The following is a 57671-nucleotide window of genomic DNA, read 5'->3' on the forward strand; positions in this document are numbered from 1 at the left end:
CCGGTCTGTCTCAAGCCCGAAAGAGGGTCCAGGACGGACGCTGACCCGGCTCTGAGCCACCGGAACGTCCGGGGCGTGGTTCATCACAGACAAATCAGCGATATTGGACACGTCACAAATACGAATCGCTCAGCTTAGGTACCGGAAACCCGTTCACAAATCCTTGCTGCTCCGAAAACTCATCGGGTTTGCTTAATGGTACAAACGGCATGTCCGTTGTAAACGGTTCATCAAACTGCGCATCAATAGTCGCTGAAACTGAACTGAAAGGCCGTTTCTCGCCCTCGACATCTGGAAACTCAACGGGATCGCTCGCTTGAGACATAAATCCAGGAACGACTCGAACGAAAGGAAAGCCGTCATAATACTTTTCCCTGGCTAGCGACTTTATTCTCCTGACATGTCGCTGAGCGAGGTCCTTCGAGAGAGCGATAGTGATCCTGCCTTCGGGCACGTACACGTAAAGAGTGTATTGGGGGTCAACCTCAACCCACAAATCATGGTCTTCTTCCGGAAACTGTGCCATCGCCAGACCTGGCAGAAAAATGCCCAGCATGAGGGATAGAAGACAAAATGCCTCAATGCGGATGGACATCGGTCGAAACAAGGATTGGAAGGATAACGGCTGGGGGATTTACGGCGAGCGAACGCCCTCCTGACACAAAGTAACTGGTCTCAGACGGGCACGCCAGAACTGCGAGTCCGCAAAAAGCGCTTGTTATGTGGAACCCAATCAGACAGTAGAAACCGGGCGAATGCGCTTAATTACTTTTGCAGAGGGCGCTCTCATCGCATGCCAAAGATCCCAGTTACGCTGACCATTGAGCCAAAACTCAGGGGAAGTACTAAATAGAGCAGCGAGGCGAAGAGCGGTGTCCGGAGTAACTCCCCTTTTCCCTTTTACAATCTGATTGACGCGCGGATAGGAGACTTCAATCTTTTCAGCCAGCTCTACCTGGGTCATGCCAAGTGGATTGAGGAATTCCTCCAGAAGCATTTCTCCCGGATGTGTCGGAGGGCGATTGGATGGCAGACGTGTCATATCAGTGATAGTCGGTGACCTCAACTTCAGCGGGACCATGATCAGTCCAGATGAAGCAAACGCGGTATTGGTCGTTGATTCTGATGCTGTGTTGACCGGATCGATCACCTTTGAGCTTTTCGAGACGATTGCCTGGCGGGACTTTAAGGTCCTCGAGATACTCGGCCTGGTTCAGTTGGTCCAGTTTGCGAGTGGCAATCCTCCACAACTCAGCCGGACAGACCTTGCTGGCCTGTTTGGAGCGCTTGCCGTCGAAAATGTCTTCGGAAGCCTTATTGGCGAAGGATACAATCATGTATAACGCATATCGTTATACATGGCACGTTCGCCTAAGAGAAGGGTTCCACATAACGGTTGGCGGATTTGCGGCGAGCACTCGCTCCCCGTCCAGAAAGTAACTGTTTCAGACCGGCACGCCAGAAATGCGAGCCCGCAAAATGCGCTTGTTAAGTGGAAATCAATCTGGCAGTAAAAAGGATTGGTCCCAACTGTGGTCGTCATTGTGCTTTCTCAGGACGAACTCGCCCTTATCTCGAGATACGGGTTCAAGGACGCTCATGAGGAAGCTCAACAGCTCTGGCCTTTTTTCGGATGCTTGATCTGAGATTCTTACTAAGAATTCTGCCCCATTGAACTGGTAGGCGGTCAGGATTACCAGTTCGAAATACTGTTTGTTTTCTTCTCGAAGCGACAGTACAAAAGCATTTTCCCAAGCATCGACATCATTTGGACGAATCATGGAAGCGGCCAGATAGCAGAGGAACGCTTCGGCGTAATTGCCATCTTCATTAAATGTGCCGCCAAGATTGAACCATGCCAATGAATCCAGAGCATCTTGCTGCAATATCAAGAGGGACAACTCGCGGATTTCTGAGCTTTTCAATTCGCTAGGATCAAAATTCTCGTCGTATTGATGTCGATTCCTTTTTTGCTTCCGCATGCCAACTGTATTGATAATGTGCTGAGCGAAAACATGCTTCAGAGACCATTCGGCCTCAGTAGTATCACAACCCTCCTGTAATAAGTTGTTAAACTGTCGTGCGGAATCATCGAAATGACCGGCAAAAAGAAGCGCGTCAGCATGAAGGAATTCGACGAAACGGCTGGATTCTAGACCTAGAGAGCATTTGTAGCACTTTTCAGCAAGTTGGAACTTCTCCAAGCCAAATAGCACTCCACCTAGTTCCTTCCAAAAGTATGGACGTTCGGCATATTCAGGACCGAATCTTCTTGCATCCAAGTAGAATTTCAAGGAGGCCTTCAGGCTTCCAGAGCTTCGTAAATAATTGCCCAGGTTATATGACAATATTGCTGCGTTGGAACCATCATTCCGCGAATAGAATGTTTGAATAATGCTCTCAACCAGTTGGATTCCGAGGCTCTGTTCTAAAGCCGAAACACTTTTCCGAACGGCGAAAAACGGAAGCAAATATAACTGGACCGCCTCCACACCGTCTTCACTACTCATCAGGCTGTCCGCAACCTCCAACGCCGACGTCAACATGTTTGCCCTTGCAAACAGAAACGCAATTTGTAAAGCAAAAACAGGCTTGGCACCCAGCTCTGATGTCAATACGTAGGGTTTGACGATTGATGCTGCCTCTCTGAAATGTCCATGGGCATCAAATGCCAGACCAATCGCCACAAAAACGTCGTGCTCGATGGTGCTGCTTGTCAGGGCTCCCGTTCCCCTTGATTCGTAGTGAAACGTCGCACCGGGAAAGTCTCCAAGCCGAACAGAAACGTGGTTAGACTCAAAGATGACCTTGAACGGCTTTTTGTCAGAAAACGAGATTTTCAACCCTGACGAAGAAAGAGTGGAAGCAGCCAATAGTCGCTTTTGAATTTCATATTCGTCATCAAACAGCTCAGAGTCGCCAGATAGAACAACCTCGAATTCTAGAGGTGTCTCAATGACGGGGGATTTCAGATCCCGATAGATTTGGACAGATGTCTTTAGTTCTTCTGAAGTCTCCGTGTTGAATAGGTTTTTTTGAGGGATCTTAAAGCTAAATGATCTTTTGGCAATCTTATCAAAGCCGGAATCGAAGCTGTGAAACCACCGCCAATACATGCTTTTACTGGCAGAGTGATATCGAACAATTAGAACCGGCAGATCTAACGCATGGTAGTAGTCTCCATAGGCGTGATCGAATCTGAGTTTAAGTGCTTTGTTAAGGCTGCTTTCGTCTGTTGCCTTTAGCTGCACATAGAATTTTAGACCGGTGGTTTCTTCGTTGTCAAATATTTCTACCTCACGGTCAATCCCATAGTCTAGTTCGACTGGCCTCACTACCCATTCGAGAGGGATACGATTGTCGAAGTGCCGCTGAGATTCTGTCTCTATCTGGTGCGACCTAGGTCGTTTCGGCATGGCAATTAGTATGTATCAATTCAATTTCCACTTAACGGCTGGCGGATTTGCGGCGAGCTAACGCTCCCCTTCCAGAAAGTAACTGGCCCCAGACCGGCACGCCAGCACTGCGAGTCCGCAATATGCGCTTGTTATGTGGACCTCAAAGGTGAAAAGTCTTTCTCAGTCGTCCCCGATGCGAGCATATCCAGTCACAAGGATCCATGAGACGACGCTGAGAACATTCAACTTCTGGATGGCGGGCATGAACTCGAAGGTCGATCCGGTGAAGTAGAGTGACGCACTCAGTACCGAAAGGCCCAGACTCAGCAACCCCCACGTGAAGAGTTTCCAGGCCCTTGCCGTGTACAGAAATAGCACAGTGGTCACAAGCGCCGTCAGGCTGAAGACCAACCCGATTATGACCATCAAGTCATGCATGGGTGTAGCGACGAAAAAGGCATAGACGGCGGCGCCTATGCCGGCAATCTCGATAATCTTGCGCAAGGCCGTGTGCGAGGCCTGGTTGGAGATCCATTTGAACGAGAATGCCAAGGAGACGCACCAAAACGCCAGAGCCGCGACTGCAAATGGGCGTCCCGGGTTCGGCAGTCCGTTGAGCGCCTGAGGAGCGAACAACGCTGAAATGAAGTTGCGCGACCAGCTGTAGCCAACTGATTCGGGTGAGAGGCCCGTCCCACCTGGATACAAGGATGATGCTACGGCAAAGAGTGCCAAGCCAACGGCAACTCCATAACACGGAAGAAGGCGGGCTTTCAAATATAGATCTCCGTTGTCAAGGATTGGTGTTGACGCGAACAATCAAGAACGAGGTCCGCATAACGGCTGGCGGATTTGCGGCGAGCATTCGCTCAGCTGCCAGAAAGTAATCGTTTCAGATCGGCTTAGCCAGTCGTGCGAGTCCGCAACATGCGCTTGTTATGCTGCCAAATCAGAAATTTCCACACGAGATACCTCAAACCATCTAGTGGACTGCTATGTCCGTATTAATCAAATACTATTTTCGATACAGAAAGAGAACTGCCTTGGCGACACGAGCAGGCTGCGATAGTGATTGATTCTGTGCTTTAACAATCACCCTAAGTGTAATTTCCTTTTCTGGAAGACGATATAGTGGAATGGACGATTCATGTATAGAACTCTCCGTCGAGTTAGTCTGAACGCTGATAATTGATTCACCATCTGTTGAGTTTACCAGTTCGACGATCGCGGTATTTTCTGGATCCGTTGTATACATCTTAGCTGCAAAGACCACAGAATCCACACCTGGATAATGCGCGATGCTGAATTTGTAGACCTCATCCACTAGGTTGCCGCTCGTACTACCGCTGATTTTTATCGAGCCATTGCCTCCGTCATAAAGCACAACCCGAATCTGCCTATCATAGTCTCCTCGTGGTCCCTCTGGTCCCCGCTCACCTCGTTCTCCGCGTAATCCCCGCTCACCTTGCGGTCCCGCTTCCCCCGTAGATCCCACCGGACCTTCAGGACCAACCGGTCCGACGGGTCCCGCGCACGCTCCTGCGAAGAAACAAATGACACACAAAGACAAACGGAAGAGAATCAAAGCGATAGTGTTTAGATTTGGCTGCATAACGGCTGGCGGATTTGCGGCGAGCTGACGCCCACCTACCAGAAATTAACTGGTTTGAGATCAGCACGCACCCAGAGCGAGCCCGCAAAATGCGCTTGTTATGCCTCCTGATCTTTCTCTGGGATCCGGTTGATGATATATCCGAGCATATGCACAGTTGAATACAAGGTTATTAAAGCGATTCCGCTGTCAGGCTCATCATGCACGAACTTCAACCGATATCGAAAAACGTCTCGTCCAACAACCGTTTCTGGGACATCATTGAGGAAAGCGATCGTTCGCTGTAACTCGAGCAAGATCTGACCATCTCGGTCGTCCACTGAGTCCAGCACAATTACAGATACTTCACAGGAAGCCGGAACTCGTTTGCCTTTCTGTTTGAAATAGAGTCCCTTGAGTACTCGGGAGAAGACCCGGTTAAGCCTTGACAAATCAGCGTCGAACTTGCCCGTCTTCCCAAGGATCAGTCCAGCAGCAGTCCTCAGCTCAACTTCTCGAACGGTCTTGACGAAGGCATTGCGAAAACCGGCTGCCTCGGGACGAGCCAGTGATCGAATTGCTCGGCCAAGCACTTGTTCGACGTCCGGATGCTCATACACGTCGTAGCGCATAGCCAAGATCAGGCGAACATACTCATCGTCAAGCGATGCATCAGAATTGCAGTCTTCGCAGCAAGGAACCGTGATCAGATTATCCGGCAAAGGCTTTGCAAAGAAGCCCTTGGGGGGAACGTGGTCCTTCGTAGTCGCCGGGTTTGGACAGTATGCACATTCTTGAGGCATGGACATCAGGAGGCATAACGGCTGGGCAATCTGCGGCGAGCACGCCGACTTTCCGAGAATGTAACTGATCCGGCTGGCAGATGCCCGTTGGTGCTTCATAATGGCACTTGGGACCGGATTCCAAGACAAAAATACCTCCCTGCCCTCCCAGCCGGGTCAGCCTTCCTCGCCCACGAAACCAGACCGGTGGCCGCGAGCCCGCAGAATTGCCTTGTTATGTGCCGTATGGAGTCGGTTTCAGACTGTTCTTCAAATAGAGAGGATGAGCGGGCTCACCAGTCACATTAATCTTCAAGCAGGACAATTGACCAAGCATGCTTCTTACTTCGACATTTCTCTCCATTTGGGAACCATCGTTTCCCCATGCAGCGACAACAAGATCTGAGTGGTTCTTCGCTTCCTTGATCCAGTAGTCATTGTCAGGCCCGACTGGATCATGAACCTCGCGCAGTAGGGAGCGATCTGTTGACCTGAATGCGAATAGATTTACAACGACTAGTTTTCCGAAACCCCAGGAATCAGCATAGCGAACACACTTGCACAGTGTGCGATCATCGTCGTTTGCGTCCGCCGTCGACGGATTCAGACAAATGAATGCTACTGATTTCGAGTTTGGCTTCCAGGCTCGAAACAGCGAATACCGATAAGTCCCGCATTCGGATAAAACCGCCGATTTCTCTAGGTATGGCTCCATATCTGAAATAGGCACATAACGGCTGGCGGATTTGCGGCGAGCTAATGCCCACCTGCCAGAAAGTAATCGTTTCAGATCAGCAAAACAGAAAGGCGAGTCCGCAACATGCGCTTGTTATGCAACCGGAATCAGAAGGTAAAACCAACGAGGCGACCTTCGGGAATATCATCCTCGGCAATTAGCAATCTTGAACAGCCAGCCTCATAATCGAATGCCCACAATGAATTCTTGTGCTCTCCCCACCTCAAATACAACACATACCCTGGCGGGCCAAATGTAGCGTGACTCCTGAGAGTATCTGAGGACTCGAATTGACCCAATATGTCACCATTTGTGTCAATGACGTAGATCCCCGCTGATTCCGCCGGGCCTGACGATCCCGTTGACAAAGCTGTGGCGCCAGAATCCAAATCGAAGTCTACATCGATAATGCGTCCATAAGGCGCGCCAGTTGCTTGCCGCGACCAAAACTGTCCTCGATCTGGGGCGAACAGAGAATCCGTTTCAATGTCATACCAGTAGGTCATTCCCCTTGACGTGATCACGACTTTGGATCCTTCAATGATACCGCGAGCCCACCCATCGAACGCATTGACCACCTCACCGGCATCGACATTCCAGACTGATACCCGACCACCAGACACGTTTACGCTTGAACTGACATAAACAAGATGTTCACTTTGCTCTACCACAAACGTGGCAACAGGATTAACAGGCAGTTCTGGCAGGTTGATAGGCTCAGAAAATGAGTTGTTGAGATGGCTGAATAGCTTTAGGATGGTCGACTCCGTATTCCCGATGATCAACTTAGATCTATCGGAATTGAATCGAGCACTCAAGGTGATCGAAGGATCAACCGGCAATTGATCCAACGCTGTGGGGTTATTGAATGGAGCCGAATATGCACGGTGAAGTCCATCTGTACCCCAAACAACCAGCACCACTTTGGACGAATCGTCCTCAAATGGTGAATAATCGCCTTGAGGATTTTCTATCTCTGTCTCATCCGGCTCATTTGGTCCGCCCATTGAATTGGTGTCGCAACCAACGAAAACGAATACAGCCACAAGAAAGACGAGCCACTTCGCTGAATGAATCCTGTTCATGGTAACTCTAGGACAGACTTGAAAATTCCGGTTGCATAACTAATCTTTTATGGATCTCCCGAATCAATGTGGGTGCGCATAGCAGCAGGAGCCATTTCGTGATAAGTATAAGCGCATCATGCAGTTGGAGCAAGGGGTTTCTGTAAAGGACGCGGGGGTTGGCGGCGTAGGACGATTCCTGATAGGACCATTCCACATAGGCCGCGAACCTGGGGAAAGGGTATGTTCGGGTCCAGCTGGTGTCATTTCAGCTCATCAGGGAGCGGATAATGGGATCCAATAGTGTATTGGTTCGGGGTCGGAGAATCGCCCGCACACGCGGAACGTTGCAGGCCATGTTCCATACAGCCTGCAGGCGTCGGGGTCTGGCAGCGACAACGGAGCGCCTGTATTTCCAATGGGTGCGGCGGTACGTCCGTTTCAATGGCCTGACGCATCCGCAGGATCTGGAGGCAGACAATGTCCGGGAGTTCCTGTCATGGCTGGCAACCGACCGGGAAGTGGCCGCATCTACCCAGAATCAGGCGCTTAATGCGCTGGTTTTCCTCTACAGGGAAGTCCTGCGGGTCGACCTGGAAGAGTTCGACTCGTTCGTGCGAGCCAAACGGCACCGCCATCTGCCGGTTGTGCTCACGCAACTGGAGGCGCGCCTGCTCATGGGTTTCCTCACGGGCACAGCGGGGCTGGTGGCGCGGTTGCTTTATGGGTCGGGGCTCCGCGTATCCGAAGGGGTGCAATTGCGGGTAAAGGACATCGATTTCGATGGACGGATGTTGCATCTGGTCCACACGAAAAGTGGAAAAGGGCGCAAAACGCTGCTTCCGGAGCGGCTGGTCGCGCCGCTTCACACCCATTTGAGACGGGTTCGTCAAATCCACTCGCAGGACTTGGTTCAGGGGCATGGACGTGCTCCATTACCGCGTGCGTTCGCCCGGAAGTCGTCTTCGGCTGCCACGTCCTGGTCCTGGCAGTATGTGTTTCCGAGCGTACGGAGGTCCGAGGAGGACGGGTGCCGGTATCATGTATCGCAGAGTTCCGTCCAGAAAATGGTCCGGAAGGCGGCTCGCGCTGCAGGGCTGACGAAGCGGGTGAGCTGCCATACGCTTCGGCACAGTTTTGCGACGCATTTGCTCGAGTCGGGCTACGATATCCGGACCGTCCAGGAGTTATTGGGTCACGCAGATGTACGCACAACAATGATCTATACGCACGTTCTCGGCCGTGGGCACCACATTCGCAGTCCGCTGGACTGGGAGGGGCGCTGATCCAACGCCTCCACGGATCACAATGCCTGGCCACACTTGATGCAGTGGCCTTCCGGCGTCTCTACGAGGAACTCGCGTAGCCCCACGGCTTGTCGGCAATCGGCTCTTTGATGGCGACCTGACGGGCCTGGTACTGCTGATACAAGTCATCGATACCCATGCAATTGACATAGGCGAACCACGAATGATTGCCTGTGTCTCGCGCCAGCACTTCGCCGTGGCAATCGCCGACCATGAGCCAGAAGTCCCCGAGTTGAAGAAAGGACCAGCCGTGACGATTTCAGGAGTCTGGTTTCATCGGATGCACTCCGGTTGTCCGATCCCACTTTAATATTCGGTAGTGATGACTATTTAATTATATAGTGACGATCATGACGCGGACGACGTTGGGGAAGCTTCCATCATCCGCAGCGCCTTGAGCTCGTCCACGTGTTCGCCGAGGACGTATCGCAGGACCCAAATGAACAGATAGAATGTCAGCAGGGGCCCGACGGTGAATACGTACCACCAGAGCATGGCCCGGGGGTCCACGAGGGGGCGGACGACAAGGAGAGGGACGAGAACGACCACCACGAACACCCCCAGCCAGCCGTACCATCCAATCTGGTACAGACGCCAGAGCAGGTAGGGCGTGAAGAGCAGGGCGAGGACCACAACCAGCATGATGACGGGGCCAATGGGCAGCCAGAAGGCTCCGAATCCCAGGATGGCGGACTTGGAGCCGTAGTTCAGCCAGTGGTGCAGCCGGGTGGCGGCATGCTCCCGACGGTCCGTGTCGGTCTCGTTCGGCATCAAAGAGTTCATGGAAGCATCACCCGGAATGAGCGTGGAGCAAGATCCTGGGGCGGGTTTTTTCGTATTGGCCCGCGTACGCCCTAACTTCGCCATTCCACACGACTTCTGCCGCGGCCAAACTGACCCCATGCCCGACGACTCCACCCGCACGAACGCGTCCCATCTGTTCAACGAGCTCCGGAATCTGGCCACGGAACAGCGGAATCCGCGGTCCATGGGGATAGATGCGGCATCCATCCCGGAAATCCTGGCCATCATGAACGATGATGACCATCTGGTACCGGCAGCCGTGAAGACGGAGCTGCCCTGGATTGCGGAGGCCGTTGAACTGGTCGTACAGGCGTTTCGATCGGGCGGACGGCTGTTCTATGCCGGAGCGGGCACGAGTGGGCGGCTGGGCATCCTGGATGCATCGGAGTGCCCCCCGACCTTCGGAAGCCCCCCGGAAATGGTCCAGGGGCTGATTGCGGGCGGCCTGCCTGCGGTGTTCAAGTCCCAGGAGGGCGCCGAGGACCTGGAGGAAAGTGGTCGCAAGGCGCTGGACGAGGCCGGCGTCCGTGCCGGCGACGTGGTCTGCGGCATTGCAGCCAGTCGGCGCACGCCCTACGTCATCGGGGCCGTGAAGCATGCCCGCACGCTCGGCGCCAAGACCCTCTTCGTGACGTGCACGCCCCGGAGCGCGTTCAATGTGGACGTGGATGTGGCCATCTGCCCGGTGGTGGGCCCCGAAATCGTTATGGGCTCCACGCGCCTGAAAAGTGGAACGGCCCAGAAACTGGTCCTGAACATGATTACGACGGCCGCCTTCATCCGCATGGGCAAGGTGTACGAGAACATGATGGTGGACCTGCAAATGACCAACGCCAAGCTTGTGGAGCGCTCCAAGCGGACGGTCATGACCGTCACCGACCTGGACTACGCCGGGGCCACCGAGGTGCTGGAGGCCGCTGGCGGGCACGTCAAGACCGCCCTGGTCATGCATCTGGCGGAGGTGGACCGCAAGGAGGCCGAGAGCCGTTTGGCGGCCGCCGCCGGGTTCGTGCGCCCTGCGGTTGCCGGTCAATCCTATTCACCCGAAGCGTAACAGGAACCGTCCGTGTCGCTTGCCCCGTTTTTTGCCTCCATTTCTGCGTCGGACGCGGCCGCCGAGCTGTCCCGGACGCTGAAGGAGGGTTCCGTTTCGGTTCGCGGCGCCGCAGGCTCCCTGCCCGCTTTCCTGGCCGCCCACATCGGAGAGCGCCTGAAACGCCCGGTGCTCGTCATCCTGGAAGAACCGGATGATGCCGCGTATTTCTGCAGCGACGTGCGGCAGGTGTTGGCCCGCGAGGAGGGCGTGCTGCTCTTCCCGCCGCCCGACAAGCGCTCGGGGGATGCGGGTCACATGCCCGACCCCGAACCGGTGATTGCCCGGGGCGAAGTCCTGCAGGCCCTCGAAGAGGATTTCTCGGGCATCCTGGTCTCCAGCATCCACGCCCTGACCGAGAAAGTCCCGCCGCGATCGACGGTTCGGGACGCCGCCTTCGACCTGTCTGTGAATGACACAGTCGACCCAGAGGATCTCATTGAACGGCTTGTCACGCAAGGGTTTACGCGGACGGAGTTTGTCGAGGCGCCGGGCGATCTGGCCCTTCGGGGTGGCATCCTGGACGTGTTTCCGTTTTCGGGCTCGTATCCGGTGCGCATCGAGTTCTTCGGCGACGAAGTGGACTCCATCCGCGAGTTCGACATCCACACCCAGCGGTCCGTGAGCCGCAAGTCCACCACCCGGATTGTGCCGAACCTGGAAGCGCCCATTCAGCGCGATACTGACGAGCCTAGCGACATAGACCCCCACGCGGACTGGGTCTCCATCCTGGATTACCTCCCGACTTCCACCGTGGTCATGGTCCAGGATGCGCAGCGCCTCTACGAGCAGGTGGCCGAAGCCGGGAAGGACGAGGCGGCGGTGCGGGCCGCGCTGGCGCCCTACGCCACGGTCCACATGGGCAGTTTCCAGGAAGCCGATTCGGGGCATCGCATTGATTTCGGGGCCCAGCCGCAGCCCTCGTTCTCGTCCCGCATTGCCACACTGCGCCAGCGGCTGTCGGCCAACAGCGCGGCGGGCATGAAGACCACCATTCTGTGCGACAACCGGGGCCAGGAAACCCGGCTGCAGGAGCTCCTGGCCGAGGAAATCAGCGAGGGCCGTCTGGACCTGCGCGTGGACAGCCTCCACGAGGGGTTCGAGATGCCCGCCATCGGGCTCGCCCTCTACACGGATCATCAGATCTTTGACCGGTACCACCGACCGACGGCTCGGCGGCAGAAACAGCGGTACGGCGGACTCAGCCTGCGCGAACTGCATCACCTGACGCCCGGCGATTTCGTGGTGCACATCGACTACGGCGTGGGCCGGTTCGCGGGCATGGAGCAGATTGAGGTGCGGGGCCGCCAGCAGGAGGCCGTCCGGCTCAACTACCTGAGCGGCGACACCCTCTACGTCAACGTCAACGCTCTCCATAAACTGCATAAATACAAGGGGAAAGAGGGACATCAACCGCAGCTCACGAAGCTGGGCAGCGGCCAGTGGGAAAAGACCAAATCCCGCACGAAGGCGCGCGTAAAGGACATCGCGCGCGAGCTCATCCAGCTCTATGCCGAGCGCAAGGCATCGGATGGATTCGCCTTCTCGCCCGACACCGTCTGGCAGCAGGAGCTCGAGGCGAGCTTCGAATTCGAGGATACGCCCGATCAGGCGTCGGCCACCGCCGCCGTCAAGGCGGACATGGAAGAGCCGGTCCCCATGGATCGCCTGGTGTGCGGCGACGTCGGATTCGGCAAGACGGAAATCGCGGTCCGCGCTGCCTTCAAGGCCGTCCAGGACGGCAAGCAGGTGGCCATTCTGGTCCCCACCACCGTCCTCGCCGCGCAGCACTACCGCACGTTCGCCAAGCGGATGACGAATTTCCCGGTGCAGATCGGCATCCTGTCGCGCTTCCAGTCGGCAGCGGACATCAAGGAAACGCTCCGGAAACTGAAAGCCGGCCAGCTCGACATCGTGGTCGGAACGCATCGGTTGATTTCCAAGGACGTCGAATTCAACGATCTGGGGCTGCTCATCATCGATGAAGAGCAGCGCTTCGGCGTCAGCGTGAAGGAAAAGCTCCGCCGCCTGCGCGTCAACGTCGACACTCTGACGCTGACCGCGACGCCCATCCCCCGGACCCTCCAGTTTTCGCTTCTGGGCGCGCGCGACCTGTCCATCATGTCCACGCCGCCGCCCAACCGGCAGTCCATCATCACGGAAATCCACACGTTCGACAAGGATCTCATTCGGGATGCGCTCCTCCAGGAGCTCGGGCGCGGGGGCCAGGTCTTCTTCATCCACAACCGGGTCCAGTCCATCCAGGAGCTGGCCGATACGCTCCGCATGATCGTCCCCGATGTGCGCATCCGAACGGCACACGGCCAGATGAAGGGCGCGGACCTCGAGCGCGTCATGATGGATTTCGTGGAGGGGCGCTTCGATGTGCTCGTATCGACCAGCATCATCGAAAACGGGCTGGACATCTCGAACGCGAACACCATCATCATCAACCGGGCCGACCATTTCGGGCTCGCGGAACTGCACCAGCTCCGGGGCCGCGTGGGCCGCTCGGACCGCAAGGCGTTCTGCTACCTGCTCGTGCCCACCATCCAGGGGCTCACGCGGGAGGCGCGGCAGCGGTTGCAGGCCGTCGAGGAGTTCACCGAGCTGGGCTCGGGCGTGCACCTGGCCATGCGGGACCTGGACATCCGCGGGGCGGGCAACCTCTTGGGCGCCGAGCAGAGCGGCTTCGTGGAGGACGTCGGGTTCGAGACGTACCACCGGATCCTGGACGAGGCGGTCGAGGAACTTCGCACCTCCGAGTTCGCCGAGCTCTTCAAGGACGGTTCGCCGCCGCGCCCGCAGGAGACGACGGTCGACATCGATGCCGATGCGCTCATCCCCGACGCCTACCTCTCCAACCGCGTCGAGCGGCTGAACATGTACCGCCGGATTTCGGAGGCGGCGAACGTGGAGAACCTGGCCGTGCTCCGCGACGAAATGATCGACCGGTTCGGGCCGCTGCCGGATGAAGTCCGGTCGCTCTTCTCCGGGGTCGAGCTGAAACTCGAGGCCGAGCACCTCCGCCTGCCGCGGGTCATCTTCAAGAACGAGCGGCTCTTCCTCACCGTCCCCGACCCCGAGCAGGACCCTTGGTTCTTCGAGCATCTCTTCCAACCGTTTCTCGGCGCGCTCTCGGAACTCGACCACCGCTACGTGCTGAAAGAGACCGCGAGCAAGAAACTCCAGGCCATCGTACAGGACGTCCCCGACATGGACGTGGCCCTCGGAATTGTGTCCGCACTCCGCGCCGGAACCGGCACGCTCACGCTGTCCACAGTCGGGTCAGCATAGGGGCTCGGCGGATTTATCGCGTCTCAGCGCGCTCTGTTTTGTGGATTGATGCGCGTGATGCGTTGTGCCGCAATGGGTTAAGAGGATTTGGCATACCCCGTCGTAAAAATGGTACTACGACTTAGTATTTGGCGACAATCGATGCGCCGAGCTCCTTGTGCCGTTTCGCGAGTTCATCGGGCGCCAGGACCTGGACCGATGCGCCGAATCGCATGAGCCAGTCGGAGAGGTAATCCAGATTGTCGAACCGGAAGCGGATGTCGACCCAGTCGTCGCCCTCCACTTCCTCTTCCGGATGCGCCGGCAGGGTCCGCCGGGCCCGGGCAAGGGCCGGCTTCTCGAAACGCAGGCGTACCTCGTGCGCTTCGTCCCGGACACCGCTCTCCTTGAGGAACGCGGCCAGGTCAAATCCCTCCATGATCTCGAAGCGCTCGGTCAGCACGAACAGCTCGCGCATCTGGTCCAGCCGGAAATTCCGGACTTCGCCCCGGAGGTGGTCGAAGGCTATCAGATTCCAGTGGTCCGTGTAGTAGACCAGGCCGTACGGATCCACGCGGCGCTGCGTGAGCTCCTGCCGCCGCTCCACCCAGTACTCCATGATGACTTTGCGCTGCCGGGCCACGGCTTCGCTGAGTTTGTACCAGCGTCCGGAGTCGACATCGGTATCGGCGTCCGCCTCGCCCTCCGTCGCGTGCGCCCAGTACGGATCCAGGACCGTCCGCGAGCGCAACTGGTCCACGAATTCGCGGATTTCCCGGGGCAGCACGGCCTCGATCTTGCGCGCCACCGCGTCGGCATCGTGCTGCAGGGATGCATCGGATTGAAGGCGCATGAACTCGGTGCCAATCAGCAGCGTGGCCGCTTCCCGCGCCGTCAGCATGAGCGGCGGAAGCTGGTAGCCTTCCAGGATTTCGTATCCCCCGCCCTCCGAATACGTGAGCGGCACGCCCGAATCCGCCAGCGCCCGCAGGTCACGGAATATGGTCCTGCGGCTCACATCGAAGTGCTCCGCCAGATCCCGCGACGTCATGCTCGGCCGCGTCTGCAGCAGCAGGATCATGGCGAACAACCGCTCCGTCCGCGTGCCTTGTCGGTCTTCAGCTTTCATGGGTTACCGTTCATCTTCGTCATAGCGCGCGGTCTGTGAAGGCCAATGCAGGTCCTACTTTGTACCTTTCTCATATACGTGCAGGAGCTCCTTTTCCCGGAAATACGCGTCTGAAAGGTACTCCTGGACCGGGTAGCGGTCCACGGTGAGCGTGGGAAACTCCGCCCCGAACGCGTCAAACAGCTCGGCTATTTCCCCGTCCAGGTCCCCTCCTTTCAGGCAGAGCAGCCCCCGCTCCCAGTACGGCGGACAGATTCCAGATTGGTCCTGGTCTCCAGTTTCCTCTGCACTCATTTCCGGGACTCCTCTGTTTTCATCGGCTGATGCTTGGGTCGGCGCCGACCGCGCTGCACACGGGACGTGCCAGGACCATAATGTGGCCAGCGGCGCCGTTGCCCGGGAGACGGAGTAGTCGGTCCATTCCGTCACGGCCTCTGCCCGCGCGTGCAGCACGCGCACGTTCGCGAGCCCCAGCCGCCGCGCGAACAGCGCCACGGACCGGGCCTTCTTGTTGTTGGAATCCACGGCTACCATGTCCACGTCCGGCCACACCACGGCCAGGGGTATGGCCGGCAAACCCCCTCCCGTGCCCCAGTCCATCACCCGGCTTCTGGCGGGAATCGGACGAACGGCCGGCACCAGGCAATGCAGGATATGATGCTCCCAGAGGTGCGCCCGCTCGCTCCGCGACAGCAGGTTGAAGTTCTGATTGACCGTCCGGAGCAGGGTCTCATACTCCCGCAGGGTCGCCCACTGGTCCGCGTTCAGCAGATCCGCCAGCACGGGCCCCACGCTGCCTATTCCGGGACTGGATACGCCTTGATTGCCTGTCTGGGCCATATTTGCGTCAGAATGTTTCACGTGAAACAATCAGCTTCGGGTGTAAGCGTGCGAACGGGGAGAACCTTGCGTGACAAGGTACGGCGATTCACCTTGGGCCCGCGCGATCGTGCGTGATTCTGCAGCCAATTGCAGGTTATGGCATCGTGGCTGATGGGTCTAGACAACACCAAGCACCCTGCGGTCCGTCCATGACGGCAACATTTTTAAAGCCTGATTTGTATTTCCGTTATATACATAGATGTGACGCATACGCGTGACCGAATCATGAACTACCCCATTCATACCGATTCACAACCTCTTGTAGGTGCTGCGGCTAAACGAGTCGTTCGCGCGGTCCAGGAAGGAAGAGTCCTTACCAATGCACAGGCTCGAAAGACCGCCGCACGAATCGCGAAGCAGATTGCTCACGAGAAGAAGTAGCCGGGGCGTTCAGGCCCCAGAATGTTTCACGTGAAACAATGGCCGCTATGCATCCACGTAGGAGCCGGCCTTGCCGGAGCGCAGCAGGACCATCAACACCGATACGTCGGCGGGGCTGACGCCTGATATCCGGGAGGCCTGTCCCAGGTTTTCGGGGCGGATCTTGCCCAGCTTCTCGCGGGCTTCCATGGACACCGAGGTCAGGCGGTCGAACGCGAATCCTTCCGGAATAGCGACGGATTCCATCTGCTCGAACCGCTCCAGGTCTTCGCGGGCCCGGTCCACGTAGCCCTCGTACTTGAGTTCCGTTTCGACCATGGCGACAAGGTCATCGAGCCCCGGGGCCGTGGTCATGCCGTCGGGCGCACCGCCCACGACTTCGAGCAGGGCGTGCAGCGAGACCTGGGGACGCAGCGCCACCCGGGACAGCCGTTCCGGCTGCGAAATCGGAGACGTACCGAGCTGCTCCAGCCAGCCGTTTATCCGCTCCGGGGCCACATTCGTGCTGTCAATCCACTCCCGAAGGGCCGCGCGGCGCGTCTGGCGCTCCTGCATCCGGTCCATTCGGTCCTGGCCTACGAGGCCCCATGAGTGCGCCATACCGGTCAGACGCTCATCGGCGTTGTCCTGACGCAGCAGCATGCGGTACTCCGCGCGCGACGTGAACATGCGGTACGGCTCCTCGGTCCCCTTGGCCACGAGGTCATCAATAAGAACCCCGATGTAGGCATCGGACCGCTTCAGCACGATCGGCTCCTGGTCATTCACGTACCGGGCCGCGTTCAAACCGGCCATCAATCCCTGGGCCGCTGCCTCTTCGTAGCCGGTCGTACCGTTGATCTGTCCCGCGAAGAACAGGCCGGGCACGAGCTTCGTCTCGAGCGAGTACTTCACCTGATACGGCGGAAAATAGTCGTATTCGATGGCGTAGCCGGGCCGCAGCACGTGGGCCTTCTCCAATCCGGGAATGGAAGCGAGCGCCTCCAACTGGACTTCTTCCGGGAGACTGGTCGAGAAGCCGTTGACGTAGACCTCGTCGGTGTCGAACCCCTCCGGCTCCAGGAACAGCTGATGCTGGCTCTTGTCGGCAAACCGGTCAATCTTGTCTTCGATGGACGGACAGTACCGGGGGCCGCGCCCCTGGATGCGCCCCACGAACATGGGGCTCCGGTCAAAACCCGTGCGCAGGATGTCATGCACGGCGTCCGACGTGTAGGTAATCCAACAGCTGCGCGATTCGGTGGGCAATTGGTCGCTCATGTACGAGAACGGACTGGGCACATCGTCCCCCTTCTGTTCTTCGAGCGATGCGTAGTCGATGGTCCGGCCATCAATCCGCGGCGGCGTCCCGGTTTTCAGCCGACCGCTTTCGAAGCCGAGCCGATGCAGCGCGCCCGTCAATCCGGTGGATGCGCCCTCGCCCATGCGTCCGCCTCCGTATTGGCGGTCGCCGATATGGATGAGTCCGTTCATGAACGTGCCGCTGGTCAGGACCACGGCGCGCGCCATAATGCGCTGGCCCAGCTGCGATACGATCCCGGCAATCCGACCGTCCTCGACCAGCAGGTCGACGGCCATGTCCGAACGGAAGAACAGGTTTTCGTGGGCCTCGAGTTCGCGCCGGACGACGGCCGAGTACCGGTGACGGTCGCACTGGGCGCGCGGCGACCACACGGCGGGGCCCTTGCTCCGGTTGAGCATCTTGAACTGCAGGCCCGTCTCGTCGGTCACGCGTCCCATGAGGCCGCCCATGGCATCCACCTCGCGGGCAATCTGGCCCTTGCCAATGCCGCCGATGGCCGGGTTGCAGGACATCCGCCCTATGGCCTCCAGGCTCATGGTTACCAGCAGGGTGCGCGCACCCAGGCGAGCCGCGGCCGCGGCCGCCTCGCCGCCGGCGTGGCCGCCACCGACGACGATCACGTCGAACTGCTGTAACCCGTTGCAGGACATTTACTTACCGATACAGAACTGTGAAAATATCCGGTCCAGGACGTCCTCGTTGGAGAGGGCGCCCGTGACGAGGCCGAGCTCGTCCATGGCGCGGCGGAGGTCCTCGACGAGCATGTCGCCGCTGGCGCCTGCATGGAAGGCAGTTTCGGCGCGTTCCAGGGCCTCGAGGGCAGCCCGGAGGTGAGCCACGTGCCGGGCGCTGGTCACCGTGCGATGTTCTTCGGTCGCCGACCCGTCACCGAGCGCCGCATCGAGTACCCGTTGGAGAACGGTATCCGGTAACCGCCGTTCCGCGAGCATCCGGCTGGCGGAAATCCGGACCGGCGAAGGGGTGGACGGGGATTGGGAAAGACGTGGGGATTCAGGTGAGGAAACGGCGGCAGGGGCGGGGGCAGGGGCAGAAGCCGGGGCGATGAGGTCCGTCTTGTTCGCGACCAGCACCACCGGAATGCCTTGGGGGCCAACGGACGAATCCGAACGCGTGCCCGAGACTTCCTCCAGGAACGCCACTTCGTCATCGCCGAGCCCGACGGTCACGTCGTACACGTACACCAGCACATCAGCGTGCGAGACGGCGCGGCGGGCCCGCGCCACCCCCTCCTGTTCTATGGCATTGGCCGTTTCGCGCAGGCCCGCCGTATCGATCCAGATGAAGCGATGCCCGTCGAACTCCGACTCGGCTTCAATGGAGTCGCGGGTGGTGCCGGCCACATCCGACACAATGGCCCGGTCGTCACCCACCACCGCGTTCAGCAATGTGGACTTGCCGGCATTGGGGCGGCCGGCTATGGCCACGCGCACGCCGTCCACCAGGGACCGGCCGTACCGGTACGAGGCAACGAGGTCCGCTAAAAGCGCACGGCCGTCCTTGAACGCCTGCTCCAGGCGCGCCCGGTCGGCGAATTCCACGTCCTCCTCGCTGAAGTCCAATTCGAGTTCGAGGAAGGCCACCAGATCGAGCAATTCGTCACGAAAGCGCGCCAACAGCGCCGAATACCGGCCCGTCAAGTGGGCCATCGACACGCGATGGGCCTTCACGGAGCGCGCGTGGATGAGGGCGCCGACGCTTTCGGCCTGCGCCAGGTCCATCTTGCCGTTCAGGAACGCCCGCTGCGTGAACTCGCCGGGGCCTGCCGGCCGTGCGCCGGCCTCCACCAAGCGCTCCATGACGAGGGTGCTGGCCACGTCGCCGCCGTGGCAGGATATTTCCACCACGTTCTCGCCCGTCACCGAGCGCGGCGCCAGGAACAGCGTCACCACGACCTGATCCAGCAGGTCGCCGTCGGCGCCCCGCAGCGTGCCCACATGGACGGTGTGCGAGGCGGCCGCCCTGAGGTCAGTGCCGGCGAAGATGCCGGCGACCATGCGGACCGCATCCGGACCACTCAGCCGGATGACGGCGAGGGCCGATTGGCCACGTGCGGTGGCCAGCGCTACTATCGTGTCGTGGCCGCTGCGCATGGTGGGGCCTATTTCCGCTTTTTGCGGGCGGCGGAGTCTTTCCCGGATCCGGCTTTCGAGGAACTGCCGGAGCCCGAGCCCGAGCCCGAGCCTTTCTTGGAGCCAGCCGTTTTCTTTGCCCATCCCTGTACTTCCGGTTCGGTGCCCTTCTCCGCGCTTTCCTTCTCGATCTGCTTGTTGATGGTCCGTTGCTGCAGGGCCGTCAACACGTTGTAGCACAGGTAGTACAGGCTGAGACCGGCCGCCAGGCGGTTGAAGATGACAAACATCATGATCGGGAAGACATAGACCATGAACTTCATCTGCGGGTTCGAGGCCTGCGAGCTCATCTGCATCTTCATCTGGACGACCATGGAGAGGCCCATCAACAGTGTGAAGCCGGCTACGAAGTCGCCGTAGAACGGAATGTTGAAGGGCAGCGCCAGAATGACGTCCGGCGCCGAAAGGTCGTCGGCCCACAGGAAGCCCTGCTGCCGGATTTCAATGGCCTGCGGAAGGAACTGCCACAGCGCGATGATGATGGGGTACTGGAGCAGCATGGGCAGACACCCGCCTATCGGGTTCACCCCCGTCTCCTTGTACATCTTCATCATGGCCTGCTGCTGCTTCTGCGGGTCGTTCGCGTACTTCTCCTTGATGACCTCCATGCGCGGCTGCAGTTCACGCATGCGGGCCATGCTGCGGAACGAGCTCTTCGTGAGCGGCGACAGGACGACCTTGATCAGGATGGAGAAGATGATGATGACCAGGCCGTAGTTCGGGATGAACCGGGCCAGGAAATCGAACACCGGAATGAAAACGAACTTGGCCAGCGGGCGCGTGATGACTTCGAAGAAATCCCACCCGTAGTCGACCATGTTGTACAGGTCCAGGTCGTACTTGCGGATGCGGCTCAGCTCGAGCGGCCCCACGTACAGGCGGTATTCGTCCGATTCGCCGACCATGGGCGGCATCCGGACGCTGGCCGCGTAGTCGTGGCGCAGGTACGACTGCGAGACTTCGCCGAAACGCTCGCCCACCAGTTCCGCACCCCGGGTCTCGCCCGAGGGGATGATGACAGCCGCGAAATACTTGTTCTTGGCGGCTACCCAGTCCACCTGGCCGTTCAGGCCTTTTTCCGAATACGGGTCGGCGTTCAACTGGATGCTCTCTACTTCGCCGCCGCTGCGGGCATAGGCGCCGGTCAGCATGGACGAGCTCTCCACGTCCTTCTCGCTGAAGGGGATGCCGCCGTTCCAGACCAGTTCGTAGCCCTCCAGGGTGGCAAACGACGCGGCGTTCTGCATGCGCACCGAAAGGCCGACTTCGTAGGTGCCTGGCGTGAACGTGTAGACGTATTCAATCCGGCCGTCCGCCAACTCGGTGGTGTAGGTCACGGAGCGCGGCGCATCGTTCACCTCCAGGCGCTCGGCGGTGGTGGACGGCACGAACGGGAAGGAGCGCGTATCGTAAATCCGCGAGCCCGGGGACGTGAAGACCATGCCCAGGGCTCCCCCGCGCGTCGAATCGACCAGTTCCACCATCCGCTCCAGTCCGGCTTGCTGGTATTCCTTCAGGCGGAACGAGCGGAGCGTGCCCCCCTGGGCCGAGAATTCGGCCACATACAGGTCCGTTTCAACGGTCAGCGTCGGGTTCGACGGGAGCACGGTGCGCACGAACGAGGTATCGTCGGCCGCCAATTCGGCGACGGCGCCCACGCGGGGCGGGGCCTGTACAATGGTTTCCTGCTCAGGTTCGGCGTCGGTCTGGAGCGTATCGACCGTGGCCGGGAGCGAGCCCGGTTCCGGAGGGGGAGGCGACAGCCACATGAGCCATACCACCATGATGATGGCAATCAGGACGGTCGCGGTAACTACGTTCTTGTCCACGGAATTCGGGTTCAGGTTGTGCCCGGCAGCTCCAGTCGGGCGATGGCGTCTGTGAGATCGTGCGGTATACGCGGGATGTCGTCGCGGGTTGACCGGAAAAGGACCATAGCCGTTACGACTTCGTTGCGCTGGCCCAGCGCATGGATGAGTTCCGGATCCGAAACGCGGGGATGCTGCCGCCAGACTTCCCGCATGATCCGGCGGATGCGGTTGCGCTGCACGGCGTTGCCGGTCCTCTTTGGAACAGCGAAGCCGGCTCGGATGCAATGTCCGGGGCCGGCTTCACGTTCACTGGCAATGCGATATACGACCCGGACGGACCCTGAGGAAACCGTCCTGGAATCGGTCGCTGTCCGGTCGAACAAGGGACGAACAAGCCGTTGCCGCTTCAGGTGGTGGGAGCGCGGAAAACGGTGGGGCAATCTACTTGCCTGGCTTCGCGTCGCTGACGGTCAAGACCTTGCGTCCTTTGGCGCGACGACGCGCCAGCACCTGGCGACCCTTCTTGTTCGACATCCGAGCCCGGAAACCGTGCTTGTTGGCGCGCTTGCGTCGACTCGGTTGATACGTTCTCTTCATGACTCTGCTGATTTCGGTGGTAACGGTCTACCAGGACGGGGATGCCTGGCGCGCAAAACTGCGCAGACCGATAAAGATACGCAAACACCCTTTAAGGTCAACGCTCCCCGTTGACATTCATAAAAAACCAGAGTAATTTTGCGGGCTCTGCAATAAACCTTGCAGCGGCCGGATACCATGCGGGAATAGCTCAGTTGGTAGAGCATCAGCTTCCCAAGCTGAGGGTCGCGGGTTCGAGTCCCGTTTCCCGCTCTCCCGAACGGCTCATTCCGCCGTCGGTTTCGGGCGATTAGCTCAGTTGGTTAGAGCGCCTGTCTTACACACAGGAGGTCGTAGGTTCGAATCCTACATCGCCCACCATTTCCGCCCTCTGCCCGCCGCCCGCCTTCCGCCGTGCCGCAACTCGCCCTTCTGAATATTGCCCGCACGGCGCATCCGTTGGACGCGCCCGAAATGGCCGACTTCGTGGCGAACATCGGGCAGGTCAATGCGCTGGCCTACGCATCCCCCGGATTCCTGTGGCATTTGGACGAGGACAATGACGAGGTTCGCACGCTCTTTGGCGACGACATCGTGGTGAACGTCTCGGTGTGGGCCTCCCTGGAGGACATGCACGCCTACGTGTACCGCTCCCGACACGCCGATTTCATTGGCCGGCGCAAGGAGTGGTTCCTGCACATGAAGGAGGCCTACGTGGTGCTGTGGTGGGTGCCCGAGGGACACCGGCCCAGCCTGTCGGAAGCCGCGGACCGGCTCGCACGTTTGCGCGAAGATGGCCCGACCGCGGAAGCCTTCACGTTCAAGACGCCGTTCCCGGCGCCTCGCAGTACGTAGGAGCGACCCGCAGGAAAAGCGGTCGTTGAGCGCTGCATCATTCCCGCGGCTCATTGGTATAGGCCCCATGAGCAGCATGAGCCGTAAACGCTGGCAAATAAAACCCGTCCCGTCCGAAGCCGAGGTCGCCGATCTGGCCCGGCAACTGAACGGATTGCACCCCGCGCTCGCCCGTACCCTGGTGGCGCGCGGAATCGATACCTTCGATTCCGCGCGCCACTATTTCCGGGCCGGAATATCGGAGTTGCACGATCCTTTCCTCATGCGGGACATGGATTTGGCGGTGGATCGTCTGGTCCTCGCCATCGAGAACGACGAGCGGATCCTGGTCTACGGGGACTACGACGTGGACGGTACGACCGCCACGGCGCTCCTGACCCGGTACCTGCGCGACGTGGGCGGGGACGTCTGCTATTTCATTCCGGATCGCTTCAAGCACGGCTACGGGCTGAGCGTGAAGGGACTGGATCATGCCGTCTCGGAAGGCGCGAGCCTGGTCGTCGCCCTCGACTGTGGCGTGACGGCGGTGGAGGAGGCCGCCTACGCCCGGAGCGTGGGGCTGGACCTCGTCATCTGTGACCATCACACGCCACAGGCCGTACTGCCGGACGCGATTGCCGTGGTCGATCCCAAGCGGGCCGACTGCGACTACCCGTTCAAGGAGCTGTGCGCCTGCGCCGTCGCGTTCAAACTGGCCCAGGCCCTGGAAAGCCGGCTCCAGCGGTCCCGCACCCCGCTCACGGATTTCCTGGACCTCGTCGCCCTGGCCACGGCCAGTGACGTGGTATCGGTAACGGGCGAGAACCGCATCCTGCTGCGCGAGGGCCTCGAACGGCTGCGCACGAATGCGCGTGTGGGATTGAAGATGCTTGCCGAGGAGGCAGGCGTCCGCATGAGCGATTGCTCCGCATCGAACATCATTTTTGCCCTCGGACCCCGGATAAACGCCGCGGGCCGACTCGGCGATGCGTCGCGCGCGGTCGCCCTCATGCTGGCCTTCGACGAACTGGAGGCGGTCGCGCGGGCACGCCAACTGGAACGTTTGAACCAGGAGCGGCGGGAGTTGGACCAGGAAACGCAGGAACTGGCCTTTGCGAAGGCCGACCGCCTGCTGGCCAAGGGATCCCGCCACACCATCGTGCTGCACGACGAGGACTGGCATCTGGGGGTCATCGGGATCGTGGCCAGCCGGCTGGTGGAGCGGCACTACCGGCCGACCATCATGATGACGACCCTGAACGGCATGGCCAAGGGATCGGCCCGGTCGGTGGCCGGCATCAACATCTACGCCGCGCTGCAGGAATGCGAGGATCTGCTGACGGAGTTCGGCGGCCACGACTTCGCGGCCGGCGTCACGCTGCCGGTGGCGCACCTCGCGGAATTCGCCAACCGGTTCGAGCAGGCAGTGTCCGGCGCCATTACGGCCGACGTCCTGGAGCCGGTCGTGCACGTGGATGCCGAACTGGCCCTGAGGGACGTGGATGCCAAGTTCTGGAGCATCCTGCGCCAGTTTGCGCCGTTCGGCGCCGACAACGAGATGCCCATCTTCCAGTCCTCCAACCTGGAGGTCGTGGGCCCCATTTCGACGGTCGGGAAGGACCGGTCCCACCTCCGGTTCGCGGTGAAGGACCGCGACGGCGGACAGCGTCGTGACGTGATCGGGTTCCGCATGGCAAAGCACCTGGACGTGGTTACCGAGAGCCAGGCCACGGGTCAGCCACTCGAAATGCTGCATTCCATCCAGGAAAACACCTGGAACGGACGCACGAAACTGCAACTGCAGGCGGTGGACGTGCGGCTGGGGTAATAGACCGTTTTGTCGTTTCTTCATATCTTATGCGGAAACACTTGTCATGACAAGTCAATACAACCGGCATATCACCAGCCCACCTCCCCCATGATCGACTTCCTGTCCCAACCCTGGCCCTGGTACGTGGCCGGCCCCCTCATCGGGCTGACGGTACCCGTCCTGCTGCTCCTGGGCGGCAAGCAATTCGGCATTTCGGACAACCTGCGCACCATGTGCGCCATCCTGCCGACCAAGGTATCGTTCTTCCAGATTGACTGGCGCGCCAACGCCTGGAACCTGACCATCTCGGCAGGCATCCTGATCGGGGCGTTCCTCGCCACCCTGTTCCTGGCGAATCCCGATCCGATCGCCCTTTCATCGGCCACGCAAGCCGACCTGGCGTTGCTGGGCGTGACGGAATTCAATGGATACGCTCCGGAGCAGTTCTTCTCCTGGGAAGGCCTCCTGAGCCTCAACGGGTTCATCCTGATCGTAGTGGGGGGCTTCCTGGTCGGATTCGGCGCCCGGTATGCAGGGGGATGCACCTCCGGTCATGCCATCAGTGGGCTGGCCGACCTGCAACCCGCATCGCTCATTGCGGTCCTGGGCTTCTTCGCCGGTGGACTGCTGGTCACGCATCTCCTTCTCCCCATCCTGCTGTAGCCATGAAAATCCGCCAACTCCTGCCCTATCTGCTCGTGGGCATCGCCTTCGGGATCGTGGCCGCCAAGAGCGAGATCATTTCGTGGTACCGCATCCAGGAGATGTTCCGCTTCCAGGCCTTCCACATGTACGGCATCATCGGCAGCGCCGTGCTGGTCGCCGCCGTTTCCGTACGCATCATCAAGTCCCGCGGCGTCCGCACGCTCTCGGGCGAACCCATTGTCATTCCTCCCAAGGACCTGTCCGCACCGGGTACCCGGTACTGGCTGGGAGGCACCCTTTTCGGAGTCGGCTGGGCCCTGACAGGCGCCTGCCCGGGTCCCATGTTCGCACTGGCGGGCACCGGCATGACGGTCATCCTGGTGGCGGTTGCCGCGGCATTGGCCGGCACGTACACCTACGGCGTCCTGCGCCCCCGCCTCCCGCATTGACCGACCCGCGTGTCGGCTGACGGGCCATATTTTTCAAAACAAAACACACAGAGACCATGCTGTTCAGACAGATCTTCGACGAGAAGCTGGCGCAATACGCCTACCTCATTGGATGCCAGAAGACCGGTGAGGCCATTGTCATCGACCCCGAGCGGGACATTGACACCTACATCGACATCGCCGAGAAGGAGGGCCTGACCATCACGTCCGTGGTGGACACCCACATCCATGCCGACTACCTCACGGGCATGCGCGAGTTCGCCGAGCGCGGCGTCCACGTGTACGCTTCCGACGAGGGCGATGCCGACTGGAAGTACGAGTGGCTCATTGGCTCCGACTACAACTATACCCTGCTCAAGGACGGCGATACGTTCAAGGTCGGCAACATCGAGTTCCGCGCGGTGCATTCCCCGGGCCATACGCCCGAGCACCTGTCCTACCTGATCACCGACCTGGGTGGCGGCGCCAACGCGCCCATCGGCCTCGCATCGGGCGACTTCGTGTTCGTGGGCGACCTCGGCCGTCCGGACCTGCTGGAATCGGCCGCCGGACACGCCGGCGTCATGGAGCCCTCGGCCCGCACCCTGTTCCAGTCCGTGCAGCGGTTCCTGGACCTGGAGGATTACCTGCAGGTGTGGCCGGCCCACGGCGCCGGTTCGGCCTGCGGCAAGGCCCTGGGTGCCGTTCCGGACACGACGGTCGGGTACGAGCGACGCTTCAACGTGGCCATCCAGACCGCCATGCGCGGCGAGGACGATTTCGTGGCGGCCATCCTGGACGGACAGCCGGAGCCTCCGCTCTACTTCGCCCGGATGAAGCGCGACAACAAGCTGGGGCCCAAGGTCCTGGGCACGCTGCCCAACCCGCGCCACCTGTTCGTGGATGACCTGAAGCGCCTGGTGGGACGCACGGACGTCGCCATCCTGGATACCCGGATCGACAAGGCGGCCTTCATGGCCCGCCATCTGCCGGGCTCGCTCTATGCCGGATTCAACAAGTCGTTCAACACGGCCGCCGGATCCATCATCGACGACGAAACGCCCATCTACCTCATCATCGAGGAAGAGCATGTGGACCAGGCCGTTCGCGACCTCATCCGCATCGGGCTCGACCGGATTGAAGGATATGCCACCCCGGAAACCCTGGAGGCCTACGCCGACACGCACGGGGAAGTGGCCCAGATTCCGTTCGCAACCATCGCCCAGCTCCCCGAACTGGCGGCGCAGGACGACGTGACCGTACTGGACGTGCGCAACCTGGCCGAATATGAGGCCGCGCACGTTCCCGGCGCCCAGAACCTGGCGTACACCCGGCTCATTCCCCGCAAGGGCGAAGTGCCCACGGGCGGACGTCTGGCCATCCACTGCAAGACCGGTGGACGCGCGGCGGTGGCCAGCGCGTTCCTGGCCCGCGAAGGCCACGACGTCATCTACGTCGAAGGCGACTTCGAGGAGTGGGCGCTGTCGAATGACCTGGCCACGGGAGCACCCGCACTCGCGTGACCTCCTTCTTTCCGGCCCTGAAGGCCTTCAAGGGGTACGACCGGCGGTTCCTTTCGGGGGACGTGAACGCCGGGATCACGGTGGGGGTCATGCTCATTCCCCAGGGCATGGCCTACGCCATGATCGCAGGCATGCCGCCCATCTACGGGCTCTATGCCTCGCTCGTACCCCTGTTGGTCTACGCCTTCATGGGCACCTCGGCGCAACTGGCCGTCGGGCCGGTAGCCATGGTCTCCCTGCTTGTGGCCACGGGCGTCGGCGCGCTGGCGGACCAGGGTACGGAAGCCTACATCACGCTGGCCATCCTGTTGGCGTTCCTGGTGGGCGTCTTCCAGCTGGCGCTGGGGCTGGCCCGGTTCGGTTTCCTGACGGCGTTCCTGTCGCACCCGGTGCTGAGCGGGTTCACGTCGGCGGCCGCGCTCATGATTGGGTACAGCCAGGTGGGGCATCTGCAGGTCAGCACGACGGCGGCCCTCGTTGGCGCCGCGGGCATTGTCCTGCTCGTCGCCTTCCGGATGGTCAAACGCCGGCTGCCGGGAGCCCTCATCGTGGTGGCGCTCGGTACGGCCGCCACATGGTATTTCGGGCTCGAAGTCCCCATTGTGGGCACCGTCCCGGCCGGTTTGCCCATGCCGTCGTTCACGGTCCCGGCCATGGACCAGGTCACGGCACTCCTGCCGACCGTCCTGGCCATCGGTCTGGTGGGTTTCATGGAGTCGATTGCCGTGGCCAAGAGCCTGGCCGCCAAACACGGCGACCGGATTGAATCCTCGCAGGAACTGGTGGCGCTCGGCGCATCGAACATCGCCGGCGCCCTGTTCCAGTCCTTCCCGGTCACAGGCGGCTTCTCCCGGAGTGCGGTCAACGACCAGTCCGGCGCACGCACCTCGCTCGCCAGCCTCATTTCCGCAGGAGTGGTGGGACTGACCCTGCTGTTCCTGACGCCCCTCTTCACGCATCTTCCGAAAGCCCTGCTCGCATCCATCGTGCTCGTGGCGGTGTACCCGCTCGTGAACTGGCGCGATGCGCTGCATCTCTGGAAAACCAGCAAGCCGGACCTGGCCCTGCTCGTGGTCACGTTCGTGGCGACGCTGGCGCTCGGCATTGAGGAGGGCATCCTCGTGGGCGTCGTGCTGTCCATCCTGATGGTCGTACAGCAGGCCTCGCGGCCGCATGTGGCCCGCCTGGGATGCCTGCCCGGCACCACCACGTACAAGAACCTGCAGCGCTGGCCGTCGGCCGTCGAACCCGACGGGATTGCCATCCTGCGCGTGGACGCCTCGCTGTTCTTCGCGAATGTGGACTTCCTGTGGGATACGGTCATGGAGCTGCTGGACAAGCGGACCGATGCGCGCGTGGTCCTGATTGACATGTATCCGGTGAACCGGATGGATGCCTCGGCCGTGCACGGCCTGGAAACCCTGCTGGAGGAGCTCGGCGATCGCGGCATTGCCCTCTTCCTGTCGGGCGTGAAGGGTCCGGTGGCAGACATCATGGATCGTTCAGGCCTCCTGGAACGGGTGGGACGGGACCGGATGGCCCTGGAAATCCATGACGCCGTGGAAGCCGCCCAACGTTATCTTTCCGGATGATGAAGCGCTACCTGCCGATCCTGGACTGGCTGCCCCGCTATGACCGGACCCTGTTCCGGGGCGATGCGGTGGCCGGCATCACGGTCGGCGTCATGCTCATTCCCCAGAGCATGGCCTATGCCAGCCTGGCCGGCCTGCCGCCCATCCACGGGCTCTACGCCAGCCTCCTGCCGCTGGTGGTGTACGCCTTCATGGGCTCGTCCCGGCATCTGGCGTTCGGCATCATGGCCATCGACTGCCTCATTGTGGCCGCGGCGGTCTCCCAGTTCACCCCGTCCGGCACGCCGGAATACGTGGGTCTGGTGCTCGCCCTGACGCTCATGGTGGGCATCATCCAGATGCTCCTCGGGTTCATGCGCTTCGGTTTCCTGGTCAACCTGCTGTCCCGGCCCGTCATTTCCGGGTTCACCGGTGCCGCCGCCATCGTCATCTGCCTGAGCCAGCTCAAGAGCCTGCTCGGCATTCCCATGCCCCAGAGCACAGCCCTCCCGGCCCTCATGATGGCCCTGTTCCGGGAAGCGGCAGACATCCACGTGCTGACGCTGCTCATCGGTCTGGCGGGCATGGTATTGCTGGCCTCCATCAAACACTGGTTGCCGCGCGTCCCGGGCGCCCTCGTGGCCGTCACCCTGTCCACACTCGCCGTGTGGTATTTCCGCCTGGACACGATCGGCGTCGACACCGTTGGCGTCATCCCGACGGGCCTGCCCTCCGTGGATGTCCCCGCCGGCGGGTGGGGCATTGTGCAGGCGCTCGTGCCGTCCGCCATCATGCTGGCGCTGGTGCAGTTCATGACCGTCGTCTCGCTCGGCAAGCTCTACGCCGGCAAATACGGATACCGGCTCGATGCGAACCAGGAACTGGTGGCCCTCGGCGCATCGAACGCCGCGGCCGGTCTGTTCCAGGGCGCACCCGTGTCGGGCAGCTTCTCCCGCAGTGCGGTCAGCGAAGGCACCGGCGCCCAGACCCCGCTCTCGAATTTCTTTGCTGCGGCCGTCGTTGCCGTGACGCTGCTGTTCCTGACGCCGCTGTTCTTCTACCTGCCCATCCCCATCTTTGCCTCCATCATCATCATGGCGGCCATCGGCCTGGTGGACATCCGCGAACTGCGCTACCTGCTGCGCACCAAGAAGGTCGACGGGGTGATCGCCCTGGTCACGTTCACGGTGACGCTCATGGTGGGCATCCAGGCAGGCATCCTGACGGGCGTCGGATTGTCGGTGGTGGCCATCATGGCGCGGATAAGCCGTCCGAACATCGTCCGGCTCGGACTCATCCCGGGCACCCAGACGTTCCGCGACGTCACGCATCACCCCGAAGCCATCGAAGTGGACGACCTGCTGATGGTCCGGATGGATGCGTCATTTTCCTTCGCCAATGCCGAACGCCTGCGCGACACCATTATCGAGGAGGTCGCCGATGCGCCGTACCGGGCGGTCGTGATCGACGCCCAGCCCATCAATGACATCGATACCACGGCCCTGGCCGTACTGTCGGAGTTGCACGATGCACTCTCGGCTCGGCACATCCGCCTGGTCATCGGGGGCATGAAGGAGCCGGTGCTGGAAACGGTGCGCGAGGCCGGACTCGACGACGAAATGGGGCCGGGTCACCTGTTCATGACGCCGTTCGATGCGGTACAGGCCGTACTCACCGACTGGGAGCGCGCCTTGCTACCCCGCGGCGACGGCGGTCACCATCCGCTCGAGCAGTAGGCGCGTCGCCGCCAGCCGGTCGTTCCAGGCCTGCTGCCACGCCGCGCCCACGAATTCCGGCCAACGTGCTTCGGTGGCGTCCACGTGCGCGCTGAGTACGGCGCAGACGTCCTCGAGTGCATCGTAGGCACTCGCGCCCCGGAGCAATCCCTCCAGGCTGCGCGCCCGACTGCCGAATCCGGTCGGTACGCGGAACGAACGGGCCGCCTCGTGGATGTCGGTGTGGGTCAGGAACAGGCCGCACTGCGCCGGCAGCGACAGATGCCGCCCGATCCGAGCCAGGGAGGTCTTCGGATCGTCCAGGATGTCCTCGACCGGGGGGAGGAGGGTTTCGGGTGGCATTTCCGTTGCGCCGGCAGATGCAGACGCGTGGTCCCGGCCGGTCGGCTGCCCCTCAGTGGACTGAGCATGAGCTGCCCTCATGATCCGGTCCATCTCGTCCGCCCAGCGCACGGTTTCCTCGTCCACCGCCATGCGGCGCACGGCGGCCGTCTGCAGCGGCAGCCAGGGGGAAACGTGCTCCATGAGAAAGGCCGCGAGCATACCGCTATTGGACGCTGAGAGATCGGCTTGGGGCGTATCCATCCGTTCTGCTGCCTGATCGAGCAGTTCTGCCGCCTGCGCCAGCAGCTCCGAAATGTGCCCGTCCGGATTCATCATGCCGTCCGCCGAGAGATAGATGGACGCCACCGGCATGGCTTCATGCACGAATACCCGGTAGTGTGCGGCGGCGTGGGCATCGCCCAGCTCCGCGCGGGGCATGGCGGCCACGCCCCCCAACCGCCTGAGCTCTTCGGCGTCGGGCATGCTGTGTGGCATCAGGCGCGTCCCTTCAACATCCCGTGCCAGTACATGGCCGGCAACAGGAAGCGCTTCATCATCATCATGGACCACCGCTCCTTCGTGGTATCGAACGGGAAGGAGGGGTCGGGGCGGTTGTCATAGTCGAATTCCGCCAGCACCAGACTGTTGTACCCCGTGACGAGCGGACAGGAGCTGTATCCGTTGTAGGAGCCGACCTTGCCGACCGTCCCTTTATCCATGTGCTCCAACAGGTTGCCGACCACGATCGGGGCCTGTTTCCGGACGGCGGCACCGGTCCGGGCATTCGGGGTCGAGCTGGCATCGCCCAGCGAAAACACGTTGGCATACGTATTGTGCTGCAGGGTGTGCTTGTGCACGTCCACCCAGCCTTCGGCGTTGGCCAGCGGGCTCTGCCGCACGAAGTCCGGGGCGGACTGCGGCGGCACGGCATGCAGCATGTTGAACTCGAATTCCTTGTTGGTCGTGTTGCCATCGGCATCCGTCACGCGGATGACGGCCACCTGCTCGTCGCCCCGGACCGCAATCAGTTCGTGCTGGCGGTTGAACGTGATGCCGTACCGCTCGATGACCTTGAACAGGGTCTCCTGGAACTCCGATACGCCGAAGACCACCGTGCCGGGCGACATGAACTGGATGTCCACATCGACCAGATGGCCGTGCTTGCGCAGGTAATCGGCCGTCAGGTACATGATTTTCTGGGGCGCGCCACCACACTTGATGGGGGTCGACGGCTGCGTGAACAGCGCCCGCCCGCCCTTCAGCCCCTGGATGACCTGCCACGTGTAGGGAGCCAGGTCCACCCGGTAATTCGAGGTCACGCCGTTTCGTCCGAGGGTCTCGGGCAGTCCGTCGACGAGATGCCAGTTGAGTTGGATGCCGGGTGCGACGACCAGGTAGTCGTAGGTCAGTTCGCCGCCGGATTCCAGCGTCAGGGCATTGCTTTCCGGTTGGAAGGATCCGGCCCGCTCCTTGATCCAGGTCACCCCTTTCGGCATGACGTCGGCCATGGGCCGCGCGGTATCGGAGACCGAATTCAGCCCACCGCCCACCAGCGTCCAGAGCGGCTGGTACCAGTGCGTATCGGACGGCTCCACGACGGCCACGTCCAGCGCTTGCCGGGCCTTCTTCAGCCGGGCGGCGACGGTCAGCCCCGCGGTTCCTCCTCCAATGATGACGACGGTATGATGCTGTTTCATGGTCTTGCACTCGGTTTATTCCGGTCGGGGCGGCCGAACGGCATGTCCGGCAGGGCATAGGCCTCCTTCACCGGTTTCAACGGACGGTTCAGCCAGTAGGGCCGGCGCGTCCCGTCGGGGCTGTGGTCGACTGCCGACCGGGCCAGCGCAACCCACTCGTGGTAGTTCTCCATGGAGGCGTCCGTGTCCACGAACACGTCACCGTGCCGGTCTTCCGGACGGGCCTTTTCCACGTTGAACGCCTTCTGCAGCCAGCAGTGGTGTCCCGATACGGGGTCCGGCTGCACGGCATGGGTCAGGTTCTGGTGGACGCCCACGTCTTCCCACCAGATGCGGCTCGTATCGGGGTCGAAGGATTCCCATGCCGTGGCGCCGTGTTCAACGCGCAGCCGGTTCTCCTTGGACGAGGGTTGCGAGATGGTCACCAGGTTCGATGCGCCCCGGCTCAGCCCCTCGCCCTCTTTCAGGCGCCAGCGACCCAGGTGGTGGCTCATGGCAATCACGCCGGGTTTTATGCCCTCTGTGATCCACACCTTGTCCACGAAATACCCTATCCGGGTCGTGACGCGGATGAGGTCGCCCGTATCCACGCCGAGTCGCCGGGCATCTTCCGGATGCATCCAGACCGGATTCTTGTGGCTCAGTTCGTAGAGCCACTTGGCGTTGGCCGACCGGGTATGGATGAGCGTCGGCAGCCGGAAATTCGGCAGCAGCAGCATTTCCCCTTTCGCCCGGTCGATGTTGTCGGGATGCACGTGGCTCTTGAGCGTCCACGGCAGGGTGAATTCCTTTTCGGGCCATCCCCACTCCCGCATGGTCGGGGAGAAGAACTCCAGTTTCTTGCTCGGGGTCTTGAACCCGGCGCCGTCCTTGGCGAACGGCCGGTAGTTGTGCGCCGTCACCTCGAAGGCGGCATAGCGCCGCATGTACTCGAGCGGGGAGAGGCCTTCCTTGGCCGCGGTTTCCGGCAGGCCGGGTACGCTGTTCTCGAAGATCCAGCGGTAGTACTCCTCCACGGTAACGATTTCACCCGGCCGGTACGGGCTCTCGAAATGTTGCCTGACGCCGAGCGCCCCGTCGGGGTCCATGGCCGTGGACAGTTCAATCCAGAACTCGTTCTCTTCCCAGACCTCGCCCGGATTGGCTTCCCATGTATGCGTGACCTTCTTGCCGAGCCGCTCCATGGCCACCCGCCGGACGGGCTGCCGGAAGGCAATCCACTGCCCGGAGTGGGTTTCCTGGCTCATGAGGTCGTGCCGTTCACCCGCGTGCCCCATGGGCAACACGTAGTCTGCGAACCAGGCCGATTCGTTCCAGGTGGGCGTCAGCGCCACGTGGCACTTCATTTTCTCCTCGTCCTGGAGCGCCTTCATCCACATGAACCCGTCCGGGTTTATCCAGAGCGGATTGTACACGCGCGTGAAGTAGACGTCGATGTCTCCGCGGCCCTCTTCCAGGAAATGCGGCAACAGGAAACTCATTTCGTAGAACGCCAGCGGCCATTCGTGCGGCAAATGCAGTTCGTTCCATGCATTCAGCGGCGGCGGCGACGAGAAGGGTTTCGGGACGAACTTGTTCCAGGAGTTGCCGGACGTGCCGCCCTCGTTGCCCACGCTTCCGGTGAGCACGTTCAGGAACAGCAGGCACCGTGCCACCTGCCAGCCGCCCAGGTTTCCGATGGAAGCACTCCGCCACGTGTGCGCCGCCAACCGGCCCTGGCAACGGGAAATGATTTCTGCCGCCTCCTGGATGCGTTGGATGGGCACCTGGGCCTCGGCCGCCGCACGTTCGAACGTGAACTCAGCGTAGAGGGCCTTCAGCAGCCGGTCGAAGTCCTCGAAGGTGGGGTTTTCCGGGACGTCGAAGACCACGTTGTCGTACGGATTCGACCGGAAGAAGGTGAGGGAGTCCTCCCAGTTCACCCATTCCTCCACGAAGGCCTTGTCGTACAGGTCATTCTGGATGAGATAATTGGCAATGGCCAGCAGCAAGGTCTGCTCCGAGCCCGGCCACGTCGGCAACCAGACATCGGATTTCGATGCGGTGTTCGACAGCCGGGGGTCGAGCGTGATGAGCTTGGCACCCCGGTTCTTCGCCTCCATGATGCGTTGCGCATGCGGATTGAAGTAGTGCCCGGTTTCCAGGTGGCTCGAAATGAGCAGCACCACATTGGCGTTCGCATAGTCGGGGCTCGGCCGGTCGAAACCCGACCACAGGAAATACCCCGCCCGGGCGCCCGCCGAACAGATGTTCGTGTGGCTGTTGTGTCCGTCCACGCCCCATGCCTGGATGCATCGATTGGTGTAGCCGTCCTCGCCCGGACGACCCACGTGGTACATGATGCCGTCGCGGCGCTTCTTGCGGCTTTCCCGCATCTTTTCGCCGATTTCCTCCAGCGCCGTATCCCAGGAAATCCGCTTCCATTTGCCCTCGCCCCGCTTGCCGACCCGTTTCAGCGGGTACAGGATGCGCTCGGGGTCATACACCTGGTTGATGGTGGCCGGTCCTTTCGCGCAGTTCCGGCCGCGGCTGCCGGGATGTTTCGGATTACCCTCGAACTTCTTGATTTCGAGGGTCTCCCGGTCCACGTAGGCCAACAGGCCACAGGCGCTTTCGCAGTTGAAACAGACGGTGGGCACCAGGGTGTAGTGGCGGGCCACTTTCTTGGGCCATTGCTTGCCGTCCCATTCCACCCAGTCATCCCACCGGTCGGTGGGCGGATACTGGCTCATGCGCCCATCCGGGTGGATGACCGTGGTCATTTCCGGTCGGTCCTGGTGCGGTGTCCGATCGGATTCCGAGAAGGTGGGGAGGCCAAAAGGTTTGTCCATGACAGATCAGCTGTTCGGTATGTCCTGCGGCGCCATCACGAAGGCGTGCTCATACAGGTAAAGGCCAACGAGGGCAGACAGTCCGGCGGCCACGCCGACCACGGCCATCCATGCCGCGGCGGCAGGAACGAAGAAGAACCCGGCGGCCAGGACCAGGGGCAGGACGTGGCCGAGACCAACGCTTCCCCACCAGAACGCGCGGGCGTAGCGCCCGTGGGTGATGTCGTGGGCCGCCTTGGCCGCGGCTTCGCTGGCATGGGACATGCCCACTTCACCGAAGATGGTGACGACCAGGTCGACGACCAGGGCCACCGACAGGGCCACCCAGGCCAGATGCATCCAGTCGGCGGACAAGCCCGCAAGGGCACCTCCGGCCAACAGGGTGGCGGCGCCCGCCACGATGGAATGGACAATCAGGTGGAAGGGCAAGAGCGAATTCTGCCACAGATCCCGACCTTCCGCCTGGCTGAACAGGAACGCCGTGTAGACCGCGGTTCCGATGGCGAGCGGCGAACCCACGCCCAGCAACCAGGGTCGCCAGGCGGCTACCAGATCGGTGGCCAGCCAGCCCTGCCAGGCGGCCACTTCGGCAGCCGCCCAGAGCGTGGCCAGGCCCGAGAACCCGATGAGCAGGAAGGCGCCGCGGACGAGCCAGCTCTTCCACTGGGGCCGGAAAACGATGCTCAGGAAGCGTTCGGGCCGCTCCAGGTCATAGACCAGGAGGGCGGTCGTGGCCAGCAGGAAGATCACCGTAGCCACCGAGGCGCCCGCCAGGACCACGGGAGATGCCGTGACCCAATCGAAAACCAGGCCGAGGGCGGCCAGCAGGAACAGTCCGGCGGCAATGCCCTTCGTGACCAGGTAGGCCGGAACGGGCCAGTGCCACGGCACCTTGTGCTGGGCATTGTACACGACCTGGACCATCTGTTCGGCCATGCGGCCGTCCCCGATGAGGATGGGGCCGCCTCCCGGCAGGCCCTGCGTTCCGGGCGTCCGGATGGGGGTGCCGCTCTTGGACAGGGATCCGCGATCGGCGTTCGGCGGCTGACCGGTGGCTCCGTCGCCGCCGCTCTTGACCGCGCCCGACTCCAGTTCCAGCACGTCGGCCCAGGCAAAACTGGTCGGGGTCCGGTCCGTGGCGGTCGGATGCATGGCGGCAGCGTCGCCGCCGATGTAGTACAGTTTCGGGGCCGTGCCCTGCTCCGGCTTGCGCACGGTCACTTTGTTCTCGGCGAGCACCTTGGCGATTTCCGTATCCGGGTTGTCCAGATCACCGGCCAGAATGGCGTGCTCGGGGCACACCACCACGCAGGCCGGCTCCAGCCCCACCTCCACGCGGTGTGCACAGAAGTGGCACTTGGCCGCCGTATGGGTCTCCGGATCGATGTAAATGGCATCGTACGGGCAGGCCTGCATGCAGGCCTTGCACCCAATACACACATCGGGGTCGAATTCCACGATTCCGTCCTGCCGCTGGTACATGGCGGTCACCGGACAAATCCGCACGCAGGGCGGGTTCGCACAGTGATTGCATCGCGTCACCTGGAAGGTGCGGCGGACATTGGGGTAAACGCCCTTCTCGACACTCTTCACCCACGTTCGCTGAACGCCGAGCGGGACCTCGTTTTCACTCTTGCAGGCGGTGGAACAGGCGTGGCACCCAATGCAGGAGTCGTTGTTGATGACAAAGCCGTAATTCATACTTGTAATATCAGGTTATATCAAGCAACGTTCAAGTCAAATCGGCTCGTGTATTCACATTTTTCACGGTCTGCTCATCCACCCGGACCCGCAGGACCTGCGCCTCATCCAACAGCCCGAGGACCGACCGTCTGCCGCTATCCAGATAGGCCGTGATCCTCGGCAACATGCCGGGCGTCCACAGGGACAGGAGGGGCTGCAGGCGTCCATCCGGGGTTTCGGCCGCCACCACATCCACGCCATATACGGCCGTGCGCCACGCATCCATGAGCCGCTGGAACACGTCCGGCCCGGCCAGCGGCAGGTCCACCGCACGCACCAGCACGGGGAGGGAGGCCGCCCACTGCATCCCCGCCTCCACACCGGCCAGTGGTCCGGCTTCGGGCCGCGCATCGTCCAGGCAGATCACGTTCGGCCAGGATTCGGCAATCCATGACCGGACATCCGGGTGGCGCGGATCCCCGACCGATACGGCAAGACGGGGCGTCAGTGCGGCCAGGGTGTCCATGGCCCCTTCCAACAGCGTACTCCCGCGGAAGACGGCCCGGGCCTTCGCACTGCCGAAGCGGCGACTCTGTCCTCCGGCCAAGACCAATCCGGCGTATATTGGCGAACCGGGCCATCGTTCGTTTGCTGCAACCATGTTCTATTTCTACGTCGACAAAATCAGGAAAGCAGAAAAAGGAGTCCCCCAGGACCGGTTCACGCGGAAACGCCTGTACCGGACGCACGCCAAGGCCCAGGATGATGGACGGGGCGCCGTGATCGTGGTGGATACCCGCAAGATGGATGCACTCCCGACCGAGGCCGATGCCCTCCCCAAGAAGGCCCTGGTGAATGTCCGACCCTACCTTCCCACGAAGGAAATCGTGGCCGGGGGCGGGGTCCTCACCAAGATGGGAAAAACCAAGCTGAAAGTCCTGCTCATCTTCCGAAAGGGCCGGTGGGATCTGCCAAAGGGCAAGCTGGACCCCGGAGAAACAGTGAAGCAGTGCGCAAAGCGGGAGGTATGCGAGGAGTTGGGTATCGATGCCGTGAAGGTCGTCCAGTTCCTGGATACCACCGTCCACGGATACGCCGAGGACGACCACTTCATGGTCAAGACCACCTATTGGTACCACATGACGACCAAGGCCACCTCGTTCGTACCGCAGCTGGAGGAGAAAATCACGGCCGTCAAATGGATGTCCATTGACAAGGCCCGCCGCAAGCTGGGCCACGCCACCCTCATCCACTTGCTGGACCGCGTCGAAGCCAAGCTCATGCAAAACCCGTAGCACTCCCTATATTGCATGTGCGGCATGGCCCTTGGGCCGGCTGTCGTGCCCACAAACCTTTCTGCATTCCCCATGTCCGAAACCACGCTGGACGCCAAGATTGAACGGCGCACCGCCAAGAAGAACAAGGACCGCCGTACGCGTCGGGACAAGAAGGTCGGCATGCCGGCACCCTGGGTCTTCTGGCTCGTCGCTCCCTTCGGCGCCGCCGGTGTGGCCACGCCCGTGGTCTGGGACTACGGCTGGGTCTGGATGACGCTCTCCATGATCCTGGTCCAGATCGGTGTGCTGCTCATCAATGATCGCCGCGGTTTTGTCCGTTCGCGCGAAATGCGACGCGCCTACGAAACCCGTCGCCACTTCTCGATCATGGAAACGATCGTGCTGTTCGTCCTGGTCATGGCCAACATGCTCGCCGCCGCCTACGCCATCCTCATGGCTAACGCACCGTGAAGAACACGGCGTTTGCCAGCAGGTGACGCCCGGAATACCAGAACCCCCGGAATACCGGGTTGTCCACGATATACACCACCGTTCCCCGGCCCATCTGCTCGGCACCGAACGCCAGTGAGCCCTCAATGCGCGGCTCGGCCCGGTAGCCCACCTGTCCCGATACGCGTTCGCCCACCAGGCCCGTGTTCCACGCACTGTCCCCGGTCATCACCACCGGCCCGTCGGCCCGACGACGCAGGATCCACGTGGTGGCGGACATGCCGTACCCCAGCGGATGCGTGACATCGACCTTGGCCGTGAAAATGGCCCCGGGGTTGTCCGTCGCCAGGCGGTCGCGCCCCCGTTCGGCATAGACCTTGGTGCGGGCGACTTCCTTGCGCACGCTGTCGGCCGGCTCGTCGCGGGGCGCGGCCTTGAGTGCGAATCCGTCTTTTCCGGTCAGCCACGAGGCCGCGCCCTCGATGGCGACGAGCCGGCCGCCTGAACGGATCCAGGACCGCAGCCCGTCGAGTTGGTCATCCGGCCAGATCCGGCTGTAGCTGCCCGAGGGCAGCAGCAGTACGTCGTAGTCATCCAGGTCCACGCTGCGGATGTCCTCCGCCTGGATCCGGGTCACGGGGTATTCCCAGATCTCGTCGAACAGGTGCCACAGTTCGCCCACGCTGGACGACGAGGCCGGACTGCCCGTCAGCATGGCCACGCGCGGGGCCTCCAGGTACCGGACGTCGGAGGAGCCCAGATCGGGACCGCCGTCCACCATGCCGGTCTGCATGGGCTGCAGGTGCTGTTTGTGCCCGGCAGCCAGGTCCGCCAGCAGGGTCGGAAGGGCGTCGCCGAAACGCTCGTTCCCCCTCCGGGTCACGATCAATGCACCCGGGTCGTACGTTTGGCCGTCCACGGTCATGGGCCGCTCCGTGAACCGGACCCGCACGCCGGCCTTCAGCAGCGCCGACAGGAAGGGGGCGTCGCCAGCGTCCTGCCACGCGGAAATCCAGGCGTAGGGGAGGGAGGCGGGGGTGGCGTTCGGCGCCGGGGCCCAGGTGTCCAGCGGGATCTCCGCATCCACCGTCCAGGCATCCAGGTCATACGCATACGGCAGCGCCCACGCGGTGATGTCGTAGGTCATGGAGTCCGGAATGGCCGATTCCGGCTCGAACAGGACGTGCGCCATGGTGCCCCGCGGCTGGGCAGCCGGCACCACCAGGTCGCCGGGCTTCAGCGCCACCGATTCGGCCGCGCGTGACCGGTACGACCAGCCCCGTCGGCTGGCCGCGGCGGCAGGTGTGCCGTACGCAATGCCCAGCCCATCCAGATGCGCGGCGAGCGCAGCGAGCCGCTCCGGGCCGGCCGGAGAGCGGAGGACCCAGGCGCGGACGTCGTCCGGCCCGGATCGCGCGGCCCGGTCGAAGAACGCCTCGAACTCGGCCGCCAGCTCGGCAGCATGGGCCGCAGACACCTCGACGGTCGACATGCCGGTCGTGTAGTGGCCGGCAATGCGCATGGCCAGCGTCAGCGTGTCCCCCTCGGCCGTTTCCACGCCGAGCCCCGCGCGGCCGGAGCCGCCCTGTTCATAGGTCATGCCGATGGCGCCGTTGTAGGTGGGGTAGGTGTCGCCGTATCCCGGATAGAACAGGTCGAACACCTGCCCGGTGAAGTACAACCAGCCGTTCGCATCGAAATAGCGGGCATGATTGCGGCCAATCGTCTCCTGGAAGCTCCGCTGCCAGTCGGTGATGACCGGGTGATAGGGCTCGGCGGCGGGCGCGAAGTAGTACGGGGAGTCAATGCCCTGCTCGTGGAAATCCACGTGGACCTGGGGCATCCAGGTGTTGTAGAGCGCCAACCGGGCACGGGTCTCCTGCTGGGTCAGCCAGGCCCAGTCCCGGTTCAGGTCGAAGTAATAATGGTTCGTGCGTCCACCCGGCCACGGTTCGTTGTGTTCGACCGCATCCGGATTGACGTCCTGCCACTGACCCAGCTGCTGCCGGTACCAGTTCACGTACCGATCCCGGCCATCCGGGTTGATCATCGGATCGATGACCACGACCGTGTTCTCGAGCCATGCGCCCGTGCGGGCGTTGCGCTCGTCGGCCAGTTCGTAGAGCGTCTGCAGGGCGGCCTCACTGCTCACGCTTTCGTTGCCGTGTACGTTGTAGCTGAGCCAGACCACGATCGGGGATGCAGCCGGCGCATCGGCCGCGGCGGCGGAGGCCGTCAGGAAGGTGGCACCGTCCGGTCCCAGGTTCGCTCGCTGCAGGTTGGCGCGGCGCACCGCATCGAGGGACGCGATGTGCGCAGGGGCGGATACGTAGGCCACCAGCAATTCCCGGCCCTCATAGGTCACCCCGTACGACTCGATGGCAACCCGGTCACTGTGTTCAGCCACGTGGCGGACATAGTCCATGACCCGGTGGTGCGGGGTGAATTGCTCGCCCAGCTCGTATCCCAGGAATTCGGCCGGGGATTCCTGGGCACTCGCGGGCGTTGCGAGGAGGAACAGGGTGAGAATCGACGGTGCGACCATCAAAAGGCGGACCGGCAAGAACGAAACGCGCATGGAAGTATATACTGGTGAATGGCGTCAAAGTAGGGCGGGCGTACCGGCTTCGGCAAACCGGACCCCCCATCCCTGACCCATCGACCCCGCCCGAACGCCAGGCTCCCGATCCATCGACCCTGATTCCATGACCGATACATCGAACCGGAAACGATCCGGCCCGCTGCTTCTTTTTTTCGCCCTGTTCACCGTCATCGTGATCGTGCTGTTGGGTTGGTTGGCCATGAACGCCACCCGTCCGGACGAGTACGTCGAGCCGGCCAAGAGCGATGCCATCCGGTTCATGGAGATGCAGGCCCTCATCCGCTCGGTCGAAGGCGAACCCACGGACGCCTATCCGCAGACCTACAAATTCGATGCGCTGGACGCCTCCCGGGCGGTCGCCAAACAGGGGGCTACGATCCTGCCCTGGTCTGAACGGGGACCGTCCAACGTGGGCGGCCGCACGCGCGCCATCGTGGTGGATGCCAACGACCCCACGAACCGGACCTGGTTCGCCGGCGCGGTGAGTGGCGGAATCTGGCGCACCACGGACCAGGGCCAGTCCTGGACACCGCTCACGGAGGATTGGCCCACGTTGTCGGTGACGGCCATCGTGCAGGCCCCGTCCCGACCGGACGTGCTGTACGCGGGCACCGGAGAGGGTTTCTTCAATGTCGGGGCCGTCGTCGGGGATGGCTTGTTCCAATCCACGGACGGTGGGGACACGTGGAGCCCCATGTGGTCCACGCGGGGCAATCCGTTGTTCAAATACGTGAACCGGATGATCGTGCATCCTGAATTCCACTCGGTGCTGGTGGTCGCCACGAACACGGGCGTCTACCGGACCGAGGATGGAGGCGCCACGTGGAAGGCCGTTCTCGAACCGGGTGGGAGGATGGCCCAGATCGGCCATGAACCGGGAAATTTTTACACCCAGTACGCCTCCGAGACGGGGCGGGGCATCTGGAAATCCACCGACGGCGGCTCGACATGGGCCTTTTCGGGTGCCGGAATGACGGTACCGAACGGAAGCCGTGTGGAGTTCGGGATCTCACCCGTCTTGCCCGGCCGCATCATCGCCATGGTGGATGTACGCAGCGGCCTGGAGGAGATCTACATTTCGGACAATCGGGCCAGCCACTGGGTCCTGGTTCCGTCGACCGCCGCCAATCCGCCGGACATCGGTGCCGACCAGGCCTGGTACGACATGGTGGTCACGCCTCATCCCTACGACGCCAACGTGGTTTTCGTAGGGGGCGTTCAGATGTACCGGCTGACGCTGAACGGTTCGCAATCCACGCTGGCCGCCTCGACCCGGGAAATCGGCACCGACTTCTTCCTGGACTTCATTGACTTCGGCGCGGAATACTTGCGGGGCGGCCTGCGACTGGGGATTGACGACGATGAGGCCAACATTACGCCGGAACAGATGACCTCCGTGGAAATCCGGTTCGGGCCGGGCATTTCCCAGCGGGCCCACCGGTTCACACCACCCGACGGCCCGGGAATTGCGTTCGTCGACTACCCCTATGCCGATTTTGTGGACGTACCGTTCCAGGTCTGGGACACGCAGAACAACCGGCAACTCCACGTCTCCTTCCGGGACCGGCTCGGCGACGGCGTATTCGATCTGACGCCGGACGACGCGAGCAACCTGGGAAGGGAATACATCCTCATTCACGCGTTCCCCTACGGCGCCGGAACGGCGCACTCCAGCATCGCCCAGAACGGTGGCGTCCGGAATGGCCTCATGTATTTCCTGTGGCCCATCCTGGCCCCCGAGGCGCTGTGGCAACCCGACAACCTGCCCTCATCCACCCTCCACATTGATCTCGTCCAAGCCACGGCCCCGGCCACCTGGACGTCCACCATCATCGGAACGGGCGTCCACGTGGACCACCACGCTCTTGTGCCCGTGCCCTTCGACCCACAGGCCGGTACCTTCGGGCTCATTTCGGGCAACGACGGTGGCGTGTTCTGGTCGGGCAGCGGGGGACAATCCTGGGTGGACCGCAGCCGGGGATACAACACCACCCAGTTCTACGGCGTGGATCGCCGTCCGGGCGCGAACATCTACATCGGCGGCATGCAGGACAACGGTACCTACCGCTCTTTCCAGCCGTTCGGGACCGATATTCCCGGTTGGACGCCGGCGGCCATCGGGGGAGACGGGTTCGATGCCGTCTGGCATCAGTCCGACCCCAACCGCCTGCTTGGCGGCTCCCAGTTCAACGGCCTGCGCCGGTCCGTGGACGGCGGGTTGACGTGGTCCAACGCCACGACGGGCCTGCTGGACACCGGCGGATCCAATGCCAATGCGCCCTTCCTGAACTCCATTGAGCGCAGCCCCTTCAACTCGGACACCTTGTTTGCCATAGGCGGCTCGGGCGTGTGGTTGAGCCCCAATTTCGGTCAATCCTGGCAACTCCGTCCCGCCCTGGCCGATCGTTGGGCCTTCCAGAGCAACGCCCGGGGCACCGTCCGGCCGTCCCTGGCCTCGCCGCGCGTAATCTGGGCCGGCTACGAGATGGACCCCTTCGACAACGGTGGCGATGACATCGTGGGACAACTCCACGTATCGACCAATGCCGGTGCGACGTTCCGGCCCGTCCCGACGCCCTCCATTTCCCCGGGATACCTGTCCGGCCTGGCGACGCATCCCACCCAGGACAGCACGGCGTTCGCCCTGTTTTCGTCCTCGGGCCGCGCCAAGATCCTGCGGACCACAGACCTCGGAGAGACCTGGACCGACCTCTCCGGCTTCTCGGACGGCCCCTCGGGCACCTTGTCCGTGCGCGGCTTCCCGGATGTGGCCGTGCATGACCTCGTGGTCCTTCCGGGTGCCACCGAAGTGCTCTGGGTGGGCACGGAAATCGGACTGTTTGTTTCGGAAGACGACGGCGAGAGCTGGTCGTTCGCCAACAACGGGCTGCCGGCCGTCTCCATCTGGAGGATGCGCGTCGTCGGCGACGAAGTCGTCCTCGCGACGCATGGCCGGGGGGTCTGGACGGTTCCCCTGAACGCGGCAATCGCCACCGCCGCCGAGCCGACCGATGCGCTCCCCACGACCACGACGCTCGGAAGCGCGTATCCCAACCCGTTCCGGGCGCAGTTGGCCATCCCGTATGAACTGGACGGAGCCGGCCGCGTGCGCATGGACATCTACGACCTGCAGGGCCGGCGCGTGGCTACGCTGGTGGACGGGGAGCAACCGGTCGGCCGCCATGTGGCCCTGTGGCAAGCCGACGCGGCCGCAGCCGGGACGTACGTCATCCGGCTCAGCGCAGACGGCCACACCTCCACGCGGACCGTCGTCCGCCTGAACTGACCTGACACCCGGACGAAGTGGCGCAATCGACAGCGCGAAAACCGGGATTTCCAACGTACTTGATAGCAGACGAACCGCCGCCTTTCATTCGTCTCACTTTCAGGAGTCCGCTCCTGTGTCCATGCTTCGTCATTTTACCCTTCTCCTGCTGCTGGTGCTGGCGCTCGTTCCCGACGCGTCCGCCCGGCAAGCCGAGGTCCGTGTGGTCTATTCCGTCCAGGAAGTCCGCAGCGGCCGGTTCATATCGCATGTGAGCCTGACGAACATGACCGCGTCGCCCATCCGCGCGTGGACCCTTTCGTTCCGTTTGGCCGATCCCGTCGACCAGATGGACAACGTGGTCTGGAACCGGTTCGGCGACATCTACGACGTCCAGGGCGCCGGATGGACCCATGAAATCCAACCCGGCGGGGTAGCCTTCTTCACCATCCACGGGGTCACGAGCGGACCCACGGCCCCGACCCCCACGGCCTGCACGTTCAACGGCGTGACCTGCACGGTGGAAGGCGCTACGGTTCCCCAGGAGCCGACGGTGAACCTGCGCGACCTCATTGTGGCCTCCTGGATAGGCGAACAGGACCAGACCACCTACACCGGATATATCATCATCCGGAATCCCACCGCGGTCGACCTGGACCGGTGGAAACTGACGTTCACCACCTCCTCGCTCATTACCCGGATGGAGCATGTGGACTGGACCCGCTCGGGCTCCACCTACAGCGTGAACGGGGTGGCCGAAACCTCCCGGATCCGCGCCGGAGAGTTCATTTTCTTCGCCTTCTCCGGCGTCCACAACGGCACGCCGGCGCTTCCGCAGGGATGCTCCATCAATGGCACCGGATGTGAATTCACGACGCCGGACCGGGTCATCGAGACCCCGCGCATCAACCTGTTCATGAAGGTCGAGAAAATCACGGCGACCGTGTTCGAGGGCTATATCGAACTCCAGAATCCGTCGGATATGGACCTGTCGTCCTGGACCCTCCGCTTCACGTTCGACGACCGGATCACGACGGTCGGCGGCGAAGTGAAATGGTCCCGGTCCGACAAATTGTACACGCTGCAGGGCATGAACGGCCGGCAGCGCATCCTCCGGGGGACCAGTATCGTGTTTCCCATTGCGGGTACGTACGAGGATGAAATCGAACCCCCGCTGAATTGCACCGTGAACGGCGTGCTCTGCCTGGTCGATGCCGAAGGCACGACCGTGCAGCCCGACGAAACGAGCGATGGCGGCACGGGCGGCGGGGGTGACGACGGGGGTGGAGATGACGGCGGCGGCGACGACGGTGGCGGCGATGACGGCGGTGGTGGCGGCACGGCCACGTGCGCAGGCACGGGCGGCACCACAACGGCCGTGCCGGAAATCGACTTCCGCTTCCTCTGGACCACGGCCTCGCAATACGTGGCGCTCATCAGACTCACCAATACGTCCGGCGGTGTCATCCGGGGCTGGAGCCTGTCCTTTCGGCTCGTGGACGGAATGGAAATCACGCGACACGACTCATCCGTGATCAACCAGAACGCGGATGGCTCCTATGTGGTCACGAACGATACCACCAACGACTGTATTGAGTCTGGAGGATCCATCGAGTTCGGGTTCAACGGAACGCACAACGGAAATTTCGACGAGCCCATCGGGTGTCAGTTCGGAACGGCCTCGTGTGTCTTCCTGCGGGCCCAGTCCGTGGCCACGGAGCAGACGCCGTCCACGGCGCTGCAGCCGGGCGGCGTGGCCCTGCTGGGTGTATGGCCCAACCCGTTCAACCCCATGGCGCGCCTGGAATTCGAATCGGAATCCACGCAGCATGTGGTGGCCGCCATGTGGGACATGCTGGGCCGCCGCGTCGCGGTGCTCCACGATGGCATGGTTGCCGCCGGTGAGCGCACGTCCGTGCGGATTGACGGATCGGGACTTCCATCCGGGTCGTATCTTGTGCGTATTGCCGGGCAGAACGGGCAGACCGTGAGCCGAACCATTTCCCTGCTCAAATGAACGCGCGGCTGAACCCGTGAACCCACGCATCTCCCCATCCTGCCTGGCGCTCCTCCTGGCGCTCCTCTGTGCGGCTTCCGCGCCGACCGGCGTCCGGGCCCAGAACGGCCAGGCCGTCAGCGTGGGTGTCTCGCCCATCCTCGTCATGAGTGTATCGGGCAACCCCATGCTCCAGATCGTGGACCGGACCCAGCGGAAGGGACGGGTCACCCTCGTGGATCCGACCACCTTCTACAACCTCACGTCCAACGTGGACAATGTCCGCCTGGAAGCCGCCATCGATATGCCCCTGCCCCCCGGCGTCCAACTGGAAGTCCGGCTGCAGTCGTCCCTGGGCCAGAGCCTCGGCTGGGTGCCGCTGACCTCCGCTTCGACGGTCCTGTCCGGCATGCAGCGCGGCCTGGAAAACGGGCAGGCCATCACTTACCGCCTGGTCATCGACCCCCATGTGGACGAACTCCCGCTCCAGTTCCGGCGCGTAGCCTTCTCGCTGGTATCGGAGCGCTCGTCGCAGCCCTTCACCGTGGTGCAGGACTTCGGCTTCGGCGTCCTTCCGGACGCCCGTAAACCGGACTCCGGACGGTAGCGGTCAGGCCGCGTAGCGCAGGGTCGGTTCGAGTGCCTGCTCCAGCACATCCAATGAGCGGCGACGGATCTGTGACACGCGGGCCTCGGTAATGCCCAGCAGCGCTCCGATTTCCGTCTGCGTCAGCCCTTCGTTGAAGTACAACTCCAGGATGGTCCGCTCCCGCTCTGACAGCCGGGCCTGTGCCTGCTCCAGGTGCGCACGGACATCCGACCACTCGTACACGGCGTAGCCCTCCTGGCCCGACGGATCCGGAACCAATTCCAGCAAGCGGCACTCCTCGTCGTCCTGCGCATCCAGGGAAATCCCGTGACGACGCCAGGCGTCGTGTCGGATGCCATCCAACTGATCGATGGAAATGCCCATGGACGCGGCCACCGGTGCCATGCCGGGCTCATCGCCCAGACGCTGTGCAAGCAGGTCTTCCGCATGCCGTGCAGCGGCCACTTTCGCGCGCCGTCGGCGTGGCAGCGGGTCCAACCGCCGCAGATGGTCCACGATCTCGCCACGGATGCGTGCATAGGCATAGGTCACGAACCGCGTTCCCGTGGTCGGATCGAACTGATCGAGCGCCTGCAACGTGGCAATCACGCCCACCTGTACCAATTCGGAAGCTTGCGCCAGCACGTCGGACGGCAGGGGCAGTTTGGCGATGATGGATCGGATGACGGGCTCCATGGCCGCGACGACGCGGTCCCGGTGGGCCTGGACGGGCTCGGCCACGAAGGCGAGCGCGCATTCTTCAATGGAAAGGGGGGCGGTTTGCATGGCGGTACTGCGGTTTGCGTGATGCGTGCAGTCCATCCATTTCAAACACGGTGCCTGATCGGCCTGGAAGTGGCCAAATCGCCCTTATTCGCCTTTTCAGGGTCCTTTCTTCGGGATGATGCGTCCTGGGGGCACCCGAAGGTGTTTCGCTATCGAAACAATCCCGGTCCGCCAGCGGGTCGATCCACATCCGATGCGCCGCAAGCAGACCCGTGCGGGGTCAAACTTCGCCGGAGCTTACGGCAATTCGGGGATGCGCAGGACCTGGCCGACGCGCAGGAAGTCCGGGGCCGGCACGACCTGCCGGTTGGCCTCCCAGATCCGCTGCCACTGAAGCCGGTCGCCGTAATACCGCTCGGCGAGTGTCGACAGGCTCTCACCTGCCACGACCACATGGGTCCGCCCGACATCTGCTCCTGCATCCTCCTCAGCCTCTCCGTCCGCACCCGGCCGCACCAGGGAAATCGGCGTACCGGTCTCCACGAAGCGGATGGCTCGGCGGCGAGGCTGCAGCTGAAGCGCGGATTCCGACCGCCCACCCGGCTCCAGGGTGATGGCCAGGGTATCGGGGCGCGTCACGTACCCGTCCGGGAGTGTGGACGCCACGACGCGCACCGACCAGGGTCCGGGCACCAGTTCCGAAAACACCGCCACCCCGGTCCGGTCCGTGACGCGCCTCACGCGGCGCTCGGAGGACGCCGCCTCCACCACCATGCCCGACAGATCCTCCTGCGACAGGCGTCCGCCGAGCGCCGCATCCTGCCCGGCACGGGCATCGGCCGGCAACAGGACGGGGACGGTCAGCCGCGCGGATCGCACGACGGCCACGTCCAGCACACCGGTCTCGAACATGGCGGCGTCCACGCGGAGCGGAAACTCCATGACGGGGGTCCGCTCCAGTCCGATGGTCTGTCGGTCGAGCAGGATCCAACTGGCCTCGCCAGCGGGCAATGCCAGGACGGTCCGCCCGTCCGCATCGGTGCGCACGGTGGATTCCGCGACGGTCAGCGCCACGCCCTCCAGCGGTTCGCCCGACTCCGCATCGAACACATAGACATTCAACTCCCGACGGGACGCGGTATGGGACCATGGCGCCGGGACATTGAGCGGGACGCGGTAGGCCACCTGGACGACGCCGTTCTGCACGACTTGACCGAATTGCGTCCGCGTGTAGCGGCCTCGCACTTCCAGTTGGTGCCCTGCCCACAGATCCCGCTCCACCCACGCATCGGCCATCAGGAACTGCTGTTCAATACCCGATCGCTCCCGGCTCACGTGCAGGGACGTGGAAAACCGGGTCGCGGCGCCGCGATCGTAGGACAGGCTCGAGCCCAAGCTCGTACGGCTGCGGGTAATGGGGCTGTAGAAGGTGGGGCCGGACGAAACGGACGTCGTTACACTGAGCGTCCACGGCCCCCATCCGCGGAACGCCGACCCGTACGCGGTCCAGAAGGGATCCATTTCGAGGGCCAGGTCCTCGGCCCGTCCCGCCTGGATCGTGGCGGTGGCCCCCGCCCGACGCTGGTTGTAACCCAACTGGAGTTCGCCCCGCCGCTCCGTCCGGTCCAGACCCGACGCAGTGAATTGCCGGGCCTGCTGCTGGCCGTACACCATGGCCCGGAACTGACGGCCGTCGGTACTCCAGGTGCCGCCCACACCCCCGCGCACCGAAGACGTGGAGAGCACGGCCGGATCGGGCGAGCCCACATCAAAGAACCGGCGTTGCATCTGGCCCTGGAACTGCGCCCGGAACCATCCCGCCGACGTGAAGGAGAAGCCCCCTTGCACCCGCTCGGTGTTCTGGATGCCTCCCAGGAAATTGGCCCCGGCCTTCTCGGCCCGCAGGCTGAAGGTGGAACGCCCCACCGACCCCAGGGCCGACACCTGTGCCGCCTGGTCCCGACCGGCATCGTACGAACCGCTGGCGGCCTCCGCCCGGATGGTCGTCCCGTCGACGGGTCGCCAGTCCAGGGCCAGGGAGAGCGCATCGCCCTCCTCGAACTGCCGTCGGGACAACACATTGGCCTCCAGGGTCACGCGCGACATGGGCCGGAAATGAAGGAATCCCCCGGCGCGGTCGGCCACCGGAAATACATGGCGTCCGCGCGCCGCGAACACGCCCGTGTCCCACCGGAGGGTGGACCAGGTTACCTCGGCGCCCGTCCCGATGGACGAGTTGTCCAGCAGGTCGGTGGTGGTATACGCGGCATCGCCCAAGCGCACGCCCAGCCGGGGCCCTTGGATGGAGGCCGAAAAAACGTCCCGTTCGCCCACCGTGGACGAGGAACGCACGTCCGGGACCCGGACGAGGGCACTCACGACGGCGCGTCCTACCGGCGCTTCCGGCAACGCGAGCTCGATCTGACCGTGGGTCGACCCGCCGTCCCACGCCCCGCGCGTGGTCAGATAGAGGGGAAGCATGCCTTCCCGTTCCACGGGACGGCTCCGCCGCACGGGCACAATGGTGGTCGAGGCACTGGCGCGGGCCACCCGTTCCGTGCCGGCCACCTGCACCTGTACCGACGTGACATGGGTGACTTCGTTGACCAGGTCGTCCCGCGAGCGCACCTCGACGTCGAGCCGCTTGCGCTCACCCGGGGCCAGGGGAAAGGAGGGCGCGGAAACCGACACGCCGTAGGAGAGGGTACTGGTGGCCGAGGCCGACACGAGGATGGCCGTGTTTCCGGTATTCTCCACGGCAAATGTGCCCTCCCACACGCCACCGGCGCGGATCCGCTCGGGCGCATCGATGAACGCCACCGAGATCGCGGCTTCGGCGGCCACGCGCACGGTCAGGGAGTGGCTCGGCGCACCTGCCTGCGCATCGGCCGGATCTTCTGCCACAGGGGTGAACGCCACGGTCCAGTCCCCGCTCAGGGCGTTGCCCGGTATCTGTATGGACACGAGTTGGGTGGCTGCCCCCCCGGCTTCCACGCGGACGCTTGAGAGTGGGATGAGCAGGCTCCACCCGTCGGGCAGCTCCGGCGAAAGGCGGACGGTCCTGTCCCGGGGGCCCTCGTTCACCAAACGGAGCAGGACACTGGCGACGCGTCCGGCCGCGGTTTCGATCTCCAACCGGCTTTCCACGCGGAGGTCTCCTCCGGACGGGGGCACCTGACGGGCCAGCGACGACTGCGGACCGACCACGAGGCACGCGACGAGCACGACCCATGCAGCCAAGGCCGCACGGAACATCAGCGGGCGCCCGGGCAGGGTCACAACGTCAATTCAAATTGGCCGCCGAACACGGCATCGTCCCCGGCATCCACGATCAGAATGGCCTGGTAGGCACCGGCCGGCACGTCCACCAGCTCCAGGCGCTGCCGGACGGACGTGCCCGGATACATGCGGTAGAGCGTGCCGTTGAAGGGCCCGAATTCGGCGCCCTCGGCATTGAACAGTCGGAGATAGACTTCCGGGCGGATCATCCGCGAGCCGGTATTGACGATATCCGCCTGGAACACCGTACGGCCGTCTTCGCCGGCCACGAGCGTCACACCGCTGAATTCCACATTGGCCTCGGCCCGGGATTCATCCACATGCGTGGCAAGCTGCACTCCGTACCGGGTGACCTGGCGGAACCCCATTTCCCGCTCGGCCGGAGGATCGTCACCCAGGGTGGATTCGGCCGAGGAGGGATCGATGGATTCCACCATGAGCATGCTCCAGTAGGTCCCGGGCCCGGCCGATGCGGGGACCGCCACTTCGTAGGAGACGGTCACGTTGCCGTTCGGAGGGATGGTCATGGTTTCGGGGGAATACGTAATCCAGCGCGCATTGGAGCGCTCCAGGAGTCCCGGCTCGCCGTACTCGTTCGTGCCGTCCGAAAAGAAGCGGTAGTCAGTCTGGTAGATGCGTGCCTGTTGGACCTCGGAAGTCTCGTTGTCCACGATGATCTGGCCGGTCACCGGTTGGCCGGGCGTGGCCGGAATGTCATGCGCCAACCGCCCCCGGACCGTGATCTGGGCCCCGGCATCCACCGGCCACACGAGCAGGACGACGAGCAGGACCATCAGGAGAACGGCCTGCAGGATGGTCGGAGACAGGGACCGCGGCAGGGAAATCTGTCGGGACATCGGAAAAGCCTACTGTTCGGTCAACGTGAACGTAACGGTGTGATAGTCGGAGCCGCCCATGGAGGTGGAGCCCTCGTCCAACCGGGCTTCCGCAATGTACCGGATATCGGCTTTTCCTGCGCCTTTTGACTTGATGTTTCTGATAAGATCGGTGTCCATCATTCCGTGGCGCAGTTCGACCCGGCCCGTGGCCTGGCCGCGCGTCACGTTGCGGGCCTCGATCGAGAGGGACACCTGCTGGCCGGGGGCGAAGGTGTTCACGGTAATCTTCGAGCGTTCACGGACCTGATTCCAGAACAGGCTGCTGGACTCATCCTGGGCCGATGCCGTGCCGTCGCCATACAGCGTGGGCTCAATGTGCAGCTGGACCGTGCCGGGTCCCAGCAGCGAGAGCCGCTGGGCCTGCACGTCCGGGGCGAAGGCCAGCAGAGCCGACAGCAGCAGCATCAGGGCGGATATGTGGATTCGGGTAGACATGATGTGCTTCACACTTCTGCAAGAAGCGTGCCATCGGATCAAAGCCACCATCGGGGGCGGATTCCATCGGTCGTCGACGGATCTTCGGCGTCCGGTCCGGCCATCAGGGTGATGGAGCAGGTGGGCCGGACTTGGGCCGGGACGATCGGGCCTGCAGGAACGCCGAAATCGGCCAACAGGCTCAACGAACGGTATTCCGGCCGACGCTCCGTGATGGCGTAAAGGCTGCGGTACGTGATTTGGGCAGTCATGATCGTGGGGTTTGTCGTTTGGTGTCCACGTCAAGCAAGGCAACCGCCGTGCCCAATGCTGTTCCGGCACCTTTCCGCAACGCCAGGGCATTCCGGCCGGCCAAAACTGTTTCGCCAGCGCTACAGCAGTGGTGTGCCTGGACTTCAGCCGACCGGTTCGCAAGGAGTACATATTCGCCGTATCATGAAACCGGAATCATCCCCGCTCCGACCGTGCCCGATCCCGACTCCCGGATCACCATCCTGGTGGCCGACGACAACTCCCTCAACCGGGAGCTCCTGAAAGAGTATCTCGATGCACTCGGCTACCAGCCCCGACTGGTCGGCGACGGGCGGGCCGCGCTCGACGCATTGGCGGGCGAATTGCCTGAAGCCATCCTGCTCGACATCGACATGCCCGAACTGGACGGGTTCGAAGTGCTGGCGGCCGTATCTGCGGATGAGCGCCTGCGTGACATCCCGGTCATCATGATCTCGGGCCGGGATGACATCCCCAGCATTGTGCGTTGCCTGGAAATGGGCGCGGCGGATTTCCTGCCCAAGCCGTTCAATCCCCGGATCCTGCAAGCCCGGCTTTCGGCAAGTCTGGACAAGAAGCGTCTGCGGGACCGGGAGCGGGACCTCATCCGCATGCAGGAGGCCCTCACCCACATGATTGTGCACGATCTCGGGAATCCGCTGTCGGTCATCCAGATGAACGCCGAAATGATGGCCATGCTGGGAACGGGGGACAACGAACAGTTGACGCACATCACGCGGGCAGCGGCCTCCATGGGGACCATGATCGAGTCCATGCTGGACCTGACGAAGCTGGAATCGGGCACCATGCCCGTCCGGCCTGAGCGCGTTGATCTGGCCCGGCTTCTGTCCCGTTTCGACGCGGAATACCAGCCGTTCGCCGACGATCGCGGGCTGCGCCTGGAGTTCGATGGACAGGCTCCTCACGTGTATGCGGATCCCCTGCTCCTGCAGCGCATGCTCGCCAACCTGGTCGGCAACGCCTTGAAATACGCGCGCCCGGCGACCTTCATCCGCGTATCGACCGAACGGCATGACACCGTGACCCGCATTGCGGTGTCCGACGATGGACCCGGCATTCCAGAAGCCCACCGGGAGCGTGTGTTCGACCGGTTCTACCAGGTGGAAGCCAAGGAAGCCGGCGTCCGCGCCGGCATAGGCCTCGGGCTGTCCTTCTGCCGCTTGGCCGCCGAGGCCCAGAACGGCACCATCCACGTGGACACCACCGAAGGCGGCGGCACCACATTCATCCTGGAACTCCCGGCGGCGCAGGGAGATCGTTGATACCCTTCAGGCAAGCCCTGGGCCTGCAAACCCGCTCCCGGAACTCGCGAAAAGGGCCCCGTCCCTTCGGGTTGCGCCAGCAACAGCGGGTTCCGGGAGCGGTTTTGCAGGCCCTAATAAGGGATGTCGAATTTCTTCAGTTTGGCGTAGATGTTCGAGCGCTGCAGGTCGATTTCCTCGGACATGCGTGAGATGTTGCCCTCGAATTCCGCGAGCTTGCGCCGCAGGAACACCGCCTCGGCGGCATCCCGGAAGTCCGCGATCTTCGGATACTGCCCCACCAGGTACGCCACGGAATCCTGGGGCGCCGATCCCGGATTGGCGAACAGCTCCACATCGTCGGCCGTGATTTCGTCGGCATCGCTGAGCACGATCAGCCGCTCGACGGCGTTGTGCAGCTCCCGCACATTCCCCCGCCAGGGGTAGGTCCGCAACAGGCGGAGCGCACTGTCCGAGAACCGCTTCTCGGGACGACCATTCCGGCGGCCCAGTTTTTCGCAGAAGAACGCGGCGAGCGCATCGATATCCTCCGCGCGCTCCCTGAGGGGCGGCGACTCGATCCGGATGACCGCCAGCCGGTGGAAGAGGTCGTCCCGGAACGTGCCGTCCTGGATGGCCCGCTCCAGATCCTTGTTCGTGGCGGCCACCACACGGACGTTGATGGCAATGTCCTTGTCGCCTCCCACACGGCGGACGCGGCTCTCCTGGAGCACGCGCAGCACCTTGGCCTGCGCCGACGTCGCCATGTCACCGACCTCGTCCAGGAACAGCGTGCCCCCGTCGGCCTGCTCGAAACTTCCTATATGCTGCTTGTGCGCTCCGGTGAACGCGCCTTTTTCGTGCCCGAACAACTCGCTTTCAATGAGATCCGACGGAATGGCCGCGCAATTCACGGCCACGAACGGCCCGCCGCTCCGGTCTGAAAGGTGATGAACCCACTGCGCGATGAGCTCCTTGCCGCTCCCGGCCTCGCCGGTCACCAGCACCCTCGCCTCGGACGGCGCCGCCTTTTCCAGCAGCTTCTTGATGCGTTTCATGGGGGCACTCTCGCCGAGCAGCGGCGGAATGTCCGTATCGATCTTCTCCAGACGCGCCTTCATGCGTCCATGCTCGCGCTGGAGCTTCTCGGCGGCCAGCGCATTCCGGATGGTCACCAGGAAGCGCTGCAGGTTCGGGGGTTTCGGCACGAAGTCGTACGCCCCTTCCTTGATGGCTTCCACCGCCAGTTCGATGGTCGCGTTCGCGGTCAGCATGACGAACGGCAGCTCGGGCCACTTCGCCTTCGACGCCTTCAGCAGGTCCATGCCGTTCATGTTGGGCATCATCATGTCCGACAACACGAGGTCGAACGAACCGGCTTCAATGGCCGCGAGGGCTTCCTTCCCGTCGGCCGCCCCCTCGACATCGTAGTCCTGCTTCTCGAGCAGTGCCATGAGCGTGCGGCGGATTCCGGGTTCGTCGTCGACTATGAGGAGGCGCGGCATGGGCGGACGGTGCTTTTTTGGGCAATATACGTGTACCTTGTGGCGACTTTCTTCTTTCCCGGAATTCGTTGCATGCGGTGGGTCCTTCCCGTACTTGTCCTTCTCGTGACCGCGCCGCTGTCTGCAGTCGGCCAGGACGGCGGATTCCCCATGGTGCACCGGTTCACGGCGGCCGAGTACGGCTATCATCCGGCCAATCAGCAGGTGGTGGTAGCGCCCAACGGCCTGGTGTACGCCGCCAACGAGGAGGGCCTGCTGGAATATGACGGAACCACCTGGCGCCTGATTCCGCTGCCCGGTCGGCGGACCCCGCTCCAACTGGCGTTTTCGCGCACGGGCGACCTGCTCGTGGGCGCCACGGCCGATTTCGGGCATCTCGAGCCCGATTCCCTGTTCCGACCCACGTTCCGGTCCCTGCTCCCGGCCGACAGCGAGGAACGCGGCCGGTTCGACCGGACACTGGCCGTACTGCCCGGCCCGGAGGGCACCTGGTTCGTCACGGCGAACCGGATTTTCGACGTCCGCCCTGACACCCTGCTCCTGGTCACGTCCCCGTCGCCCATCCAGCATGCGTTCGTCCAGCGCGATACCCTGTTCGCGTCCATCTGGGGCCAGGGGATGAGCGTATTGGGCCGTACGGGGGGGCTGCGCCCGGTGGGCGGCAATCCGGGCACGGTGGGCGGCTCCGGCACTGCGGGCGAGAATGTCCTGGCCCAGGACGCGCTTCGCCTGGCGGTCGCCACCAGCGACTCGACGCATCTGCTGATCACCGCGGCAGGACGGTTCCTGCATTTCCAGAACCACCGATTGACGCCCTGGGACGAATTCCTGGCCGAGCGGCTGCGCCCCTACCGCTTGCTGGACGGACTCCGCCTGCAGGACGGCCGCCTGGCCTTCGCCACGGCCGCCCAGGGGCTCTTGATCGTGGACCTGCGCACGTCCGTCATCCGCCAGATCGACTACACGTCGGGCTTGCCGTTCGGGGAAATCCGCTCCCTCCACCAGGATCCGACCGGGCGCCTGTGGCTGGCCACCTCGGACGGACTGGCGTTTGTCGAGCTCACGAACGCCCTCACCAGCCTGCCCGAGAACGTGCGCCCGGCCGGTGCCGTGCGCGCGGTGACCCGGTACCGGGCCCAGTTGTTTGCCGGAACCGAGCGGGGGTTGTTCGTGGCCAATGAAGGTGCGGGCATGTCGGGATTCCGGTTCGACCCCGTGGCCACCATCAATGTCCCCGTCTTTGACCTGGAAGCCACCGAACGGGGACTCATCGTGGCGGCCGGTGACGCCGTGTATATCCACACCGGCCTGTTCACGGAACCCGAAACCATCCCGTTGCCGGGTACTCCCCAGACCATCCAGGCCGCCCCCGGGGACGACGTCTGGTATGTCGGCACGACGCAGGGCGTATCGGAACTCAGCTGGGTGGCCGATTCCCTGCTTTGGCGCGTGTCGGCCCACGCCGACGACGGGACGGGGCTGGTCACCTCCCTGGCGGTCGGACCGGACAGCGTGGTCTGGGCCGGGCGCACCCCGTCGGGCGTCGCCCGCATGGATTTCACCGGGGACGCGCCGACCGTCACGCTGTTCGATGAGCGCGCCGGGCTGGATGCCGGACTCACCCAGCCCGTCCGTATGGACGACCGCGTCGTGTTCGTATCCCGTGGCAGCATCCGGATGTTCCATGCGGCGATTTCCCGGTTCGACGTGGACGAAACCACCATCCGCCTGGGCAGTGGGCCGGTGCAGGG

The 57671-nt window shown here is 62.7% G+C and carries 44 protein-coding genes and 2 tRNA genes (1 of these 46 running past the window's edge); 19 read left to right on the top strand and 27 right to left on the bottom strand.

Going from position 1 to position 57671, the window contains the following annotated elements; translation table 11 throughout:
• Positions 1-112 precede the first annotated feature (112 nt).
• The 7 genes from RIE53_10390 to RIE53_10420 form a co-directional block, all read right to left on the bottom strand.
• Complete coding sequence (locus RIE53_10390) at positions 113-556, bottom strand: peptidylprolyl isomerase (protein ID MEQ9105097.1); 444 nt, start codon at positions 554-556, stop codon at positions 113-115.
• Between the two features lie 177 nt (positions 557-733).
• Complete coding sequence (locus tag RIE53_10395; GenBank protein MEQ9105098.1) at positions 734-1081, bottom strand: HigA family addiction module antitoxin; 348 nt, start codon at positions 1079-1081, stop codon at positions 734-736.
• Positions 1044-1337, bottom strand: a complete 294-nt coding sequence (locus RIE53_10400; protein MEQ9105099.1) for a type II toxin-antitoxin system RelE/ParE family toxin — start codon at positions 1335-1337, stop codon at positions 1044-1046. The genes RIE53_10395 and RIE53_10400 overlap by 38 nt, the downstream gene beginning before the upstream one ends.
• A 162-nt stretch (positions 1338-1499) precedes the next feature.
• On the bottom strand, positions 1500-3416 hold the full coding sequence (locus tag RIE53_10405; protein ID MEQ9105100.1) for a DUF4365 domain-containing protein: 1917 nt from the start codon (positions 3414-3416) through the stop codon (positions 1500-1502).
• 162 nt (positions 3417-3578) lie between these two features.
• Positions 3579-3950 carry a hypothetical protein gene (locus tag RIE53_10410; protein MEQ9105101.1) on the bottom strand — a complete coding sequence of 124 codons (372 nt, stop codon included), beginning with the start codon at positions 3948-3950 and terminating at the stop codon, positions 3579-3581.
• Positions 3951-5108: 1158 nt separating this feature from the next.
• Positions 5109-5891 (bottom strand): hypothetical protein, encoded by a 783-nt coding sequence (locus RIE53_10415; GenBank protein MEQ9105102.1) that lies wholly within the window; start codon positions 5889-5891, stop codon positions 5109-5111.
• 723 nt (positions 5892-6614) lie between these two features.
• Positions 6615-7592: a hypothetical protein gene (locus RIE53_10420; GenBank protein MEQ9105103.1), complete on the bottom strand. Its 978-nt coding sequence runs from the start codon at positions 7590-7592 to the stop codon at positions 6615-6617.
• A 335-nt stretch (positions 7593-7927) separates the two neighbouring features.
• Here RIE53_10420 and RIE53_10425 point away from each other — a divergent pair, with 335 nt between their 5' ends.
• Positions 7928-8857, top strand: a complete 930-nt coding sequence (locus RIE53_10425; protein ID MEQ9105104.1) for an integron integrase — start codon at positions 7928-7930, stop codon at positions 8855-8857.
• 369 nt (positions 8858-9226) lie between these two features.
• Here RIE53_10425 and RIE53_10430 read toward each other — a convergent pair whose 3' ends face one another.
• Entirely contained in the window at positions 9227-9661 is a 435-nt protein-coding gene (locus RIE53_10430; GenBank protein ID MEQ9105105.1) for a hypothetical protein, read from the bottom strand.
• 118 nt (positions 9662-9779) lie between these two features.
• Here RIE53_10430 and murQ point away from each other — a divergent pair, with 118 nt between their 5' ends.
• Together murQ and mfd are read left to right on the top strand one after the other, a co-directional pair.
• Complete coding sequence (murQ, locus tag RIE53_10435; GenBank protein MEQ9105106.1) at positions 9780-10736, top strand: N-acetylmuramic acid 6-phosphate etherase; 957 nt, start codon at positions 9780-9782, stop codon at positions 10734-10736.
• Positions 10737-10748: 12 nt separating this feature from the next.
• Positions 10749-14072: a transcription-repair coupling factor gene (gene mfd, locus RIE53_10440; GenBank protein ID MEQ9105107.1), complete on the top strand. Its 3324-nt coding sequence runs from the start codon at positions 10749-10751 to the stop codon at positions 14070-14072.
• A gap of 121 nt (positions 14073-14193) precedes the next feature.
• On the opposite strand, the gene RIE53_10445 is transcribed toward mfd, so the two are convergent.
• The 7 genes from RIE53_10445 to rpmH all read right to left on the bottom strand — a co-directional run bounded on the left by RIE53_10445 (position 14194) and on the right by rpmH (position 22304).
• The gene (locus RIE53_10445) at positions 14194-15180 is read right to left on the bottom strand and encodes a YafY family protein (protein ID MEQ9105108.1); all 987 of its coding nucleotides are present in this window, start codon (positions 15178-15180) and stop codon (positions 14194-14196) included.
• Between the two features lie 54 nt (positions 15181-15234).
• Entirely contained in the window at positions 15235-16041 is an 807-nt protein-coding gene (locus RIE53_10450; protein MEQ9105109.1) for a class I SAM-dependent methyltransferase, read from the bottom strand.
• A 447-nt stretch (positions 16042-16488) separates the two neighbouring features.
• Positions 16489-18396 carry a tRNA uridine-5-carboxymethylaminomethyl(34) synthesis enzyme MnmG gene (gene mnmG / locus RIE53_10455; protein ID MEQ9105110.1) on the bottom strand — a complete coding sequence of 636 codons (1908 nt, stop codon included), beginning with the start codon at positions 18394-18396 and terminating at the stop codon, positions 16489-16491.
• The gene (gene mnmE / locus RIE53_10460; protein ID MEQ9105111.1) at positions 18397-19857 is read right to left on the bottom strand and encodes a tRNA uridine-5-carboxymethylaminomethyl(34) synthesis GTPase MnmE; all 1461 of its coding nucleotides are present in this window, start codon (positions 19855-19857) and stop codon (positions 18397-18399) included.
• Between the two features lie 8 nt (positions 19858-19865).
• Positions 19866-21725: a membrane protein insertase YidC gene (gene yidC, locus RIE53_10465; protein ID MEQ9105112.1), complete on the bottom strand. Its 1860-nt coding sequence runs from the start codon at positions 21723-21725 to the stop codon at positions 19866-19868.
• Positions 21726-21736: 11 nt separating this feature from the next.
• Entirely contained in the window at positions 21737-22147 is a 411-nt protein-coding gene (locus RIE53_10470) for a ribonuclease P protein component (protein ID MEQ9105113.1), read from the bottom strand.
• Between the two features lies 1 nt (position 22148).
• Positions 22149-22304: a 50S ribosomal protein L34 gene (gene rpmH, locus RIE53_10475; protein MEQ9105114.1), complete on the bottom strand. Its 156-nt coding sequence runs from the start codon at positions 22302-22304 to the stop codon at positions 22149-22151.
• A 179-nt stretch (positions 22305-22483) separates the two neighbouring features.
• Here rpmH and RIE53_10480 point away from each other — a divergent pair.
• The 9 genes from RIE53_10480 to RIE53_10520 all read left to right on the top strand — a co-directional run bounded on the left by RIE53_10480 (position 22484) and on the right by RIE53_10520 (position 30830).
• A tRNA-Gly gene (locus RIE53_10480) sits at positions 22484-22556 on the top strand.
• A 31-nt stretch (positions 22557-22587) separates the two neighbouring features.
• Positions 22588-22664: transfer RNA gene (locus tag RIE53_10485), tRNA-Val, on the top strand.
• Positions 22665-22697: 33 nt separating this feature from the next.
• Complete coding sequence (locus tag RIE53_10490) at positions 22698-23138, top strand: DUF3291 domain-containing protein (protein MEQ9105115.1); 441 nt, start codon at positions 22698-22700, stop codon at positions 23136-23138.
• A gap of 76 nt (positions 23139-23214) precedes the next feature.
• Positions 23215-24945, top strand: a complete 1731-nt coding sequence (gene recJ / locus RIE53_10495; GenBank protein MEQ9105116.1) for a single-stranded-DNA-specific exonuclease RecJ — start codon at positions 23215-23217, stop codon at positions 24943-24945.
• Positions 24946-25035: 90 nt separating this feature from the next.
• Positions 25036-25590 (top strand): YeeE/YedE thiosulfate transporter family protein, encoded by a 555-nt coding sequence (locus tag RIE53_10500; GenBank protein MEQ9105117.1) that lies wholly within the window; start codon positions 25036-25038, stop codon positions 25588-25590.
• A gap of 2 nt (positions 25591-25592) precedes the next feature.
• Positions 25593-26021, top strand: a complete 429-nt coding sequence (locus RIE53_10505; GenBank protein ID MEQ9105118.1) for a YeeE/YedE thiosulfate transporter family protein — start codon at positions 25593-25595, stop codon at positions 26019-26021.
• Between the two features lie 56 nt (positions 26022-26077).
• Positions 26078-27523: an MBL fold metallo-hydrolase gene (locus tag RIE53_10510; protein MEQ9105119.1), complete on the top strand. Its 1446-nt coding sequence runs from the start codon at positions 26078-26080 to the stop codon at positions 27521-27523.
• On the top strand, positions 27520-29115 hold the full coding sequence (locus RIE53_10515) for a SulP family inorganic anion transporter (protein ID MEQ9105120.1): 1596 nt from the start codon (positions 27520-27522) through the stop codon (positions 29113-29115). The genes RIE53_10510 and RIE53_10515 overlap by 4 nt, the downstream gene beginning before the upstream one ends.
• Entirely contained in the window at positions 29112-30830 is a 1719-nt protein-coding gene (locus RIE53_10520) for a solute carrier family 26 protein (protein MEQ9105121.1), read from the top strand. Before RIE53_10515 ends, RIE53_10520 begins: the two co-directional genes overlap by 4 nt.
• On the opposite strand, the gene RIE53_10525 is transcribed toward RIE53_10520, so the two are convergent.
• Genes RIE53_10525 through RIE53_10545 form a run of 5 tightly spaced genes read right to left on the bottom strand, consistent with a single transcriptional unit; the run spans position 30789 to position 37978 of the window.
• The gene (locus tag RIE53_10525; GenBank protein MEQ9105122.1) at positions 30789-31637 is read right to left on the bottom strand and encodes a molecular chaperone TorD family protein; all 849 of its coding nucleotides are present in this window, start codon (positions 31635-31637) and stop codon (positions 30789-30791) included. The genes RIE53_10520 and RIE53_10525 overlap by 42 nt on opposite strands.
• Positions 31638-31648: 11 nt before the next feature.
• Positions 31649-32851 (bottom strand): FAD/NAD(P)-binding oxidoreductase, encoded by a 1203-nt coding sequence (locus tag RIE53_10530; GenBank protein MEQ9105123.1) that lies wholly within the window; start codon positions 32849-32851, stop codon positions 31649-31651.
• A complete protein-coding gene (locus RIE53_10535) occupies positions 32848-35682 on the bottom strand; it encodes a molybdopterin-dependent oxidoreductase (protein ID MEQ9105124.1) in 2835 nt (944 codons plus the stop codon). The genes RIE53_10530 and RIE53_10535 overlap by 4 nt, the downstream gene beginning before the upstream one ends.
• A gap of 6 nt (positions 35683-35688) precedes the next feature.
• A complete protein-coding gene (nrfD, locus tag RIE53_10540; GenBank protein MEQ9105125.1) occupies positions 35689-37383 on the bottom strand; it encodes an NrfD/PsrC family molybdoenzyme membrane anchor subunit in 1695 nt (564 codons plus the stop codon).
• A 31-nt stretch (positions 37384-37414) separates the two neighbouring features.
• Positions 37415-37978: a molybdenum cofactor guanylyltransferase gene (locus tag RIE53_10545; protein ID MEQ9105126.1), complete on the bottom strand. Its 564-nt coding sequence runs from the start codon at positions 37976-37978 to the stop codon at positions 37415-37417.
• Between RIE53_10545 and RIE53_10550 the strand changes: the two genes are divergently transcribed.
• Positions 37890-38660, top strand: coding sequence for an NUDIX hydrolase (locus RIE53_10550; protein ID MEQ9105127.1), 771 nt, complete (start codon positions 37890-37892; stop codon positions 38658-38660). The two genes, RIE53_10545 and RIE53_10550, sit on opposite strands and share 89 nt — an antisense overlap.
• A 72-nt stretch (positions 38661-38732) precedes the next feature.
• On the top strand, positions 38733-39113 hold the full coding sequence (locus RIE53_10555; protein MEQ9105128.1) for a hypothetical protein: 381 nt from the start codon (positions 38733-38735) through the stop codon (positions 39111-39113).
• On the opposite strand, the gene RIE53_10560 is transcribed toward RIE53_10555, so the two are convergent.
• Positions 39100-41670 (bottom strand): M14 family metallopeptidase, encoded by a 2571-nt coding sequence (locus RIE53_10560; GenBank protein MEQ9105129.1) that lies wholly within the window; start codon positions 41668-41670, stop codon positions 39100-39102. The two genes, RIE53_10555 and RIE53_10560, sit on opposite strands and share 14 nt — an antisense overlap.
• 127 nt (positions 41671-41797) lie before the next feature.
• Here RIE53_10560 and RIE53_10565 point away from each other — a divergent pair, with 127 nt between their 5' ends.
• The 3 genes from RIE53_10565 to RIE53_10575 all read left to right on the top strand — a co-directional run bounded on the left by RIE53_10565 (position 41798) and on the right by RIE53_10575 (position 47562).
• Positions 41798-44980 carry a T9SS type A sorting domain-containing protein gene (locus RIE53_10565; GenBank protein MEQ9105130.1) on the top strand — a complete coding sequence of 1061 codons (3183 nt, stop codon included), beginning with the start codon at positions 41798-41800 and terminating at the stop codon, positions 44978-44980.
• 121 nt (positions 44981-45101) lie between these two features.
• A complete protein-coding gene (locus tag RIE53_10570; GenBank protein ID MEQ9105131.1) occupies positions 45102-46976 on the top strand; it encodes a cellulose binding domain-containing protein in 1875 nt (624 codons plus the stop codon).
• Positions 46977-46992: 16 nt separating this feature from the next.
• Entirely contained in the window at positions 46993-47562 is a 570-nt protein-coding gene (locus RIE53_10575; GenBank protein ID MEQ9105132.1) for a hypothetical protein, read from the top strand.
• Between the two features lie 3 nt (positions 47563-47565).
• Here the strand turns inward: RIE53_10575 and RIE53_10580 are convergent, their stop codons facing one another.
• The 5 genes from RIE53_10580 to RIE53_10600 all read right to left on the bottom strand — a co-directional run bounded on the left by RIE53_10580 (position 47566) and on the right by RIE53_10600 (position 53134).
• A complete protein-coding gene (locus RIE53_10580; protein MEQ9105133.1) occupies positions 47566-48330 on the bottom strand; it encodes a sigma-70 family RNA polymerase sigma factor in 765 nt (254 codons plus the stop codon).
• 237 nt (positions 48331-48567) lie between these two features.
• Positions 48568-51510 carry a LysM peptidoglycan-binding domain-containing protein gene (locus RIE53_10585; GenBank protein MEQ9105134.1) on the bottom strand — a complete coding sequence of 981 codons (2943 nt, stop codon included), beginning with the start codon at positions 51508-51510 and terminating at the stop codon, positions 48568-48570.
• A 35-nt stretch (positions 51511-51545) separates the two neighbouring features.
• Complete coding sequence (locus RIE53_10590; protein ID MEQ9105135.1) at positions 51546-52406, bottom strand: hypothetical protein; 861 nt, start codon at positions 52404-52406, stop codon at positions 51546-51548.
• Positions 52407-52415: 9 nt separating this feature from the next.
• Positions 52416-52883, bottom strand: coding sequence for a hypothetical protein (locus RIE53_10595; GenBank protein MEQ9105136.1), 468 nt, complete (start codon positions 52881-52883; stop codon positions 52416-52418).
• A gap of 38 nt (positions 52884-52921) precedes the next feature.
• A complete protein-coding gene (locus tag RIE53_10600; protein MEQ9105137.1) occupies positions 52922-53134 on the bottom strand; it encodes a hypothetical protein in 213 nt (70 codons plus the stop codon).
• Between the two features lie 213 nt (positions 53135-53347).
• On the opposite strand from RIE53_10600, the gene RIE53_10605 reads away from it, so the two are divergent.
• Positions 53348-54436 carry a hybrid sensor histidine kinase/response regulator gene (locus RIE53_10605; GenBank protein ID MEQ9105138.1) on the top strand — a complete coding sequence of 363 codons (1089 nt, stop codon included), beginning with the start codon at positions 53348-53350 and terminating at the stop codon, positions 54434-54436.
• 113 nt (positions 54437-54549) lie between these two features.
• On the opposite strand, the gene RIE53_10610 is transcribed toward RIE53_10605, so the two are convergent.
• A complete protein-coding gene (locus tag RIE53_10610; protein MEQ9105139.1) occupies positions 54550-55920 on the bottom strand; it encodes a sigma-54 dependent transcriptional regulator in 1371 nt (456 codons plus the stop codon).
• Positions 55921-55992: 72 nt separating this feature from the next.
• Between RIE53_10610 and RIE53_10615 the strand changes: the two genes are divergently transcribed.
• Positions 55993-57671, top strand: partial view of an ATP-binding protein gene (locus RIE53_10615; GenBank protein MEQ9105140.1) — the 5' end (the start) only. It continues 2491 nt past the right edge of the window; the window shows 1679 of its 4170 coding nt (coding positions 1-1679); the start codon lies at positions 55993-55995; its stop codon lies beyond the right edge, outside the window.

The organism is Rhodothermales bacterium (genome assembly GCA_040221055.1).
Classification (GTDB): domain Bacteria; phylum Bacteroidota; class Rhodothermia; order Rhodothermales; family UBA10348; genus 1-14-0-65-60-17.

Excerpts from the sequence above, each read along its gene's own strand:
- RIE53_10610 (MEQ9105139.1), bottom strand. The coding sequence starts at position 55,920 with ATGCCGCGCCTCCTCATAGTCGACGACGAACCCGGAATCCGCCGCACG.
- RIE53_10420 (MEQ9105103.1), bottom strand. The coding sequence starts at position 7,592 with ATGAACAGGATTCATTCAGCGAAGTGGCTCGTCTTTCTTGTGGCTGTA.
- recJ (MEQ9105116.1), top strand. The coding sequence starts at position 23,215 with ATGAGCCGTAAACGCTGGCAAATAAAACCCGTCCCGTCCGAAGCCGAG.
- nrfD (MEQ9105125.1), bottom strand. The coding sequence starts at position 37,383 with ATGAATTACGGCTTTGTCATCAACAACGACTCCTGCATTGGGTGCCAC.
- RIE53_10415 (MEQ9105102.1), bottom strand. The coding sequence starts at position 5,891 with ATGAAGCACCAACGGGCATCTGCCAGCCGGATCAGTTACATTCTCGGA.
- mnmE (MEQ9105111.1), bottom strand. The coding sequence starts at position 19,857 with ATGCGCAGCGGCCACGACACGATAGTAGCGCTGGCCACCGCACGTGGC.
- RIE53_10430 (MEQ9105105.1), bottom strand. The coding sequence starts at position 9,661 with ATGAACTCTTTGATGCCGAACGAGACCGACACGGACCGTCGGGAGCAT.
- RIE53_10505 (MEQ9105118.1), top strand. The coding sequence starts at position 25,593 with ATGAAAATCCGCCAACTCCTGCCCTATCTGCTCGTGGGCATCGCCTTC.
- RIE53_10395 (MEQ9105098.1), bottom strand. The coding sequence starts at position 1,081 with ATGGTCCCGCTGAAGTTGAGGTCACCGACTATCACTGATATGACACGT.
- RIE53_10550 (MEQ9105127.1), top strand. The coding sequence starts at position 37,890 with ATGGCCCCTTCCAACAGCGTACTCCCGCGGAAGACGGCCCGGGCCTTC.
- RIE53_10535 (MEQ9105124.1), bottom strand. The coding sequence starts at position 35,682 with ATGGACAAACCTTTTGGCCTCCCCACCTTCTCGGAATCCGATCGGACA.
- mnmG (MEQ9105110.1), bottom strand. The coding sequence starts at position 18,396 with ATGTCCTGCAACGGGTTACAGCAGTTCGACGTGATCGTCGTCGGTGGC.
- RIE53_10425 (MEQ9105104.1), top strand. The coding sequence starts at position 7,928 with ATGTTCCATACAGCCTGCAGGCGTCGGGGTCTGGCAGCGACAACGGAG.
- RIE53_10525 (MEQ9105122.1), bottom strand. The coding sequence starts at position 31,637 with ATGCCCGACGCCGAAGAGCTCAGGCGGTTGGGGGGCGTGGCCGCCATG.
- RIE53_10580 (MEQ9105133.1), bottom strand. The coding sequence starts at position 48,330 with ATGCAAACCGCCCCCCTTTCCATTGAAGAATGCGCGCTCGCCTTCGTG.
- RIE53_10400 (MEQ9105099.1), bottom strand. The coding sequence starts at position 1,337 with ATGATTGTATCCTTCGCCAATAAGGCTTCCGAAGACATTTTCGACGGC.
- RIE53_10600 (MEQ9105137.1), bottom strand. The coding sequence starts at position 53,134 with ATGACTGCCCAAATCACGTACCGCAGCCTTTACGCCATCACGGAGCGT.
- RIE53_10390 (MEQ9105097.1), bottom strand. The coding sequence starts at position 556 with ATGCTGGGCATTTTTCTGCCAGGTCTGGCGATGGCACAGTTTCCGGAA.
- RIE53_10520 (MEQ9105121.1), top strand. The coding sequence starts at position 29,112 with ATGATGAAGCGCTACCTGCCGATCCTGGACTGGCTGCCCCGCTATGAC.
- RIE53_10595 (MEQ9105136.1), bottom strand. The coding sequence starts at position 52,883 with ATGTCTACCCGAATCCACATATCCGCCCTGATGCTGCTGCTGTCGGCT.
- murQ (MEQ9105106.1), top strand. The coding sequence starts at position 9,780 with ATGCCCGACGACTCCACCCGCACGAACGCGTCCCATCTGTTCAACGAG.
- rpmH (MEQ9105114.1), bottom strand. The coding sequence starts at position 22,304 with ATGAAGAGAACGTATCAACCGAGTCGACGCAAGCGCGCCAACAAGCAC.
- RIE53_10560 (MEQ9105129.1), bottom strand. The coding sequence starts at position 41,670 with ATGCGCGTTTCGTTCTTGCCGGTCCGCCTTTTGATGGTCGCACCGTCG.
- RIE53_10530 (MEQ9105123.1), bottom strand. The coding sequence starts at position 32,851 with ATGAAACAGCATCATACCGTCGTCATCATTGGAGGAGGAACCGCGGGG.
- RIE53_10445 (MEQ9105108.1), bottom strand. The coding sequence starts at position 15,180 with ATGAAAGCTGAAGACCGACAAGGCACGCGGACGGAGCGGTTGTTCGCC.
- RIE53_10405 (MEQ9105100.1), bottom strand. The coding sequence starts at position 3,416 with ATGCCGAAACGACCTAGGTCGCACCAGATAGAGACAGAATCTCAGCGG.
- RIE53_10555 (MEQ9105128.1), top strand. The coding sequence starts at position 38,733 with ATGTCCGAAACCACGCTGGACGCCAAGATTGAACGGCGCACCGCCAAG.
- RIE53_10590 (MEQ9105135.1), bottom strand. The coding sequence starts at position 52,406 with ATGTCCCGACAGATTTCCCTGCCGCGGTCCCTGTCTCCGACCATCCTG.
- RIE53_10565 (MEQ9105130.1), top strand. The coding sequence starts at position 41,798 with ATGACCGATACATCGAACCGGAAACGATCCGGCCCGCTGCTTCTTTTT.
- RIE53_10570 (MEQ9105131.1), top strand. The coding sequence starts at position 45,102 with ATGCTTCGTCATTTTACCCTTCTCCTGCTGCTGGTGCTGGCGCTCGTT.
- RIE53_10510 (MEQ9105119.1), top strand. The coding sequence starts at position 26,078 with ATGCTGTTCAGACAGATCTTCGACGAGAAGCTGGCGCAATACGCCTAC.
- RIE53_10500 (MEQ9105117.1), top strand. The coding sequence starts at position 25,036 with ATGATCGACTTCCTGTCCCAACCCTGGCCCTGGTACGTGGCCGGCCCC.